The sequence below is a fragment of the Rhodocaloribacter sp. genome (genome assembly GCF_056451265.1).
In genome coordinates this window covers 1-41,668 of sequence record NZ_JBWOPL010000003.1, presented here as the reverse complement: position 1 = coordinate 41,668, position 41,668 = coordinate 1, and the positions used below count along the sequence as shown (strand labels likewise).

At 66.2% G+C, this 41,668-nt stretch carries 24 protein-coding genes; 11 read left to right on the top strand and 13 right to left on the bottom strand.

What is annotated here, in order from left to right; all coding sequences use genetic code 11:
- Position 1 precedes the first annotated feature (1 nt).
- The 8 genes from AC1HIY_RS00235 to AC1HIY_RS00200 form a co-directional block, all read right to left on the bottom strand.
- A complete protein-coding gene (locus tag AC1HIY_RS00235) occupies positions 2-1,270 on the bottom strand; it encodes a hemolysin family protein (protein ID WP_479574692.1) in 1,269 nt (422 codons plus the stop codon).
- 63 nt (positions 1,271-1,333) lie between these two features.
- Entirely contained in the window at positions 1,334-2,116 is a 783-nt protein-coding gene (locus AC1HIY_RS00230) for an enoyl-CoA hydratase-related protein (RefSeq protein ID WP_479574691.1), read from the bottom strand.
- Between the two features lie 88 nt (positions 2,117-2,204).
- Positions 2,205-3,077: a hypothetical protein gene (locus AC1HIY_RS00225; RefSeq protein WP_479574690.1), complete on the bottom strand. Its 873-nt coding sequence runs from the start codon at positions 3,075-3,077 to the stop codon at positions 2,205-2,207.
- 80 nt (positions 3,078-3,157) lie between these two features.
- Positions 3,158-3,631, bottom strand: a complete 474-nt coding sequence (locus AC1HIY_RS00220; protein ID WP_479574689.1) for a hypothetical protein — start codon at positions 3,629-3,631, stop codon at positions 3,158-3,160.
- 83 nt (positions 3,632-3,714) lie between these two features.
- Positions 3,715-4,482 (bottom strand): PspA/IM30 family protein, encoded by a 768-nt coding sequence (locus AC1HIY_RS00215; protein WP_479574688.1) that lies wholly within the window; start codon positions 4,480-4,482, stop codon positions 3,715-3,717.
- Positions 4,483-4,635: 153 nt separating this feature from the next.
- Entirely contained in the window at positions 4,636-5,976 is a 1,341-nt protein-coding gene (locus AC1HIY_RS00210) for a thymidine phosphorylase (protein ID WP_479574687.1), read from the bottom strand.
- 178 nt (positions 5,977-6,154) lie between these two features.
- Entirely contained in the window at positions 6,155-7,150 is a 996-nt protein-coding gene (locus AC1HIY_RS00205; protein ID WP_479574686.1) for a TorD/DmsD family molecular chaperone, read from the bottom strand.
- Between the two features lie 123 nt (positions 7,151-7,273).
- Positions 7,274-8,476, bottom strand: coding sequence for an NAD(P)/FAD-dependent oxidoreductase (locus AC1HIY_RS00200; RefSeq protein ID WP_479574685.1), 1,203 nt, complete (start codon positions 8,474-8,476; stop codon positions 7,274-7,276).
- 295 nt (positions 8,477-8,771) lie between these two features.
- Here AC1HIY_RS00200 and AC1HIY_RS00195 point away from each other — a divergent pair, with 295 nt between their 5' ends.
- From AC1HIY_RS00195 to AC1HIY_RS00165, 7 genes are all read left to right on the top strand, one after another.
- Positions 8,772-10,985 carry a molybdopterin-containing oxidoreductase family protein gene (locus AC1HIY_RS00195; protein WP_479574684.1) on the top strand — a complete coding sequence of 738 codons (2,214 nt, stop codon included), beginning with the start codon at positions 8,772-8,774 and terminating at the stop codon, positions 10,983-10,985.
- Positions 10,986-11,534 carry a 4Fe-4S dicluster domain-containing protein gene (locus tag AC1HIY_RS00190; protein ID WP_479574683.1) on the top strand — a complete coding sequence of 183 codons (549 nt, stop codon included), beginning with the start codon at positions 10,986-10,988 and terminating at the stop codon, positions 11,532-11,534. It begins immediately after the preceding gene.
- Positions 11,535-11,541: 7 nt separating this feature from the next.
- Positions 11,542-12,486 (top strand): NrfD/PsrC family molybdoenzyme membrane anchor subunit, encoded by a 945-nt coding sequence (gene nrfD / locus AC1HIY_RS00185; protein WP_479574682.1) that lies wholly within the window; start codon positions 11,542-11,544, stop codon positions 12,484-12,486.
- A gap of 3 nt (positions 12,487-12,489) precedes the next feature.
- On the top strand, positions 12,490-13,017 hold the full coding sequence (locus AC1HIY_RS00180; RefSeq protein WP_479574681.1) for a YeeE/YedE thiosulfate transporter family protein: 528 nt from the start codon (positions 12,490-12,492) through the stop codon (positions 13,015-13,017).
- 25 nt (positions 13,018-13,042) lie between these two features.
- Positions 13,043-13,654 carry a YeeE/YedE thiosulfate transporter family protein gene (locus AC1HIY_RS00175; RefSeq protein WP_479574680.1) on the top strand — a complete coding sequence of 204 codons (612 nt, stop codon included), beginning with the start codon at positions 13,043-13,045 and terminating at the stop codon, positions 13,652-13,654.
- Position 13,655: 1 nt separating this feature from the next.
- Positions 13,656-14,237, top strand: coding sequence for a rhodanese-like domain-containing protein (locus AC1HIY_RS00170; RefSeq protein WP_479574679.1), 582 nt, complete (start codon positions 13,656-13,658; stop codon positions 14,235-14,237).
- 90 nt (positions 14,238-14,327) lie between these two features.
- Complete coding sequence (locus AC1HIY_RS00165; RefSeq protein WP_479574678.1) at positions 14,328-16,166, top strand: hypothetical protein; 1,839 nt, start codon at positions 14,328-14,330, stop codon at positions 16,164-16,166.
- A 39-nt stretch (positions 16,167-16,205) separates the two neighbouring features.
- Here the strand turns inward: AC1HIY_RS00165 and AC1HIY_RS00160 are convergent, their stop codons facing one another.
- The 4 genes from AC1HIY_RS00160 to AC1HIY_RS00145 form a co-directional block, all read right to left on the bottom strand.
- Complete coding sequence (locus AC1HIY_RS00160) at positions 16,206-17,123, bottom strand: helical membrane plugin domain-containing protein (RefSeq protein ID WP_479574677.1); 918 nt, start codon at positions 17,121-17,123, stop codon at positions 16,206-16,208.
- 162 nt (positions 17,124-17,285) lie between these two features.
- A complete protein-coding gene (locus AC1HIY_RS00155) occupies positions 17,286-20,078 on the bottom strand; it encodes a molybdopterin-dependent oxidoreductase (RefSeq protein ID WP_479574693.1) in 2,793 nt (930 codons plus the stop codon).
- Positions 20,079-20,322: 244 nt separating this feature from the next.
- Positions 20,323-21,660, bottom strand: coding sequence for an OmpP1/FadL family transporter (locus AC1HIY_RS00150; protein WP_479574676.1), 1,338 nt, complete (start codon positions 21,658-21,660; stop codon positions 20,323-20,325).
- 36 nt (positions 21,661-21,696) lie between these two features.
- Positions 21,697-23,370: a 4Fe-4S dicluster domain-containing protein gene (locus AC1HIY_RS00145; protein ID WP_479574675.1), complete on the bottom strand. Its 1,674-nt coding sequence runs from the start codon at positions 23,368-23,370 to the stop codon at positions 21,697-21,699.
- A 354-nt stretch (positions 23,371-23,724) separates the two neighbouring features.
- On the opposite strand from AC1HIY_RS00145, the gene AC1HIY_RS00140 reads away from it, so the two are divergent.
- The gene (locus AC1HIY_RS00140) at positions 23,725-24,126 is read left to right on the top strand and encodes a hypothetical protein (protein WP_479574674.1); all 402 of its coding nucleotides are present in this window, start codon (positions 23,725-23,727) and stop codon (positions 24,124-24,126) included.
- Positions 24,127-24,132: 6 nt separating this feature from the next.
- On the opposite strand, the gene mobA is transcribed toward AC1HIY_RS00140, so the two are convergent.
- On the bottom strand, positions 24,133-24,702 hold the full coding sequence (gene mobA, locus AC1HIY_RS00135; RefSeq protein ID WP_479574673.1) for a molybdenum cofactor guanylyltransferase: 570 nt from the start codon (positions 24,700-24,702) through the stop codon (positions 24,133-24,135).
- Positions 24,703-24,829: 127 nt separating this feature from the next.
- Between mobA and AC1HIY_RS00130 the strand changes: the two genes are divergently transcribed.
- The 3 genes from AC1HIY_RS00130 to AC1HIY_RS00120 all read left to right on the top strand — a co-directional run.
- A complete protein-coding gene (locus tag AC1HIY_RS00130; RefSeq protein WP_479574672.1) occupies positions 24,830-28,918 on the top strand; it encodes an ATP-binding protein in 4,089 nt (1,362 codons plus the stop codon).
- Positions 28,919-29,102: 184 nt separating this feature from the next.
- Positions 29,103-29,525 carry a response regulator transcription factor gene (locus tag AC1HIY_RS00125; RefSeq protein ID WP_479574671.1) on the top strand — a complete coding sequence of 141 codons (423 nt, stop codon included), beginning with the start codon at positions 29,103-29,105 and terminating at the stop codon, positions 29,523-29,525.
- A 43-nt stretch (positions 29,526-29,568) separates the two neighbouring features.
- Positions 29,569-41,668, top strand: a 12,100-nt coding sequence (locus AC1HIY_RS00120) for a LamG-like jellyroll fold domain-containing protein (protein ID WP_479574670.1), incomplete at its 3' end; no start/stop codon positions are given.

Here is a 41,668-nt window from a genome sequence, read left to right as displayed (position 1 = left end):
CTCACGCCTTCGACGGCAGCCGGGTGATGCGCACGAGGTCGATGCGGTTGGCCGTCGCCTGCACGACGGTGAAGCGGTAGCCGTCGAACTCGAACTCGTCGTTCGGCTTGGGGATGGAGCCGGTGTGTTCGAGGAGGTAGCCCGCCACGGTCTCGTAGTCGCCGTCGGAGAGCCGGATGCCGAAGCGGTCCTCGAGTGCGTCGATCTCGACGCGGCCGCTGACGAGGTACGTGTCGTCGCTGACCTGCCGGAGGATCTCGTCCTCGGTGTCGAACTCGTCCTGGATGTCGCCGAAGAGCTCTTCGAGCAGGTCCTCGATGGTGACCAGCCCCGCCGTGCCGCCGTACTCGTCGATGACGATGGCGATAGAAGTGTTCGTGGCGAGGAACTCGCGGAGGAGGTCTTTCGAGAGCTTCGTCTCGGGGACGAAGTACGCCGGGCGCATCATCTCGGCGAGCGACTCCGGTTCGTCGAAGAGGTCATAGGCGAAGGCGATGCCGACGATGTTGTCGATGTTCTCGCGGTAGACGGGCAGTTTCGAGTGGCCGGATTCGATGAACCGCTGCCGGAGCGCTTCGAGCGACGTGTGCTCCTCCACGGCCACGATCTCCGTGCGCGGCACCATCGACTCCTTGACGCGGATGGTGCTCATGGCGAAGACGTTCGAGAGCAGTTCGCTTTCCTCCTCGTCGAGGTCGAGTTCGCCGCTCTGTTTGCTCTCCTCGATCATCAGCTCGAAGTCGCGGCGCATGAACTGAGTGAAGGTGTCGGCGTCGGCTCCGAAGAGGCGGATGAGCGCCGTGGCGGCCCACCCGGCGAGCTTGATGAGCGGGAGCAGCAGCGCGTACGTGATGCGGAGCGGCACGGCCATGAGGAAGACGGCGCGGTTGGCGAACTCGCGCATGATCGTCTTGGGCACGATCTCGCCGAAGAGGAGCACGATGGCCGACGCGACGATGGTCTGCGTGGCAAGGACGAGGACTTCGGCGGTGGCGGGGCTCAGGCTCTGTTCGAAGAAATGCCGGAGCGGCGGTTCGAGGTAGAACGCCATCAGCGTCGAGTAGACGACGAGCGCCAGGTTGTTGCCCACGAGTGTCGTCGTGAGGAGGTCGGAGGGGTTCTGGAGAAACCGCTGGACGATGGGGGCCGCGCGCCCGCCTCGCCGCGCAAAGACCTCCACGCGCAACCGGTTGGCGGTCACGAAGGCGATCTCCGAGCCGGAGAAGAACGCGCTCAGGCCGAGCATCAGAAGGATGAGAAAAAGCTCCATGTCAGAGGTTTCGAGGGTCGCTTCCGGAGGCACGCGATGCGGGGATGGTGGGGGAACCGTGCGTCAACGTCCCTTGAACACGGGTTTCCTTCGTTCGAGGAAGGCGGCCACGCCCTCTTTGAAGTCTTCCGTGGCGCAGGTTTGTCCGAAGAGCGCCGCCTCGTGGGCCAGCCCGTGCGGCAGGTCGCGCTCGCCGGTCCGGATGGCTTCGAGCGAGAGCGCCACGGCCACCGGAGCCTTCTTCGCGATGGTCGCGGCCAGGCTCCTGGCGGCGTCGAGGAGCTCTTCGGCGGGCACGACGCGGTTGACCAGTCCGATGGCGTGGGCGCGGTGCGCGTCGATGGGCGCGCCGGTGAGGATCATCTCCGTGGCGAGGCCGCGCCCGACGAGCCGGGGCAGGCGTTGCGTGCCGCCGTAGCCGGGGATGAGGCCGAGGTCGACCTCCGGCTGCCCGAAGCGGGCGTTCTCGGAAGCCACGCGCAGGTGGCACGCCATCGCCAGCTCGCACCCGCCGCCGAGCGCGTAGCCGTTGACGGCGGCCACCACGGGCCGGGGCATCGCCTCGATCCGGTTGAAGACGGCCTGCCCGCGCAGCGCCATCCGGCGACCCGAGACGGCGTCGAGGTCGGGGAAACGGGAGATGTCCGCGCCGGCGACGAAGCTCTTCGGCCCGGCCCCCGTCAGCACGACCCCGCGCACGGCCTCGTCCGTCTCCATCGCCGCAAAACACCGGTCGAGCTCGTCGATGACGGTCGCATTGAGCGCGTTGAGCTTGTCCGGACGGTTGATCGTGACGAGGGCGATGCCGTCGCCGTCGACTTCGTAAAGCAGGGTTTCAAACGTCATTTTCGGGAGGGGTGGGTGTGGGAGCATCGATCAAAAAGACGGGAGGGCGGACCGGCGCACGGCATCCGCCCGCTTCCGGCGTCGCGGGTCAGTTCTTCAGGCGCGACCGTTCCGCGTCCGAGGCGCGATCCCGGGTGGGATCCTCGAACGTGTCGAGGTCGCTGAGCAGGTCGGCGGGGCGGGCGAAGACTTGCTCGATCTCTTCGACGGAGGCTTCGGTCTCCTCGACCTCGGAGAGCAGCGTGTCGAGCTGGAAGGTGATCTCCTCAGGGTTGCGCAGCGTCAGCGACTGCTCGTGGATGTACTTGATCACGTCCTCGATGGTCTCCAGCTGCGCTTCGATGATCTCGAGGTTTTCCTGTCCTTTCTTGAAGCGTTCGAGCCGCTGTTCGAGGATGCGCATGCGGCGTTTTTTGATGGCCTTCACGCGCGGCGAATCGTCTTCCATGTCTTCGCGCAGATCCTCGATGGCGCGCACCACCTCGAGCTCGGTTTTGTTTCGGGAGGAATACTCGTACCGTTCCTTCTGATAGAGGAGGTTCAGGTACGAATCGAGCAGTCCGTTAATTTTTTTGAGGTGGCTGTCGAGCATGCCCTGCGAGGCATAACTGAGCTTGCGATAGTTGGCGGCGATGTCTTTCTGGAGCTTCCGGAGCCGGGCATACCGCCGCTGACTGATCTTGGTCAGATGCTGGAAGATCTCCTTTTGGGAGGGCGGCTTGGCGAACTCGGCGGCGCGTTGCGATTTGACGGCGCGTCGGAAACGCTCCTGGCGCGGCATGATGCCGAGGTAGAGCAGCTCGCCGGCGGCGGCGAAGAGCAGGAGGGTGTCGAAGAGCCAGTCGGGGCTTCCCGAAAAGAGGCTGATCGTGAAGGCGAGCAACATCGAGACGATGAGGAACGTCAGGTTCCACGGATGCAGAAAGGCTTCTTTGGTATAATTGATCTCGGCTTCGTTCATGCGCTCCTGAACAACGGCTGTGGGCGAAGCGGTCGCCGGACCGGGGGAGGCCGCCGCGTGCGATACGGCGGGCCGTGCCCCTAAGGTTTCATCCGCCCGATGGTTTTCTCCGGAAGTCCTTGCGGCGGCGCGGGGGCGTCGGACACCGGCTTTTCGGGCGCTTCCGCCGGAGACGGTGTCGGGCGCCGGGCGGGAGGGTCCGGCGCAGCCTCGGGCGATCCCACCTCTAGTTTTATCCGGCGGATGAGTTCCCGCGCCCGCGCCTTTTGAAGGTCTTCCTCCAGAGCGGCGCGGGCCTCGGCTTCGGTCACGGCCTGCTCCGCTTCGAGCGCCATCTCCAGGCGCGCCTCGCTCAGGGCCGTCTCCATCGCCAGCTGCTCCATCATCTCCTCGTGCGTGTCGAGCACCCGCTCGCGCCCGCCGGTGATGTTCTCCAGCGCCTGGTTGAGCTTCTTCTGTCGTTCGAGGCGGCGCACGGTCCGCTTGAGCGCCTTGAGTTTGCGCAGGTGCTCTTTCTCGGCCTCCTTGATCCGTTGATACGCTTCCGGCGTCATGGGCTTTCAGGCTGGGGGTCGCGGGTTTCGGGCGGCGGCGCGCCTCGGATCGCCGCCTCGCGCCGCGAAACCGGCGATCCGGTTCATTCGGTCTGTGAACGCTGTTTGCCGATGGTCTTCGCGCCGCGCTCGGCCTGCTCTTCCGGCACTTCGAGGCGGGGTTCGGCTTCGGCGCCCTCGTCGGTCACGCCCATCTCGAGCTTGAACTGCTTGACGAGCTCCTGGGCGCGGATCTGCTGGGCGTCTTCCTCGATCCGCATCGCGTCGGTGTCGATGGAGTCCAGGGCCATCTCCATGCGGGCTTCCTGACGGGCCGTCTCCTCGTTGAGGCGGTTGAGCATCTCGTCGTGCGTGGCATCGACGCCCGCGACTTCGAACTGTTCGAGCGTGTCGGCGATCTTGGACTGCCACCGGGCGCGTTCGTGGGCGCGCAGGGCGTCTTTCGCTTCCTGAATCTTGCGCTCTTTCTCGCGCATGAAGGCTTTCTTGACCTGGAGCGCCTTGTCGTACGCCGCCGAGGCATACTTGAGCTGCTCGCTCGTTCGGCTGAGCGCCTCGCGCACGCTCTCGAGCCGCACGGCATACTGCTCGGCGATGTCGTCGCGGCCCGCCTGGATGCCGGCTTTGACCTTCGCCGTCAGGTCCTTGATCTCACGCTCATACCGCCGCACCTCTTTCTGCAGCAGCATCACGTTGGCCTTCACCGTCGCGATGTTCTCGTTCATCTTTGGGACCTGATCGTTCAGCTCCCGAATGTTTTGTTCCAGAATCAGGCGCGGGTCTTCGAGGGCGGAAATGGCGCCGCCGAAGATGGATTTGATCCAGCGCGAAAAACGTGACCAGAGTGACATAGTCCGAAGGGGTTAGGGTTTGGGAGGCAGGGACGTAGGGGATGGCGCCCGGCTCAAATATAGCAAACCTTCGACGCTGTCGGGTCGGCATGGGCCGGGAAGTTTTGTTTTTTTCGAGAGATAGCGAATCATGCGTGTAACGATGCGCGGCGTTCAAGAGTTCGCCCATTGCCCGTCGGCATAGCGGTTGAGGAGGCGAGAGGCGGGCGCCGCCGGCGCTTCGCTGAAGGTGAAGGCCCGCGCGACGGCGTCCCGGAAGTCCGGGATCTGTCCGGTCTTTCGGGTGTGCAGGCGGGCCAGCACCTCGCCGGGCTTTACGGGGTCGCCGGGCTTTTTGTTGAGGGTGATGCCGGCGGTGGGGTCCACGGGGTCTTCTTTGCGGCGGCGTCCGGCGCCCATGGCCACGGCGGTCCAGCCGAGCGCGAGCGCGTCGAGGCCGGCCACGAAGCCCGTCGCGTCGTCGGGGGCGCGCACTTCGGCTACGGGTTCGGCGTCGGCCCGCCGCGCGGGGTCTCGCACGACGGAAGCGTCGCCGCCCTGGGCTTCGACGAGGGCGATGAAGCGGTCGAGGGCCCGGCCCGAGGCAAGGGTTTCCCTGGCGCGCGCGACGCCCTCTTCCGGCGAGGCCGCCGCGCCGCCGAGGCAGAGCATCTCGCCCGCCAGCGCGTAGGTCACCTCCATCACGTCCGGGACGTCTTCGCCGTGGAGGCAGCGGATGGCTTCCGCCGTCTCGGGCCAGTTGCCGATGCCGCGGCCGAGGGGGGTCTCCATGTCGGTCAGCAGGGCCACGGTGCGCTTGCCGAACTGCTCGCCGATGCCGACGAGCGTCTCGGCCAGCCGCCGGGCGTCGGCCTCCCGCTTCATGAACGCGCCCCGCCCACACTTGACGTCGAGCACGAGCGCGTCGATGCCCTCGGCCAGCTTCTTGCTCATGATCGAGGCGGCGATGAAGGGGATGAATTCGACGGCGCCCGTCACGTCGCGGAGGGCGTAGAGCTTGCGGTCGGCGGGGGCGATCTCGGCGGTCTGCCCGATCATCACCACGCCGAGGCGGGCGAGCAGCCGCCGGTAGTCGTCGATGGAGAGGTCGGTGCGGAAGCCGGGGATGGCTTCGAGCTTGTCGAGGGTGCCGCCGCTGTGACCGAGGCCGCGCCCGGAGATCATCGGCACGGGCACGCCGCAGGCCGCCACGAGCGGGGCAAGGATGAGCGAGACCTTGTCGCCGACGCCGCCCGTGGAGTGCTTGTCCACCTTCACACCGGGGATGTCCGAGAGATCGAGCACGACGCCCGAATGGAGCATCGCATCGGTCAGCGCAAAGGCTTCTTCCTCGTTCATGCCCCGGAGGAAAGCGGCCATGAGAAAGGCGCTCATCTGATAGTCGGGCACGTCGCCGCGCGTGTAGGCCGCCACGAGGGCGCGGATCTGTTCGGGCGTGAGCGCCCGCCCGTCCCGTTTGGCGATGATGAGATCGACGGGGTTGAAATCAAGCATAGGCGGTGGTAAAGAGGGCCGACGGTGTCGGGAGCGGATGGGCGCAATATGAAGCCTGCGCGCCTTAATGACAAGTGCTCCGGCGCATCGACGGAAACGCCGCCTCTACGGATGCGCCGCCGGGAGGATGCGGGGGCGGGCAACCCGTCGCGAAGGAACGGGCGTTCCGCGAAGCAACTCAGGAGCTTTCGCGGAGCCCGTTGGGCTGGCGGGCGGCTTCGCGGAGGCGGTCGAGGAGGCGGTCGGTCGTGGCGAGGCGTTCGGTCCACACGTCCACGATATCGGAGAGGCCGGGTGTGTTTCGCGCGCAGAGAGCGACGTAGTGCGCGCGCCATGTGGCGGTCAGGGCCGTCAGGTGTTCGAGCACGACGTCGAGGCGGTCGTATTCGGCGGCGGCGCGGAAGAGGTTGGCGAGCATCTGGGTGCGGTCGCCGAAGCCGCGGGGCACACCGGCGCGGCGTCCGAGGCGGGTGATGGCGTCGCGGCTGAGGAACAGGCCGGCCCACGGCGTCGTGGTGAGGTAGGCCGCGATGTCCTTCAGACCGGTGCGCGGGTCGTCGAGGAGCGGGGGCGGCTCGGGCAGGGTGAAACGTTTTGAGGTCATCCGCCCGCCGTAGCCCAGCGCGGAGCGGTGGTCGAGCACGAGATCCAGCGTCAATTCGGCCAGGACGGTGAAGAAGGGGAAGCCCTCGTCCCGGACGGCCCGGGTGAAAGCAACCAGCCAGCCGAGCAGGTGTTCGTCCATGAACCGGCGTTCGAGGCGGCGGATGCGCTCGGCCTCGGTGGGCAGCCCGTCGATCCACGCTCCGGCTTCCGCCCGCGCGAGGAAGGTCAGCAGGGTCAACTCTTGCCCGAGGTGGTCGGGGGCCTCTCCGGTGAGGGGCGTCGGACATCCGGCCCGTTGAAACTGTCGCCGGACGTAATCGGTCACGGGACCGTCGAGCATGCCCCGGGGATCGAGGAAGACGCTGGCAAAGGGGAAGACGTTAAACCCGAACAGGTGCTGGTAATCCGCCGCGGCCTCATCGGGGGAAAAGGACGTCGGCAGAGCTTCCGCCAGTTCGGGTGTGGCTTCCACGGCGGGCAAGAGCACCGGGCTCAATCCCTCGAAATAGAGGCGACTGAGCAGGTGATAGGCCCGGCTGCGCGCGAGCAAGGAGTGAGTTTCAGGCATAAGAGCAGACAAAGCGCAGGAGGTGAGCCTGCACCCGCTCATGTAGGTTGTGTTTCGACGCACGGGTGAGCGGCAGTGGGGAGCTGCGCGCTTCTTTTATATATACGAAAGAATAATCAGAATTTATACCCGCCCCCGAAGCATGCCGTGCCAGTACATCTGCGGCAGGCCGTAGACCTTGAGCGCATACATGCTGTATCGCTCCTGCGTCGTGTCGAACGGGAAGGAGGGCATGGGCTGGTTGTCGTAGTCGAATTCGGCCAGCACCAGCTTTCCGTATCCGGTCACGAGCGGACAGGAGGAGTAACCTTTGTAGACGACGGGGTCGTCGAGGTAGCCGGTGGCCATGTACTGCAACAGGTTCTGCACGACGGTGGGCGCCTGCTTGCGCACGGCGGCGCCGGTCTTGGCATTGGGCGTGCCGCCGGCGTCGCCCAGGCCGAAGACGTTCGGATACCGGTTGTGCTGAAGCGTGGAGGGGTCTACGTCCACCCAGCCCTCGGCGTTGGCGAGCGGACTCTGCTTGATGAAGTCCGGCGCGCTCTGCGGGGGCGTCACGTGGAGCATGTCGAACGAAAGCACCTTCTCCGAAACGCTTCCGTCTTCGGCCGTCACCTTGAAGACCGCTTCTCCCTTATCTCCGCGCACCTCGACGAGCTCATGCTGAATGTTGAAGGTGATGCCGTACCGGGCGATGACCTTCTTCAACGTGCGCTCGAACGCTTTCACCCCGAAAACCACCAGGCCCGGAGACATGAACTGAATGTCGGTGTCGTCGAGCGCGCCCTTCAGGCGAAGGTGATCCGCCGTCAGGTACATGATCTTCTGAGGGGCGCCGCCGCATTTGATGGGCGTCGCAGGCTGCGTGAAGATCGCGCGCCCGCCCTTGAGATGACGCAGCGTCTCCCAGGTGTACGGGACCGTCTCATACGAGTAATTGCTGCACACACCGTTCGAGCCGAGCGATTCCGCCAGTCCCGGGATCTTGTCCCAGTCGATCTGAATGCCGGGGCAGACGACGAGGTAGTCGTATCCGATGGTCTTCCCGTCGCGCGTGGCGACGGTGTTGGCGTCGGGGTCGAACGAGGCGACGGCATCCCGGATCCAGACCGCGCCGTCGGGGATGAAGTCGGCTTCGTCCCGTTCGGAGATTTCGCGAGGAAAGACGCCTCCCCCGACGAGGGTCCAGATCGGCTGGTAATAGTGCTTCTCGGAGGGCTCGATGATGGCCACCTCGGGCGGATCGGCCTGATTGCGCAACTGGGCGGCGACGGTGAGCCCGGCGGTTCCTCCGCCGACGACGAGGACCTGATAGTGATCTTTCATGCAGCAGTTCTCCTGGTTGGTGTGTGGCTGGAAGGCCCAAAGATACACGGATAGACTCCTGGGAGCAACATGTTATTACATGTCATACAGGATAAATATATTTTTTAAACCTATCGGCCGTTGTGGGGGAATTCCTGTCAGGGCCTGGGGGTCGAGGCCCTACAGAGCGGCTCGGGAAAAGCGTTCAAATGGGCCGGAAGGGACCTCATAATTTCCCGCCCGGACTGCGCCCCGGCGCCCGGTTGGTGCGGGGAGCCTTCCGGAATGCATCATCCAACCTTATCTCGAAACGGATATGTCCGTCAACCGCCGCGAGTTCATCAAAATCGGCGCGCTGGGGCTCGGGTCGATGTCGTTGGCCCCGAAGGTCTTCGAATGGGGGCCGAGCGCCGCGAAGACCTTCCCCGTTCAGCCCGGCGACGTCATCACGCGCGCGCCCACGTATTGTGAAATTTGCTTCTGGAAATGCGCAGGCTGGGCGTACACGAAAAACGGCCGCCCCTGGAAGATCATCGGCCACGACGAAGACTTGCATTCGCACGGGCGCCTGTGCACGCGCGGCTCGAGCGGGCTGGGCCTTTATAACGACCCGAATCGTTTGCAGCGCCCGCTGATTCGAGTGGAGAAGGACGGTCGACAGACGTTCAAGGAGGTGAGCTGGGACGAGGCGCTCGGGTTCATCGCTGAGCGGCTGCAGGCGCTCAAAGAGACGCACGGGCCGGAATCGCTGGCCATGTTCAGCCACGGCAACGGCGCCGCGCACTGGAAGACGCTCGTGAAGGCTTTCGGCGCGAATTGCATCGCCGCGCCATCGTTTGCACAGTGCCGAGGCCCTCGCGCGGCCGGGTTCTACCTGACCTACGGCGAGACGGTCGGCTCGCCCGAGCGCACGGACATCGAGAACAGCCGTTGTCTCGTGCTCATCGGCTCGCACATCGGCGAGAACCTGCACAACGGACAGGTGCAGGAGATGAGCAAGGCGCTTGCCCGGGGCACGGAGGTGATCGTGGTCGATCCGCGCTTCTCCGTGGCCGCGAGCAAGGCCCGCCACTGGTTGCCGATCAAACCCGCCACGGACGTTGCGTTGCTGCTGGCATGGATCAACGTCGTCCTCGAAGAAGGGTTGTATGACCAGGACTACGTCGCGCGCTATACCGTCGGGCTCGATAAGCTCAAGGAAGCCGTCCGGGAAAACACGCCGGAGTGGGCCTACCCGATCACCTCGATCAAACCCGAGGTGATTCGCGAGACGGCGCGCCTGATGGCCCTGCACGCGCCGGCGACGCTGGTGCATCCGGGGCGGCACGTCACGTGGTACGGCGACGACACGCAGCGCTCGCGCGCCATTGCCATCCTGAACGCGCTGCTCGGAAGCTGGGGACGCAAGGGCGGCTTCTACATCCCGCAGAGCGCCCACGTGCCCGCCTACCCGCACCCGCCGTTTCCCAAACCGGCCTGGTCGCCGTGCGACTTCACGCGCGCGCTGTACCCGTGGGCGCTCTCGCCCGTGGCCTCGCACGTCCGCGACATGACGCTCGAGCCGCCCGATCCCGAGAAGCAGATCAAGGCCTGGCTGGTCTACGGCAGCAACCTCATCTATTCGCTCCCCGAGCCGGAGAAGACCATCGCGGCCATTCAAAAGCTCGACCTGATGATCGCCGTAGACATCCTGCCCGCGGAGATTACCGGATGGGCCGACGTGGTGCTGCCCGAGTGCACGTACCTCGAACGCTACGACGACATCCGCACCTCGCCGGGGCGCGTCCCGCAGATCGCCGTCCGCACGCCCGCCTTCGAGCCGGCCTATGAGAGCAAGCCCTCCGCGTGGATGGTCAAAAAACTCGCCGGGATGATGGGCCTGGAGGACTATTTCCCGTGGGCGGACATGGAGGCCTATCTCGATTACCGGCTGAAGCAGGTCGGCTCGTCGCTCGAAGAGATGCGCAAACTCGGCGTGAAGACGCTCCCGTCGCAGGGACCCAATTATTATCAGCCCGACGAAGAGGTGAGCTTCAACACGCCGAGCGGCAAGATCGAACTGTACTCGCAACAGATGGCCGACGCGGGTTTCGACCCGATCCCGCGCTATACGCCGCATGCCCAGCCGCCCGACGGCTTCTACCGCCTGCTTCAGGGGCGCTCGCCGTTCCATACGTTCTCCCGCACCACGAACAGCCCCATCTTCACCGAACTCATGCCGGAGAATGAGTTGTGGATCAACCCGCAGGTGGCGGCGGACTGGGGCCTGAAGGCGGGGCAATACGTGAAAATGCAAAATCAGGACGGCAAGACGTCGCAGTTCCCCATCCGCACCCGCATCACCGAGCGGATCCGGCCGGACTGCGTGTACATGGTGCACGGCTTCGGCCATTCGGATCCCCGCCTGAAGCGCGGCTTCGGAAGAGGCGCCGACGACAATGAGATGTGCACCACGGTCAAGATCGATCCTCTGATGGGCGGCACGGGCCGGCGCTCGAACTTTGTCACGTTTATTACGGAGGGCGTATAGATGGCGGCGAAGAAACGGTACGCCATGGTCATCGACACCAAGCTGTGCATCGGCTGTGGGGATTGCGTGGTGGCCTGCAAGATGGAGAACGAGGTGCCGGAGGGCTTCTGCCGGGACTGGATCGTGGAGTCGGTTACGGGCGTCTTTCCGAACCTTCACATGGAATATCGCTCGGAGCGATGCAATCACTGCTCGAACCCGCCGTGCGTCCACGCCTGCCCCACGGGCGCGAGCTTCGTCGATGACGAGAGCAACATCACGCTGGTCGATCCCGACATGTGCACCGGGTGCAAGGCCTGCATCGCTGCGTGCCCGTACGATGCCCGGTACGTGCGCCCGGAAGGATACGTGAGCAAGTGCACGTTCTGTATCCATCGGGTGCGGGAGGGGCTCGACCCCGCCTGTGTGGCCTCGTGCCCCACGCATTGCATGCATTTCGGCGACCTGAACGATCCCGAAAGCAACGTCAGCAAGCTGCTCGAAAGCCGTCCCTTCAAGGTGTTGGCCCCCGAGGCGGGCACCGAGCCCAACGTGTATTATCTGATCTGAGTGCGTCATGGAAGAATTCATCACGACCCACAGAATGAATCCCGACATCGACCCGGTGCTGGACATCTGGCGGTGGCAGGTGTCGGTGTATCTTTTTCTCGGCGGGCTCACGGCGGGCCTGCTGATCCTCGGCGCGCTCAGCGTGCTTCAGCGCCGCAAGGCCGCGCCTACGGCGGCGCAGCGACTGCTCGTGTGGACGCCGGTCGTGCTTGGCGTGGGGCTCTTTTCGCTCTTCCTCGATCTCGAACACAAGATCCACGTTTATCGCTTCTACACCACGTTTCAGGTAACCTCGCCGATGTCGTGGGGGTCGTGGATCCTGCTTCTGGTCATGCCGGTGAGCGTGCTTCTGATCGCCGGGACGATGCGGGAGACCTGGCCGGGCCTGTACGCCTGGGCCGAGCGGAAGGGACTGCGCGGGCCGGCGGCCTTCTCCGAGAAACATCTCATGAAGCTCGCGGGCCTCGGCATCGGGCTGGGGGTGGCGCTGGGTATCTATACCGGCATCCTGCTGAGCGCGTACGGCGCGCGGCCCTTCTGGAACACCGCCATCCTCGGCCCGATCTTCCTCGTCTCCGGCCTCTCATCCGGCGCGGCGCTGGTGCAGTGGATGAGCCGGGACGAGCAGGAACACCGCCTCTATACGCGCATCGACGTCGGGCTGATCGCCCTCGAACTGTTCCTGATCGGGTTGATGCTCATCGGCATGGTGTCCGGGCCGGAACGGCAACAGGCGGCGGCGCATCTGGTCTTCGGCGGCGAACTGACGACCTACTTCTGGGTGGTCGTGGTGATGATCGGTCTGGCGTTGCCGTTGCTGCTCGAAGCTTTCCATCTCAAGGGACGCCCGCAGCCGCGCTTCATAGCCCCGGCCTTCGTGTTGCTGGGCGGGCTGATCTTCCGGTTCTTCATCGTGGAAGCCGGACAATTGACCACATGGATCGGGTACTGAGACATGAGAACTTTTCAGGCAAAGCCCACGACCTACATGAATCCCTACGTGGCGGGGATCGGGCTGGGACTGGTGCTGTTGATGGCCTATCTGATTTCCGGGCGCGGCCTCGGCGCTTCGGGCGCGCTCATGCGGACGGTGGTGCAGGCCGAGAAGGTGGTCTCGCAAGAGCATGTGGACAATAATTTTTATCTCTCGAAGTACGGCGGTGACGGGCAGAATCCGTGGCACAACTGGCTCGTCTGGGAAGCGCTGGGGGTGCTCGTGGGCGGGCTGATTTCGGGCGCGTCGGCGGGACGGCTGCATCTCGAACTGCATCGCGGGCCGCGCATCACGGCGCGGCAACGCCTGCTCTATGCGATGCTCGGCGGTACGCTCTTCGGCTTCGGCGCGCGCCTGGCGCGGGGGTGCACGAGCGGCGTCGCGCTCTCGGGCGGAGCCACCCTCGCCGCCGGAAGCTGGATCACGATGCTCTGTATCTTCGCCGGAGCGTACGGACTGGCGTGGTTCGTGCGCAAACTCTGGATCTGATATATCCTCCCAAATTCTACCGATCATGTTCCCTCTCGTTGACAGTCTCGGATTCGCCGAACTCACGGACTTCGTGATCGCCTTCGTCCTCGGCGTCGGCTTCGGCTTCTTCCTCGAACAGGCCGGCTTCGGCAATGCCGACAAGCTGGCCATGCAATTCTATTTTCGGGACATGGCGGTCTTCAAGGTCATGTTCGCCGCCATCGTCACCACGATGACGGGGCTGATCGTTTTTAGCTCGCTCGGCCTGCTCGACCTCGACCTGATCTACATCAATCCGACGTACCTCTGGTCCGGCGTCGTGGGCGGGCTGATCATGGGCTTCGGCTTCATCATTGGCGGGTACTGCCCCGGTACGGCGCTCGTCGGCGTGATGACGGCGCGCATCGACGCCATCTTCTCGGTGCTTGGCGGCATGCTCGGCATGTTTATTTTTGCCGAACTCGTCCCGCTCAAACCCATCATGACATTCTTCAATCTGGAAACCGAGGGCTTCAGCGGGCGGTTGACCCTGTGGGAGTGGCTGGGCGTCAAGCCGGGCGTGGTCGGCTTCTTCGTCATGGTCATTGCCCTCGTCGGCTTCGTGGCCGCGGAATGGGCCGAACGGAAATTCAACCCGAAGCTTCAGGAGGTGTGACGTGAGCAAAACCGGAATCATCGCGGGCCTGGTCGTGGCCGTAGTTCTCCTGCTCTTGCCGCCGCCGAAGGTGGAGCAGCCGGAAACGCCGCCGGAGGCAGAGGCAAATCTGATTCAGCCGGACGAACTGAGCCAGTGGATCGTCGAAGGGGATCACGACTATCTCCTCATCGACCTCCGCTCAAAGGATGCGTTCGACCAAAGCGCCATCAAAACGGCGATCTGTGTGCCCTCGAACAAGTTGGAAGACCCGGCGACGGTGCAGAGCCTGCCGCCGCATCGGACCATCATCGTATATGCCGACAACACGGCGGAGGCGCTCGCGGCGTGGCGGGCCATCAAGCCGTATCACCCCGACGTGTACGTGCTCGATGGCGGCGTGGCGGCGTGGAAAGCCCGCGTCCTCAACCCCGATGCGCCGCCCGCCGACGCGCCGGAGACGGCGTGGGAACAGTATCGGGAACGCCTCGCACTGGCGAACTATTTCTCCGGAAAGACCGTCGAGGCGCCCGTGGAACGCCCCCGTGCGGTGACGCCGGTGCTCCGGCCCCGGGCCGCAGGCGTCGTGGACGAAGGCTGCTGACCTCGCCCGCACTTTTTCCTTCCCGCACTTCGCGCCTGCGCGTATCTTCTCCGGCATCGCCGTTTCCCCGTCGTCTTCACGAGGCAGGCCATGCCGGCATCCGCCCCCGCTCCCTTTTTTCGCACTTTGGCGCTCGTCGCACTTCTGACGGCGGCGTTGGTGGCGCTCGTGTGGATCTATGGCGCGTCCGTGCGCCGGGAGGCTCCCGCGCCCATCGGTTCGCCCGTCGCCGCGAAAGCCGAAAGCTGTGTGACGTGTCACGGCGTGCCCGAGGGGCTCTCCGAGGCGCACGCGCCGCCGGTCGTCGGGTGCGCGGCGTGCCACGCCGGGCGACCGGAGGCCCTCGATGAGGCCGAAGCGCACGAGGGCCTGATCCGTGTGCCGGGCAACCTCGACCGGGCGGCGGAGACGTGCGGGCAGGCGGGCTGCCACCCCGGCGTGACGGCGCGCGTGGCGCAGTCGCTCATGGCCACCGCGCGCGGCATCGTGGCCGTGGATCGCTTCGTTTTCGGCGAGCAGCCCACCCCGGACGGCCTCGCTACGATGGCGGACCTCGGTGAGAGCCTCGCCGACACACACCTCCGGCAACTCTGCGCCTCGTGCCACCTCGCCCGCGAAAAGACCGAGCCGGGCCCCGTCACCGAGCTTTCCCGCGGAGGCGGCTGTGTGGCGTGTCACGTCCGGTACGACCGCCCCCGCACGCCGGACTTCCACCCCGCGCTCTCGATCGACGTCTCCGACGACCACTGCTTCGGCTGCCACAGCCGTTCGGGACGCATCAGCACGAACTATGAGGGGTGGCACGAGACGCTCCTGGCCCACGCCGACGTGTCCGCAGACGACCCGGAGCACCGCCGCCTCGCCGACGGACGGGTGTTCGAACGCCGGACGGAAGATGCGCACCACGCGCTCGGACTCGCGTGCATCGACTGCCACACCGCGCGCGAGACGATGGGCGACGGGCGTATCTATCGGCATGAGGGCGAACAGCTCGAGATCACGTGTGAAAGCTGCCACGCGGCGGAGACGCCCGAGACGCTCGGATGGGACGAACTCGACGAGGAATCCCGCACGATCCTTCGCCTCCGGTATGGACGCGATCTCCCCGGGCGTCGTTTTCTGAAGGCGGGAAAGACGGGTCGGGCGCTCGTCAATGTCTTTCTCGAAGAGGGGCGCCCGGTGCTCGAAACGAAGCTGGAGCGCCGCCGCTTCCGGCTCTCGCCGCCCGCCGAAGCGTGCGCGCGTCGGGGACATGAGCGGCTCGCGTGCCGGAGTTGTCACACCGCGTGGGCTCCACAGTGCGTGGGGTGCCATACCCAGCGCGACGAGGACGGGACGTGGCGCGAGTTCGCCTCCGACTTCTTCGCCGATGCGCCGACGCTCGGCGTCCGGGAGGACGCGGCGACCGGCGCTTCGCGCATTGAGCCGTTTGCGCCCGGCATGATCATGACGCTGAATACGCACCGGCGCCCGGTCGACGACGACGGGGGAAGCCTGCGTGAGGAAGGGACGTTCCACCGGCTCTTCGCGCCTGCCGCGCCGCACACCGTGGCCGCCGGGGGGCGGGCGTGCGATGCGTGCCACCGCGACCCGATCGCGCTCGGCTTCGGACGCGGCCGCCTGACGCTGGAGACGAACGGCGCGGCGGCTTCGTGGCACTTTGCTCCGGCCTTCGCGCCCCTTCGCGACGGCCTCCCCGCCGATGCCTGGACGCCCTTCCTTCAGACGCGAACCGGCGCTTCCGCCACGCGCCTCGACGCACGCCCCTTCTCCCGGCGCGAACAACAACGCATCCTCCGCGTCGGAGCCTGCCTGACGTGCCACGACCCCGAGAGCGAACGCGGACGCCGCATCTTCGACGACTTCCCCGAAGCGCTCCTTCGGATGCATACCGTCTGCCGCGCGACGCCGGTAGATGCCGTCCCGTGAGCCAGGTGCGGGAGCGAGGAGCGGAGCTCCGGAGGAATGCTAGGTGAGGTCCTCGCGACCGAAATATTTGGCAAACTTGATGAGGAAGCCGAGGGCCTTCTGGATGTCCGGGTCCCGGAGCGAGCGCAGCAGCCCGAGCGGGCCGATCGGTTCGGCAGGGGTCTCCTGACTCGCCGCAAGTGCGCGCCCGGCGCCGGCCACGGCGTTGACCGCCTTCGGTTCGAGCACGCCGGAGGTGACCAGCGCCTTGATCGATTCAAGCTCGTGCGGCCCGAGGATCTGCCCGAAAGCAATGGCGGCCTTCGCGCCCTGAATGATGCCTTTCTCCACGTCCACGCCGGCATCGATGGCCTCCTTGAACATCTCATCGGCGATGTCGACGAACATGGCGATCATGCCGGGGGCCTGGTCGGTCGTCGCCAGCGCTTCCTCCAACTGATCGAGCCGGTCCACGAGGCCCGAGAGGATCTGCATGTTCCGGGGCTCGGTCAGCTTCTCCGTGAGGGCGAGGGCGTCCTTCATGCGCGCGTCGAGGTCGATGCCGGCGTCCATCATGTGGGCGGCGGTGTCGTCGGCGATGTCGACGAACATGGAGGCCATGCCCGGGGCCTGCTCGGCGAACGCATTGAGTCGTTCGAGCCGGTCGATGCGGTCGATGAGACCGCCGAGCACCTCCACGGTCTTCGGAGCGGTGAGCTTTTCGGCGAGCGTGAGCGCGTTCTTCATGCGCGCGTCGAGGTCGATGCCGGCGTCCATCATGTGGGCGGCGGTGTCGTCGGCGATATCGACGAACATGGAGGCCATGCCCGGCCCCTGCGCCATCATCGTCGCCAGCTTGTCGACGGCGCTCTCGAGCGTGTCGATGCGGTCGATGAGACGGTTCAGGGCCGCCGCCGTGTCGGGCTCGTTCAGTCGCGCTTCGAGGGTTGCCATCCCGTTGCTCGGAGAGTCTGCCATGGCTGTTCAGGATCGATGGTGAGGAAGAAAGGGAGCCCGGCGACGGCCTGTCGCCCGCGCATGGTCATACGGCGCAAGATCGGCATTCGCCCGATGAGAAGAAACCCGTTCGTGCCCGCATCGGGCTGTGGGAGAAACTCCGTCAGTGTGCCGCGGCGGCGGTCATCTTCCGAAGGGGTGCGCGGGGAGCCGGTACGCCTCTTTCACCGGCTTGAGCGGGCGTTTGAGCCACCACGGACGCCGCAACCCGTCGGGGCTGTGATCGACGGCCGAGCGGGTCAGGGCCAGCCATTCCCGGTACGTTTGCATCGAGCGGTTGACGTCCACGTACACGTCGCCGTGGCGGTCGCCCGGCTCGGCCTTGCGGACGTTGTGGGCTTTCTGAAGCCAGCAATGCGCCCCGCTGATCGGATCGGGATGGACGCCGTGCGTGAGGTTCTGGTGCACGCCCACGTCCTCCCACCAGATGCGTTCGGTGTCGGGGTCCCACGACTTCCACGCCTTCGCGCCGTGGAGGACGTTGAGCTTGTGCCCGCCCTGCGCGTCTTCGTCGAGGCGGACGAGGTTCGAGGCGCCCTTGTTGACGCCCGCGTCCTCCTCCAGCCGCCAGCGACCGAGGTGGTGGCTCATGGCGATGATGCCGGGTTTGATGCCCTCGGTCACCCACACCTTGTCGACGAAATACCCGATCTCGGTCTCGACGCGCACGAGGTCGCCGCTCCGCACGCCGAGGCGCTCGGCGTCCGAGGGATGCATCCACACGGGGTTCTTGTGGCTGATCTCATAGAGCCACTTCGCGTTGGCGCTCCGCGTGTGGATGAGCGTCGGGAGCCGGAAATTCGGCAGGAGGAGCATCTCTCCCTTCGAGCGGTCGATGTGGTCGGGGTGGACGTGGCTCTTGAGGTCCCACGGGAGGGTGTATTCGATCTCGGGCCAGCCCCAGTCGCGGAGCGTGGGCGAGAAGAACTCGAGCTTGCGGCTCGGCGTGGTGAAGCCCACCTTCGCCTCGCCGTCGACCATCACGCCCGCGACGCCCTTCTCCGTGACGATCCGGCCCGCTTCGTCGACCTGCGCTCCCTCGGCCGAGACGGTCTTCTCGTACGGCGTATAGTGGTCCCGCGTAACCTCGAAGGCGGCGTATTTGCGCATGTATTCGAGCGGCGTCAGGCCCTCCCGGGCGGCGGCTTCGGGGAGGCCGGGCACGCTGTTTTCGAAGATCCACCGGTAATACTCTTCCACGGTGATGATCTCGCCGGGGCGATACGGGCTCTCGAAGTGTTGCCGGATGCCGAGACTGCCGTCGGGGTCCATGCGGACGGAGAGTTCGATCCAGAACTCGTTTTCCTCCCACACCTCGCCGGGGTTGGCCTCGTACGTATACCGCACCTTTTGACCGAGGCGTTCCATCGCCACGCGGCGCACGGGCTGCCGGAAGGCGATCCATTGCCCGGCGTGCGTCTCCTGGCTCATGAGGTCGTGCCGCTCGCCCGAGTGGCCCATCGGCAGCACGTAGTCGGCGAACCACGCGCTCTCGTTCCACGTCGGCGTCAGCGCCACGTGGCACTTGATCTTGTCCTCGTCGCGGAGGGCCTTCAGCCACATGAACCCGTCGGGGTTGATCCACATCGGGTTGTAGACGCGGGTGAAGTACACGTCCACTTCGCCGCGCCCCTCTTCGAGGAAATGGGGCAGGAGGAAGCTCATCTCGTAGTGGGCGAGCGGCCACTCGTGCGGCAGGTGAAGCTCGTTCCAGGCGTTGAAGGGCGGGGGCTGATCGAAGGGTTTCGGGACGAACTTGTTCCACGAGTTGCCCGACGTGCCGCCGCGCGTGCCGACCGAACCGGTGAGCACGTTGAGGAAGAACAGGCAGCGCGCCACCTGCCACCCGCCGAGGTTGCCGATGGAGGCGCTTCGCCAGGTGTGCGAGGCGAGGCGTCCCTGGCAGTCGGCCACGTACTCCGCCGCCTGCCGGATGCGCTCGACGGGCACCTGCGATTCCTCGGCGGCGCGCTCGAACGTGTAGCCCGCATACAACGTCTTGAGCAGCCGGTCGAAGTCCTCGAACGTGCCTTCGCCCTCGAGTTCGAAGGCAACCTCGGGATAGGGCTTCGTTTTGAAGAAGGCGAGCGTCTCCTCCCAGTTGACCCACCGGCGGACGAAATCCCGGTCATACCGGTCGTTCTGGATGAGGTAGTTTGCGATGGCGAGCAGCAGGGTCGATTCGCTGCCGGGCCAGGTGGGCAGCCACACGTCGCTTTTCGAGGCGGTATTGCTCAGGCGCGGGTCGAGTGTGATGAGCTTGGCGCCGTTCTGCATCGCCTCCATGATGCGCTGGGCGTGCGGGTTGAAGTAGTGGCCCGTCTCGAGGTGGCTGGAGATGAGGAGGATGGTTCGGGCATTGGCGTAGTCGGGGCTGGGGCGGTCGAAGCCGCTCCAGAAGTAGTATCCGGCCCGGGCGCCGGCCGAGCAGATGTTCGTGTGGCTGTTGTGCCCGTCCACGCCCCACGACTGGATGGCGCGGTTGGTATAGCCGTCCTCGCCGGGTCTTCCGACGTGGTACATGATGCCGTCGCGGCGTTTTTTGCGGCTCTCCCGCATCTTCTCGCCGATCTCGTTGAGGGCCTCCTCCCACGAGATGCGTTTCCACCGCCCCTCGCCGCGTTTGCCCACGCGCTTGAGCGGGTAGAGGATGCGCTCGGGGTCGTAGATCTGGTTGATGGTGGCCGGGCCTTTGGCGCAGTTGCGGCCCCGGCTGCCGGGATGCTTCGGGTTGCCCTCGAACTTGCGGATGGCCAGCGTCTCGCGGTCCACGTAGGCGAGCAGCCCGCAGGCGCTCTCACAATTGAAGCACACCGTCGGCACGAGCGTGTAGCGGCGGGCCACCCGGCGGGGCCATTCCTTGCCGTCCCACTCCACCCAGTCGTTCCACTTCTCGGGCGGCGGGTACTGGCTCATGCGCCCGTCGGGATGGATCACCGTCGTGAGGTCCACCGGCTCCGGCTTCCGGTCGGTGGGATGGAAGGCGGGCGGGCCGAAGGCCTGCGCCGCGCCGTCGCCGGCCGGCTCGGCTACCCCGACGCGCATGGGCGGGGCGCTCATCTTGAGCATGGCCGTGAGAAAGTTGGCGATGCGGTCCCTGGCGGTCGTTGCCATGTTCGTTCCCGGAAATATAGTGTCGTAAAGAATGAAAGAGGGCGGATTATAGGCGCACGTTCACCCCGAGCACGGCGATGAACGTGGCGAGTTCATGCGTGACCGAGGTGCCCGGGACCGGACCGAACCCCGGCATCTCCCACGGTCCTTCGATGGAATTGTTGAAGCCGTACTGCAGGGCGGCCTCGAGCGTCACGCGGTCGCCGGCCACATACGAAAAACCACCGCCGATCCGCTGCTGAATGATGGCCGGCGCGGCCGTGTTGAAGAAGGCCACCTCGTCTTTGACCGGGTTTTCGTTGTACGAGTATCCGATGCGAACGGGCAGGCGCTCGGTGAGTTTGTACTGCAGCCCGACGGCCACCACGACGATGCTCTTCCACCCGAAGCCCTTCACCGCGCCGGTCTGGTCGAAGCCCACCTCGTCGAAGCCCTTCGTGTTTGCGAAATCGATGTACCGGACGTCGAGGGCGGCGTCGAAGCCGGAGGGGCTGGTGTAGCCGAGACCTGCGGAGAGGATCATCGGGTAGTCGAGGCGGAAGGTGAGCGTGCGGGGGTTGCCCACCTCGTCGGCGGCGTCGAAGGAGAAGTCGTTGAACCACTGGGGCGTTTTGATGGAGGCGGCGAGGCGGAGGCCCGAGGGGGCGTCATACTGGATGCCCGCCTGAGCGCCGAAGCCCGTGGCCCCCGCTTTCGGCGCGCGGGGATAGGTGGGAAAGCCGTCGCCGTTGGCGTCGTCGGGGCCGGCGGCAGGGAAGGGGCCCACCTTGAGCGTGGCATAGTTGAACGTCGGGGCAAAGCCGATGGAGACGCGGTCGCTCAGGCGGTAGGCGGCCGTGGGGGCCACCTGCAGGAGCGCAAACTCCGAGACGAGCTGCCCGAAGCCGAAGCCGTTCGGAGGCTGGGGCGTGAGGATGGGGTTGTTCGGGTCGAGGTCGTAGTCCACCCCGAAGCCGCCGACGCCGAAAGCGCTGAAGCCGAAGGTCCACGGGGAGTCCTCGGAGGCGTGGATGTAGCCGAGGGCGGGAATCGGGAAGGGGCCGGCGTTGCTGTCGGTGCTGCCCGAGAGCGTCACCGGCGGGCCGAAGGGACCGAAGGCGCCCTGGTTCACGGTCGAAGCGACCGAGCCCGAGGGGTCGAGCACCTGCATGCTCAGGTAGAGCGTCGAGCCGGTCGTATGGGTCAATGCGCCGGGGTTCCAGTGGAGCGCCGTCAGGCCGTCCTGCGGGTTGGCCATGCCGGCTCCGGCCCAGCCCTGACCGGCGGCGCCGATGCCGTTGAGCACGTGCCCGGACTGCGCCCGTGCGCCGGGCGCGAGCAGCAGGAGGACAAACCCGAGGGCGGCCACAAAGCCTGGAGCGCGAGATTGCGAAAGCAGCGACATGAGTCTGGAGCGGTTGAGGATGAAAAGGGACGTCGATCAACTGTTCGGCACTTCCTGCGGGGCCATGACGAAGGCGTATTCGTAGTAGTACAGCCCGACGAGACTCAGCAGCCCGGCCAGCCCCGCCGTGACGGCGTCTCCGGCGAAGAGGAGCGCGAGCGGGATCAGATGCCCGGCCGTGATGCTCCAGAGCCAGAAGTGATGCTTATAGGGGCCATGGCTGATGGCGTGCGCGGCCTGGGCGGCGGCTTCCGAGGCGTGCGGCATCCCGAACTCGCCGAAGAGCGTCACGAGCAGGTCGAGCGCGACGGCGGCGGCAAACGTGACGCGCGCCGTGTGGGCGAGGGCCTCGGGAAGCGCCATGAAGACGTCCATGACCAGCACTGTCGCCGCGCCCGCCATGACGGCTTGCACGAGCAGATGGACCGGAAGGACGCTGCTTTGCCAGAGGTCGCGCCCCTCGGCCTGTCCGAAGAGGAACGCCGTATAGATCGCCGCGCCCACGGCCAGGGGAAGTCCGATCCACAGGAAATACGGGCGCACCGCCGCCGCCAGATCCGGGGCGAGGAAGCCGAAGTAGGCTCCGGCCTCGACGACCCACCACAGCCCGGCCAGGGTGCTGAAGCCGACGAGGAGGAACGCTCCGCGCACGAGCCAGCTCTTCCACTGCGGGCGCGTCAGGATGCGGAGGAAACGTTCGGGCCGTTCGAGGTCGTAGACGAGCAACCCCGTGGTGATGCCGAGGAAGAGGAGCATCACGAAGCCGCCCGTCACGAACGTCGCCGCGTCGAAGGCAAAGAAGCCGAGCCCGAGGCCGAGACTCAGCAGCAGGAACAGCCCCGTGGCGATGCCTTTCGTGACGAGGTACGCCGGCACGGGCCAGTGCCACGGGATTTTGTGCTGGGCATTGTAGGCCACCTGCACCATGTGGTCGGCCATGCGCCCGTTGCCGATCATGATCGGACCGGGACTCGGCACCCCCTGGGTCTGCGGCGTGCGGATCGGCGTGCCCGAAGCCGACTTTTTCTTCGGGACGTCCGGCAGCGAGCGCTTCGGCGGATGCGCTTCGCGGGCGTCGTCACCGTGGCCGTCGCCGTGGAGGGGGAGCACGTCGGCCCACAGAAACGTCTCGGGCGTGCGCGGAGTCGCCGTCGGGTGCATCGCCGCGTCGTTGCCGCCCATGTAAAAAAGCTTCGGCGCCGTGCCCTGCTCCGGCTTGCGCACCGTGACCTTGTTCTCGGCCAGCATCCGACTGATCTCCGTGTTCGGGTCGTCGAGGTCGCCCGCGATGATGGCGTGCTCGGGGCAGACCACCACGCACGCCGGTTCGATCCCCATGTCGACGCGGTGCGCGCAGTAATGGCACTTGGCCGCCGTGCCCGTCTCCGGGTCCACGTAAATGGCGTCGTACGGGCACGCCTGCATGCAGGCCTTGCACCCGATGCACACGTCCGGATCGAACTCGACGATCCCGTCCTCGCGCTGATACATCGCCGTCACCGGACAGATGCGCACGCACGGCGGATTCGAACAATGATTGCACCGCGTCACCTGAAAATGCCGCCGCACGTTCGGGTACAACCCCGTCTCGACGTATTTCACCCACGTCCGGTTGACGCTCAGCGGCACCTGGTTCTCGCTTTTGCAAGCCGTCGAACAGGCATGACAGCCGATGCACGCGTCGTTGTTGATGAGGAAGCCGTAGTTCATAAGCCGTTGTGAAAAGCCGGACTCGGGAGCGCTTCCGGCGGTGGAAATCAAACTTGTAATGTCAAGTTATGTCAATTGTGGGAGAAAGTAAACAATTCCTCAAAAAAGAAGAAGCTCCGGGCGAGATTCGGAGCGGAGAAGACGCGCGAAAAATCAGGCCCTCGCTCGTCCGTCCTTGCGCGTCGGACGGGCCTCGAGCGCCGGGTCTCCAGAGCGAGCCGGCGCATCCCGGCTTGAAATTAGCCCTTGAAATAGTCCCGACAAATCCTCTCTTTAAGCGCAGGGGAAGCCTCGCGCGTACGGCGTTCGATGCTGCCGGATAAATGTTTTTACAATCTATTGGTGGGGTATGTTATGCATCGTGGATGGCTCGTCATCTGGGGAATGATGTTGTTGGCCGGTTGCACGGCTGATTTTGTGGATCCGAACGCGCGCGGGGGCGACCTGGCCGCGCATGCGGTGTCGTATCGTGTGGAGGGGACGTACGCGGCGTGCACGATCCGCTACATCGGTGAGACGCGTGAGCTGGTCACCGTGGAGGATGCGACGCTGCCGTGGGAGACGAAGTTCAGCGTGACGGTCCGGGAGAAGGGCGCGCCTTTCGGGGCTTCGGTGCGCGCCACGTGCGCCGACCCGGACAGGCTCGGCAAATCCGTGGCGACGGTCTTCGTCGACGGCACGCTCAAGGACCGGGGCTCGGCGACGGGCTTCGGCGCGACGGTGCGGGCGGCCTCGGCCGTCACCGTGGGCGGATAGCGGCGCTCACGAGTCGTCTCCCGGGAGGTCGCCGGGCCGGTTGACGTTGCGGAGCGGGGCCCCGGGCAGCGGCACGACACGCGCGGCGTCGAGGCGCTCGAGCAGGCCGCGCATCGACCGCCGACCGCTCCGAAGCCGCGCCTCGACGAGGGGCAGGATCGAGGCGGCGTAGCAGGCGCACAGCGGCTGAAGCCGCCCGTCCGGCGTTTGCGCCACGACGGCGTCGAGGCCGGGTGCGCGGCGGCGTATGATCGCTTCGAGCATGTCCGGTGTGAGGAAGGGCATATCACACGCGACGACGAGGAGCCACGGGGTTCGGCAGACGCGGAGGCCCGCTTCGAGGCCCGCCATCGGTCCGGCGCCCGGCACGGCGTCTTCCACCACGCGCACCCCCGGCAGCCCGTAGGCGTCGCCGCCTGCGCGCACGCTCACGAGCACCTCCTCCGTCACCCCTTGCACCGCCTCGAAGACGCGCGCGATCATCGCCCGGCCCCCCACCACCGCGCGCGCCTTGTCCGCGCCGAAGCGCCGACTCGCGCCTCCGGCGAGGATCAGTCCGGTGATCGATGCGCGCATCATGTCCTCTAAAGGAGAAGGGGAACCCTACCGATTGTGAGAAGATAGACCTTCTTTACGCTCTGACCAACATGTGACTTTTTACGAAGAGCCAGGGAGTGCCCAGGTGAATCGCAGCATCAAAGCCATGGCAATCGGGTGGTGCGTGCTCGCGCTCTTCCCTGGAGCAGTCCCGGCGGTGTACGGACAGCCGGAACCGGCCGGACGCCTTTCGGCGCAGCCGGTGTTTGTCGCCGAGGCGGGACGGCCCTTTCGCGAGTATTTTGCTCCGGAGGATTACGGCGGGCACGCGCAGACGTGGTCGGTGGTGCAGGACGGACGCGGGATCATCTACGTGGGCAACAACCACCGCGTGCTCGAATACGACGGCGCCGAGTGGCGGTCCATCCCGATACCGAACGAGAGCATCGCGCGCGGGCTGGCCGTCGACGCCGACGGCACGGTGTACGTCGGCGCGCAGGGGGAGGTCGGCTACCTCGAGACCGCCTCCGCCGGCGGCGCGCGATACGTCTCGCTGATGGCGCATGTGCCCGAGGACGCCCGCGACTTCGCCGACGTGCGGCGTGTGCTCGCGCTTCCGGACGGCGTCTATTTCCAGAGCACCCGGCAACTCATGCGGTGGGACGGGCGCGGCCCGATGCGCGTATGGCGCGCCGGGACCCGTTTCCGGCCGGCCTCGGCCGTGCGCGACACGCTCTTCGTCTCGGAGGACGGGCGCGGCCTCCTGGCGCTCGACGGCGACAGCCTGAGGCTCGTGCCCGGCGGCGAGGTCTTCGCCGACAAGTCGGTTTACGTCGCCTTGCCGGAGCCGGACGGCGGGCTCCTCATCGGGACGAGCGACCACGGACTTTTTCGCCGGGCGGGCCGGACCTTCACGCCGGCGCCCACCGACGTCGACAGCCTTTTCGCGAAGGGCTTTCTCTATAACGGCGTGACACTCCCCGGCGGCATGCGTGCGTTCGGGACGATCCGCGAGGGCGGTGTGATCCTCACGCGAGAAGGACGACTCGTGCGAAGGCTCGTGCCCGAAATGGGCGTGCCGCCGGATCCCGTGTTGGGCCTTCTCGTGGATCGGGAAGGCGCGCTCTGGATGGCGCAGGACGGCGGCATCGTGCGCCTCGACCTCGCCGCTTCCATGACGCGCTTCGACGAGGCGCTCGGGATTGGAAGCACCGTGGAAAAGATGATCCGCCATCGGGGGCGGCTCTATGCGGCCACCCGTGAAGGACTGCGTCGGTTGGAGACGCCGGCGACCGGTGTGCCGCGCTTCCACCCCGCGGGAGGAATCGAGGGGCAGGTCTGGGACTTCGTCGATGTCGGAGATGCCCTGATCGTCGGGGCTTCCGGCGGCGTGTACGCGCTGCGGGGAGAACACGCCGTGCGCATCCGGGCAGCCGATCAGGTCTATAGCCTCTATCGCGACCCCGACGCGCCCGACCGCATCTTCGTCGGCCTCGACGACGGGCTGGCCGTCGTCGAACGGCGCGACGGCCGGTGGCGTGACGCCGGACGGGTCGAAGGCGTCACCGAAGATGTGCGCTCCATCGCCCGCACCGGTCCGCACACGCTGTGGCTCGGGTCGGCTTTCCAGGGCATGGTCGAACTCGATTTTCGGCACGGCGTGGACCGCCCGCCCGCCGTCTTCCGGTACGACGTGACCGACGGGCTGCCGGAAGGGCGCGTGTACCTGTTCCACCTCGCCGGGCGCTGGAAGGCGGGCACACTCAAGGGCCTCTTCGACTTCAGGAGCGTGCCCGACGGCGCCGGCCGGCGCCGGCTCCTCTTCACGCCCGACACCACCGTCTCCGCCGCCCTCGACGATCCCGTACGCGACTTCTTCCGCATGGCCGAAGACGCGCGGGGCAACGTGTGGGCGCGCGTCAGCGGCGAGACGGGCGTCTTCCTCAAAGAACCCGACGGGCGGTATCGGTGGGTGTGGGACCGGACGCCGCTGCGCCGCATTTCACAATCTACGTTCTCGCTCTTTCCGGAGGAGAGCGGCGTGGTCTGGATCGGGCGTTCGAAGGATCTGATCCGGTATGATGTGCAGCGGAGCTTCCCGCCGGCCTCCCCGGCTTCGGCGGTGGTCCGGCGGGTGGTCGTCATGGGAAAAGATACGCTTGCCGGCATCGGTCGTGCGCGCGCGGACGCTTCGCCCCCCGCTTTCGACTATGCCGACCGCAACCTGCGTTTTCACTACGCGCTGCCCGTCTTCGACGATCCCGCCGCCACGCGCTATCAGGTCCGTCTCGACGGCTTCGAGGACGCCTGGTCGGAGTGGACGGCGGAGACGTTCAAGGAATACACCAACCTTCCCGGGAGCGACTACCGCTTCCTCGTCCGCGGGCGCGACGTATACGGGCGGGTCAGCGAGGCGGGCACGTATGCGTTCGTCGTGCTGCCGCCGTGGTACCGGACGGTCTGGGCCTATATCGGCTATGTGCTCATGGGCCTCGGGTTGCTTTTCGCGGCCGTGCGATGGCAGGAGCGCAACCACCGGGCGCGGGAGCAGAAGCTCGAACGGCTGGTGCACGATCGCACCGCCGAGGTCGAACGCCAGCGGGATCAGCTCGAAAAGCAGGCCCTCCGTCTGGCCGAACTCGACCAGATCAAATCGCGCTTCTTCGCCAACATCACGCACGAGTTCCGCACGCCGTTGACGTTGATCATCGGTCCGCTCGAAGATCTGCTCGACGTTTCCGAACTCAACGTGGACGACACCGAACAGGTTGGCCTCAGTCTCCGGAACGCCCGCCGGCTGCTCCGGCTCATCAACCAGATTCTCGACGTCTCCCGGCTGGAGGCCGGACGGCTGTATCTCCACGCGCGTCCGTACGATCTCGTTGCCTTCCTCCGGGAACTCGCGCGTGCGTTTATCCCGCTGGCGGAGCGGAAACGCATCACGCTCACCTTCGAGGCCGACCCGGAGACGCTGACGCTCTTTTTTGACGCGGATCAGATGGAGAAGGTCTTCGGCAACCTGCTCTCGAACGCGCTCAAGTTCACGCCGGAGGGCGGAACGGTGTGCGTGACCGTGCGCGAAGATGCCGGGCACGCCGTCGTGCGTGTGGCCGACACCGGGTCGGGCATTGCGGTGGAGGACCGCGCGCACATCTTCGATCGCTTTTACCAGACCGGCGAGTCCGACGCCAGGCTTCAGCCGGGCACGGGCATCGGGCTGGCGCTGGTCAAGGAGCTGGTCGAGCTTCACGGCGGGACCATCGCGGTGGAGAGCACGCCCGGGCGCGGCGCCACGTTCGTCGTGCGCCTGCCGAAAGGGAAGGACCACCTCGCGCCGGATCAGGTGGCAGAGCCGGAGGCTTCCGAGGCGGCAGCGGAAGAGGTGGAGGACCGGCTCATGCGATACGCCGATCTGCCGGCGGCGGACGATACGGCGGCGGACGATACGGCGGACGATACGGCGGCGGACGATACGGAGGCGGGCGGCGCCGGTGAGGACGTGCCGCTCGTGCTCGTCGTCGACGACAACGCCGAGCTTCGCGCGTTCGTGCGGCGGCACCTGGAGCCCCGCTACCGCGTCGCCGAGGCGGAGGACGGCGCGGCGGCTCTGGCGCTGGCCCGGCAGTGCGTGCCCGACCTCATCGTCTCCGACGTGATGATGCCCGGTATGGACGGCGACGCCCTGTGCCGCGCCGTCAAGGCCGACCCCGAGATCGACTTCGTCCCGGTCATCCTGCTCACGGCCCGCGCCTCGATGGAAGGCAAACTGCAGGGGCTCGAAGAGGGCGCGGACGATTATCTGACCAAGCCCTTCGAGATGCGCGAGCTCCTCACGCGGGTGCGCAATCTGATCGAGCAGCGCCGCCGCCTCCGCGTGCGGTGGGCGGGCGACGGCGCGGCCCTCCGGCTGACCACGCCCGAGGTGACGCCGTCCGACGAGGCCTTCCTCCGCGCTGTGCTCGCAGCCATCGAAGCCGACATGGCCGACGAGACCTTCTCCGTGGCGCGCCTCGCCGAAGTCGTCGGGCAGAGCCGGGTGAACCTCCACCGAAAGCTCAAACGGCTCTCCGACAAGACCCCCTCGGAGTGGATCATGACGCTTCGCCTGGAACGGGCCGCCGCCTTGCTTTCCGGAGGGGCGGGTTCCGTCTCCGAAGTGGCGTACGGCGTGGGCTTCAAGAGCGTGTCGTACTTCTGCAAATGCTTCCGGGAGCGTTACGACGTCACCCCCGCGCAGTATCGCGCCAGGGGTTGAGGACACGTCTCCGGACGCCCTGCCCCGCGCTTCCGCATACGCCTCTCCGGCTTCTCAATTGCCTCTCAAAAGGCCGCTTTTTACCTCAGTGACATCCTTTGTTACCTGAGTGATACCCCTCCTGCGGCGGAAAGGCTCATCTTTTCCCATATGCTTTTTTCGATCACACCATACCCCCCTTCCTGTGTTATTTGCCGTCGTGTCTGAACCGGACGATCCGACGAGCGGACCGGATGGCCAGGTTTTTCTCATCGTCGACGACAATGCCGAGATGCGGGCCTATATCCGGCGCTGCCTGCGTGCTTATGGCAGCGGGAAGAACCGTTTCCACGAAGCCGCCGACGGGCTGGAGGCGCTGGCGCAACTGGCCCGGCATGCCGTCACGGCGGTGATCACGGACGTGGTGATGCCCCGTATGGACGGGCTCGCGCTCTGCCGGGAGATCCGGGCGAGCCATCCGGGCATGCCGGTGCTGCTGGTGACCGGCGAGGCTCCGGAGGACGCCCGCCGCCTGGCGCAAGGCATCGACGCCGGAGCCGCGCTCGCCAAACCCTTCAACGCGAGCCGACTTCGGGCCGCCCTCGACCGCATACTCAACGAGATTTGACCTGCCCGTGAATCGCTTTTCTAAACCCGATCGCGTGAACGTTATGAACGACCACCGCACGCTCTCGCTTCGTTTGTTCCTGGGTGCGTTCCTCTGTCTCTTCGTCGCGCGCGCGTACGCGCAGGATACGATTCCCGGCACGCTCCTCGACTTCGACGGCGTCGACGACTATGTAGATATACCCGGTGTTGCCTTCGGTACGACCTATACCGTCGAGGGCTGGTTTAAGACTGACGGAGGTGGCCTCACCGACGCACAAGATCTCGTGAGCGGTGGGCTTTCTCCCGGAGTCGATTACCTGCTCGTTGAGCTAAGAACGACGGGGGAGCTTCGCTTTCTGCATCGCGTGCCGGCCGGTTCCGGTGGCGGCACAGATATCTTCTCGACGACCAACGTCAATGACGGTGCATGGCATCACGTCGCAGCCGTCATGACGGGCGCTGAAATACAATTGTTTGTAGATGGTGCGCTCGAAGCCTCGGCGCCGGAAACCACGGCCATTAACGATTCCGTGAATCTGTATCTGGGTAGTCTTAGTCAGGGTGACAGCCGGTTTTTCGGCGGTGAACTCGAAGAGACACGCGTATGGAACACGGCGCGTACCGAGACCGAAGTGCGGGAGGGCATGCACCGCACGATGACGGGCGCCGAGCCGGGGCTCGTCGCCTACTGGCAGTTCAACGAGGGCAGCGGTGCCACGGCGGCAGACGTGGTTGGTGGGAACGACGGTGCTCTGGTGAACGGCACGGCCTGGGCCGCCTCCGACGTGCCCGTGGCCGGCGGCGTGAGCGTGACGCAGACCGAGGCCGACGGCATGGTCGACTTCTCGGCTGCCGGTGTGACGATGAACTACGCCACGCAGAGCGGCGCTTCGGTCACCGTCACCCGCCTCGATTCGGCTCCGTCGGTCGTTCCCGGCACGCTCATCACACCCTTCGACGGCCAGTACTGGACGGTCGAGCGCTTCGGCGCCGGCGCGTTCAGCACCGATGTCACCTTCACCGTCGCCGAGGATTTGACGGCCGCCGATGCAGCGGATCCGGGGCGGATCAAGCTCTTCACGCGGGCGAGCACGGCGGGTGACGGAACATGGGGCGTGGCGACCGCGGCCTCGAGCGTGGACGCGGCGGCAAATACGGCGACGTTCACGGGGCTGACCGGCTTCGGGCAGTTTCTCCTCGGCCGCAGCGGCACGCCCGACCCGGAAGCGGGCACGCTGCTGGATTTCGACGGCATCGACGACTACGCCCTCGTGCCCGACAACGACGGCCTGGACCTGACCACCTTCACCGTCGAGACGTGGGTCCGCATGGACGCCGTCATCCCCGACTGGCAGCCCATCATCATCAAAGAGAATCAAAATTTAACGGTAGACCAGCGCAATTACGGCCTGTGGATTATACCCAGCACGCAAAAGGTACACTATTCAATGGCCGAGAGCGATTGCGCTACAGGTCATTCGTTCGACTCCATGGGCGATCTCTCGCTGGGCGAATGGCATCATGTGGCCACGACGTATGACGGGGCGAATTTCAACCTGTACATCGACGGCGTGCTCGACAGCACGCAGCCGGTCTCGATCACGCCGTGTCAGGGCACCGGCCCGGTGATGATGGGGTGGGGCGGTGTCATTTATTCTCCACTGGATGGCGCGCTGGAAGAATCGCGCATCTGGAGCGCGGCCCGCACGGAGACGGAGATCCGTGAGGCGATGCATCAAACGCTGACCGGTGCGGAAACGGGGCTCGTCGCCTACTGGCAGTTCAACGAAGGCACGGGCGACGTGGCCAAAGATGTGGTGGGCGGACAGGATGCCGGCCTGATCAACGGCGCCGCGTGGGTCGAGTCCGACGTGCCCGTGGCCGGCGGCGTGAGCGTGACGCAGACCGAGGCCGACGGCATGGTCGACTTTTCGGCCGCAGGCGTGACGATGGACTACACGGCTCAGAGCGGCGCTTCGGTCACCGTCACCCGCCTCGATGCCGCTCCGTCGGCCCTGCCTGTAGGCGGTTCGGTCGAGACGGTCTTCGACAGCCAGTACTGGGTCTTCGAACGAGACGGGGCGGGGAGCTTCAATGCGGACGTGACCTTCACCGTGACGGAAGAGTTGACGAACGACGTGGCCGGGCGCTTGCTTCTCTTCCGACGCGACAGCCGGGCCGGAAGCAATGCGTCCTGGGAACAGGTCGGCGCGGCCGACAGCCTCGACGCGGCGGCTCAGTCCGTCACCTTCCGCGGCCTCGACGCGTTCAGCCAGTTTATCATCGTGCGCGCCCCGGCGGCGCAGCCCGTCCCCGGAACGGCCCTCGCCTTCGACGGCGTCGACGACTACGTCGAGATCCCGGACGATCCTGCTTTCGCCTTCGACGCCGACAGCTCCTTCACTGTCGAGACGTGGGTTCGCTATACCGGCGACGGCGGCACGGGAACCGGCAGCGGCGCTATCATCGAAAAGTGGGACATCAATGAACTGAAGTATCCTTTCGTCTTGCGCAATCGCGTCGACGGCTTGCCCGGCAAGATCAGATGCGCGCGGTACGACGGCGTGCTGAATCCCGGCGCGAGTTCGTCTCGCACGGATCTCAACGATGGGCAGTGGCACCACCTCTCGTGTGTGCACGACGGCGCGTCCCAAACGCTCACGTTGTACGTGGACGGCGAGCCTCAGGAGACGGTGTCCACGGCAGGGATGGGCACGACGGTCAATGCCGGCCCCCTCTTCCTCGGGCGGCGCGGAAATGCAGTTCAGGAGTGGTTCGGCGGCGACCTCGAAGAGGTCCGCATCTGGCGCGTGGCGCGCACGGAGACGGAGATCCGTGAGGCGATGCACCGAACGATGACGGGCGCCGAGACGGGGCTCGCCGCCTACTGGCAACTCAACGAAGGCAGCGGCGACACCGCCTTCGACATCGTGGGCGGGCATGACGGGACGCTCACGGACATGGACGACGCCGACTGGATCACATCCGATACGCCCGTCGGCGGCGGCGCGAGCGCCACGGCCATTGCCGCCGTCGGCCCGGTCGACTTCACCGACGTCGACGTGACGATGGACTTCGTGACGAACGAGACCAATGACCCCATCACCGTCACGCGCCTCGACCTTGATCCGTTCGACGCGCCCTCGGGGACAGAGCTGACATTTCTCGGCGGGCGGTACTGGGTCGTCGAGCGCTTCGGCGACGGCGCCTTCGAGGCTTCGCTCACGTTCACGCTCGACGACCTGACGGCCGACGACGCCGCCGACCCCGGACGTCTCAAACTGCTCCGCCGCGACAGTCGCGCCGAGGGAGGGACGTGGTCCGTCGTCGCGCACGGCGTCTCCGTCGACGACGGCGCGGGTACGGTCACCTTCGACGGCCTCACCGGCTTCAGCCAGTTCGCCGTGGCTCGTGGCGGCACGCCCGGCACGCTCGCGGGCAACGCCGCCGCCTTCGGCGGTTTCGACTACCTCGACCTGGGCGACCTCGGCGATTTCGGGCGGCGGCTCGGACATGCCACGACGTCGTTCTGGATGAAGAGCACGACCACCGCCCCGGGTGCGATCCTGAAGGTCGAGGTCGATCCGGACGTGCCCACCTCGCCGATCTTTGCCGTCGAGGCAAACCGGATCCTCTCGACGGGTTGCACGGTCGGAGACGAGGCCGGGGCGACCACGTTCTACCTCCGCGACAACGCCGGGAAGACACTTGCCCGGTACCTCACCGAAGATCTGTACGACGGCGCGTGGCACCACGTGGCCTGGGTGATCGAGGATGCCGTCGCCAATGCGATGACGGTCTACGTGGACGGCGTCCCGGCGACGCTCAACGGCACCTGCTCGCAGGCTCCAGGCGTGTTCGTGGACTGGGGCGCGCCGCTCTTCGCGGGCGCCGCGAGTGAGGGCGGAGCCGCCGCCGACGGCGTCGACGTCACGCTGGATGAACTGCGCCTCTTCGACGTGAGTCAGACGGAGGAGGAGGTGCGCGCCACGGTGCATCGTCCCCTCGCCGGCGACGAGGTCGGGCTCGTGGCCTACTGGCAGTTCGACGAAGCCGACGGCGACGCCGTCGACGTGGTGGGCGGGCACGACGGAACGTTCATGAACGGCGGCGGCACGCGCGAAGCTTCGACGCTTCCGCTCGGCAGCGGCGTCTTCGCCTTCGACGTCGAAAGCAACGGCGCGCTCGTCTTCGGCGAGACGGGCCTCACCGCCGACTACCTCTCGCACAGCGGCTCCGGCGTCGGCGTCACGCGCATCGACCGGACGCCGACCAACCCGCCGGTCGGGTCGAGCATCGCGCTCCTCGACAGCACGTACCGGGTCATGGAACGCTACGACGGCGGGCCGTTCACCGCCGATCTCACCTTCGAGGCCGGCGGCCTGACGACGGACGACGAGGCCGACCCGTCGCGCATCAAACTCTTCCGCCGCGACGCCAACGAGGACGGGGAATGGCTGGTGGCCGCCGCCGGGAGTGCGGTGGACGCCTCCGCCGGAACGGTCACGTTTGCAGGCGTCTCGAACAGCGGGCAGTTCGTCCTGGCGCGCGGGGCGAGCGCCCCCGCCGTCGCCGGAAGCGCACTCGACTTCGACGGCGCGGACGACTTCGTCAAGCTCACCGGTCTCGTGCTTCCGAACACGTTCACCATCGAACTGTGGATCGACCCGCAGAGCGGCACGGACGGACGCGCTTTCTTTTCCAAAGACGTGGCCGACGGGGACGGCTTTTCGAGTCAGGACGTGTTCAACGTCGGTTTCTATGACGGAAGCCTGCGCGTGTATTTGCGGGGCGAGACGGTCGATGCGGGCGAGCGGGTGACGGGGCAGCAGCACCTGGCCGTCGTCGTGAAAGAGAGCGGTGCGGCGTCCGTGGTGACGGTCTACCGCAACGGCGTCGTGATCGCCGAAAAGACGCTGGCGGCGCGCCTCGACGACGACGGCAGCGGGCCGGACTGGACGCTCGGGCAGAACTGGGTGGAGGTGGGGCTGGCCAAAGCGATGGCCGATCCGCCCGCCGGGGACTTCTTCGACGGCGCGATGGACGAGGTCCGCATCTGGAACGAGGCGCGCACCGAAGAGGAGATCCGCTCGACGATGCACCACGTCTTCGGCGGCACCGTGGACGGGTTGCTCGGCTACTGGCCGCTCAATGAGGGCGCGGGCCTCGTGACCGCCGACCTCGTGGCCGGGCACGACGGCGCGCTCGAGGGCGGCACGGCGTGGCTCGACTCCGGCGCTCCCATCGGCGACGCCGTCACCGCCGACCGCACCGAGGACGACGGCGTGATCGAGTTCTCCGGCACGGACCTTCAGGCCGACTATGCCGCGCAGGACGGGGCCGACGTGTTTGCGACCCGCATCGACGGCGCGCCGAACCAGACGCCCGACGGGGTCACGGACGTCTTCGACGGGCAGTACTGGGTGCTCGAACGCTTCGGCACGGGCGCGTTCACCGCCGATCTCGTTTTCACCCCCGGAGAAGCCGTCGACGGCTTCGACGAGCTGCTGGCCGGTCGGCTCAAGCTCTATCGTCGTGCCGCCGAGGCGGGGGGAGCCTGGGCGCCCGTCGCCGAAGCCGCCGAGGTCAACCCCTTCACCGGCACGGTCACCTTCCGCCGGCTGACGGAACCCGGGCAGTATCTCCTGGTCCGCTCCGACGCCGCCGCGCTCGTGCTCGACGGCGTGGACGACTACGCGAGCACGACGAACACCGAGCCGCTCGACTCGTGGACGCTCGAAGCGTGGGTCTATGCCGACGCCGCGCCGTCGGACACGCTCACCTCGGCCGTCGTCGCGCGCGGGACGAACTATGCCCTTTTCTGGGATCACTCCGACGCGGACGCGCGCGGCGCGGCGGCCCTCACCATCGGCGGCACACAGTATACCGCCTCCTTCGGCGCGCTCGAAGCCGGGCGGTGGTATCATCTGGCCGCCTCATATGACGGCGAGACGCTCCGCGCCTATCGCAACGGCAAGCTCGTCACCGAGAACGAGGACCCCTCCGGCACGCCCGACGACGACGGCGCCGCGCTCGAGATGGGCCGCGACGCCGCCACCGGCGGGCTTTTCTCCGGCAGGATCGACGAGGTGCGTTTGTGGAACCTCTTCCGCACCGGCGACAAGATCCTCGAGGACATGCAGCACACCCTTGCCGGCGACGAGACCGGCATGGCCGGATACTGGCGCTTCGACCTCGAAGTGGCCGGCGGCGTCGGCGATCTCTCCGACGGCGGCCATGATGCCGTGCTCGAAGGCGACGCCTCTCTCACCGCTTCCGACGTGCCGGCGGACCTCGTCTTCCCCGGTGAGGTGACGGCCTCCGACGCCATCTATGAGGATAAGACCGACATCACGTGGGACCCCGTCGACGTCGAGGAAGTCACCATCGCCATCCTCCGGGACGGCGTGCAGATCTCCGTAGCCGCCGGCGACGAGACCACCTTCACCGACACCGAAGGGCTGCGCGGCGTCACGTTCGAGTACTGCCTCGTGCTCTCGGCTCCGCTCCGCGGCGAATCCAACCCCGTCTGTGACGAGGGCAGCCGCATCCTCTTCGCCCCCGACGGCGTGGCCGCCACCGACAGCACGCTCGCCGACGAGGTGCAACTGACGTGGACCGACCGCTCGGCCTTCGAGACGGCGTATAACGTCTATCGCGACGATGCTTTTCTGGCCGCCGTCGACCCCGACGTGCAGTCGTACAGCGACACCACGGCCATGCCCGGCGTGGCCTACACGTACTGCGTCGAGGCCGAGGACGAGGCGGGCGTCTCGTCGGAGCAACGTTGCGACGTCGGCAGCCGGGGCTTCGTGCTGCCCCCGCTCGACGTGGCCGCCACCGACGGGCAGTACCCCGACCGCGTCGTGCTCACGTGGGCCGATCAGGCCGCCGATGAGACCGGCTACCGCATCCTTCGCGACGACGCCGAACTTGCCGCCGTGGCCGCCGACGTGGTCACGTACGAAGACCTCGCGCCCGTCTCCGGTGTGACGCACACGTACTGCGTGGTCACGCTTAACGGCGCGCTCGAATCGCTGCCCGTCTGCGACACCGGCGGCATCGACATCCTCCCCGTGCCGGGCGGCTTCACCGCCACGTTCGACACGTTCGACGACCGCGTGGAACTGGCGTGGTCCGATCCGGTCGACTTCGAGGACGGCTTCCTCGTCTATCGCCGCGACCTGGCCGAGGCGGACTCGACGCTGCTGACCACCACCGACGCCGGCGTCAAAAGCTATACCGACACCGCCGCCGAGCCGGGGGTGGACTACCGGTACTGCGTGGCCACGCTGAGCAGCGTGAGCGGCAGCGACGTGGCCTCCGAGGCCGTGTGCGCCGTGGGCCGCCGCTCCCTCGTGCTGGCCCCGACCGACGTGGCCGCCACCGACGACGAACACGAGGACCACGTCGTCATCACGTGGAACAACCCCGCCACGCGCGCGGTGCTGATGAACCTCTATCGCATCGAGGCCGACACCACGCTCATCAAGACGATCACCTCCTCGTTGACGACGTACTCCGACTTCGAGCAGGCCTCCGGCGTGACCTACTCCTATTGCGTGGCCGCCGTCAATGAGGAAGCGTACGAGTCCGCATGGGTCTGCGACGACGGCAGCCGCAGCCTGCTCGCGCCGACGAGCGTATCCGCCACGGACGCCGAGAGCGAAGATTTCGTCGAAGTAACGTGGGTGGACAACTCGGAGATCGAACAGGGCTACCGCGTCTACCGGCAGGCGGCTTCGGAGGCTTTCCCGGCGCTCGTTGGCGAGACCGGCGCGAGCCAGACGTCGTTCCAGGACTTCACCGGCGTCTCTGCGGTCCCGTACACGTACAGCGTCGTCGCCTTCGACGCCTACAGCGAGTCCGAGCCGGGCCTCGACGAGGGGTTCCGCATGCTGGCCGCGCCCACGAGCGTGGCCGCCACCGACGGCGACTTCGAGGATCGCATCACGGTTGCGTGGCTCGACAACTCCCGCGCCGAGGACGGCTATCGCGTCTATCGTCGGGTGCTCGCCGCCGAGGATTCGGTGCTCGTCGGGACTACGGAAAAGAACCTCGGCTCTTTCGAGGACTTCACCGTGGAACTGGGGGAAACCTATCTCTACAGCGTCATCGCCTTCGACGACTTCGGCGCCTCGGCCTCGGCCTCGGATGAGGGCGCGACGGTGATCTTCCCGCCCGAGACGTTCAACGCCTCCGACGCCTACCCCGACCGGGTGGTGATCTCATGGATCGACCGTTCGGAGGTGGAGGAGGGCTATCAGGTGCTCCGGGACGACGTGCTCATCGCCACGACGACGGCCGACGCCACGGCCTACATCGACTCGACCGTCGTGCCGGGCGTGACGCACACGTACTGCGCGCGCGCCTTCGGCGGCGTGGCTTTTTCCGAAGAAGCCTGCGACGCCGGCGCGGCCGTGAGCGGGGACGGCATCGTGATCACGGGCGCGAACGACGTGGCCGCCTCCGACGGCGCCTTCGACACGCGCGTGCAGATCACGTGGTCCACGGCGAGCGTCGACGGCAGCCAGGGCTTCAACGTCACCCGCGACGGCGTCTCGATCGACGTTACGGGTGCGAACGCGAGCACCTACAACGACTTCGACGCAGCCTCGGGCAGCCTGGCGCTCTACTGTGTCACATCCGTGGCCACGGGGCTGGAGGTCGGCTGCGACTACGGCTGGACGCCGCCCGACGGCTCCATCAGCGGGCGCGTGGCCTCGGAGCTCGGCGGCGGCATCGGCGACGTCGCGGTGTGTCTCGACCCGAACCCGAACAAGGCGCTCCTCTTCGACGGCGAGGGCGGGTACGCCTCGCTGCAGGAGGTGACCTTGCCCGACGCCTTCACCGTGGAACTGTGGGTGCGGCCCTCGGCCCTCGACGGCGAGCAGGACCTGATCGTGCTGCCCGTCGCCGGCGTGCGGCTCGGCCTCTCGGGCTCGAAGGTGCGCGCCACACTCGGCGCAGACGTCATCGTGAGCGCCGACGACATCGTCTCGGCCGGGTGGCAGCATCTGGCCCTCGTCATCGAACAGGACCGCTCCGCCGGCACGAGCGCCGTGCAGTTCTTCCGCGACGGCGTCGCCCTCGTGGCCTCGACGACGGTGAATGCCGTGTTGCCGGAAACGCCGCAAGCCTGGCTCTTCGGCGGCGACACGGTGAATGCCGCCTACTTCGGCGGGCGCATGGATGAGGCGCGGTTGTGGTCGCGCGCGCTGACGTCGGAGGAGATTGCCGCTTCCGCTGCGGAAGCTCTCCCGCTCGCGGGCAACGAAGACGACCTGCTCGCGTACTGGCCGATGGATCAGGGCGCGGGCGGCATCGCGGGCGACCGGAGCGGCGGCAACGCGCACGCGGCCTTCGTGGGAGGCGTCTACTGGACCGAAGAGAGCGCCCCGCTCGATGCCTGCGCCGAAACCGACACCGAGGGCAACTACACCATAGCCAACCTGCGCTACGGGAACGGAACGTCCTTCACCGTCACGCCGAGCCTCGGCGTGCGCACGTTCGACCCGGCCTTCAAGACCATCACCCTCAGCGCAAACAGCCCCGTACAGAACGAAGTCGACTTCATCGACGTCTCGGCCTTCACCATCTCCGGCGTCGTGCAGTTCGAAGACACCACCTGCCCGGTGGCCGGCGCCAATATCTTCGTCGACGGCGACTTCAGAGGACAAACGGAATCCGACGGCACCTATAGCATTTCCGCCGACATCGGAGAACGCACCGTTGAGATCCGGAAGGGCGATGCCGGAGACGAGCACGCCTTCACGCCCGCTTCGACGACGGTGACCGTGGAAGATGACGTCTTCGGCGTCGACTTCACCGACGGCAAGACGCGCACGCTCTCCGGCTTCTTCGGCGGGAGTTGCAACACGGCCATCGGCACGGCCACCATCAAGATCTTCACCGCCGACGGGTGCTTCCTCAAGGAGATCGAGACCGACGCCAACTATGAAGTCGAGCTGCCGCCGCAGAAGTACCTCGTGCAGGTGACCGACGTGGAAACGTCCAACGCCGGACTCAAAGCCGACATCATCGAGTTCTTCGACAACCTCGGCGCGCAGGAAGTGGACCTGACCGAAGAGGCGGACACGCTCGATCTGATCTACCACGCGCCCCTGTCGGTGGCCATCACCGGCTTCCTCGACGCGCCGGCAACGCTCGTCAAAGACGGGGAGGCGCTCTGTCCGGCCGGCATCACCAAGCCCGAAGGCGGCGTCGTCGATCCCGTGCCGGTGCTGATCCAGCCCAGCGGCGAGCCCGGGTACATCCCGCTCACCATCAGCGTGTTCGAAGATTTCGGCGACGACGGGCTGTGCCCGGCCGACAGCGGGACGGTAACCGTCTTCGACGAGATCATCAACATGGGGGACACGCCCATCGAAATGACCATCAACGAAGACGGAATCGCCGTCTATGCCGAGGATCAGATCGACCCGATTACCGGCGACACCCTCTTCGTCAAAGGGGACCTCTACCGCACCCGCGCCAACTCTCCGAACATTGCCTCCGGGCAGACCGTCGATGGCGTGGACCGGTCGTTCCAGAAATCGCTCACGGCCATTGCGGAAGTGCCGGGGCGCGCGGCCGTCACCGAGACGGCCTGGGTGCTCGTCGACGGGGCGCTGGCCCGCACGTCCACCTTTGCCACGGAACCCGTTGACATGCCCTTCTACGTGCTTCGAGATCCGCCCGGAGACGGCTCCTATAGTTTCCTGGAAAAGGGCAGTGAGTTTTGCACGACCACCAAGGCATTCGCTTTCTTTGACAACGAAAACATGTTCGAAAAAAGGATTGCTACCGGGGTCCGGTTCTCCAAGGGTTTGGGCGTTTCGTTTCTTACCCAGACCCAGGTGGTCGGGGAATCCTCGGTGACCTTGAAAATAACAACCGGGGTCGAAGGCGCCGTCTCGTTCTGCACCAGCACCACTGAACGATACGAGACCTCCGGCGCAAGCACGTTCATCGGCGCTCCTGCGGACGTCTTCATCGGAGCCGGTGTAAACTTCGACTTCTCGCCGACGGACGTCATCGCCTTCGACGACGCGGCCTGCCGGATCACGAAGGACGAGGATATTTCCGTCGATCTCAATGAAAGTAACACGTGGGAGACCACCTACATCTTCACCCAGAACCATATTGAAAACACGCTTATTCCCCAACTCGAGGCCGCTGTCGAAGACCTGGAAGATGCCGATGAGATCGACCGGCTGACAACGGCGAAGGATAACTGGAGCGGCTATCTCGAGAAGAACGATGAGGACAAGGAGGAGGCGGAGCCCATCGATCAGGAATTGGCGGAAGGCACACTGGAGAATGTATCCTTCAGTTCCGGTGCGGATTTCAGCTTCTCGTACAGCGACCGCTTGAGTGGAGAAGGATCGATCGAGTTTAAGCTCTCCACCAAAACGGAGACGGGAATTTCGGCCGTCGTCAAGGAGTTCGGGTTTGAGGGTTCGCCTGTGGTGAAGGTCACAACGGAGTTTGGAGGCGGTTTCAGTCAGACGCTCGGTGGAGGCGAGAGCACCACGCGCGGCTTCGTCCTGGCCGATGATGACCTCGGCGATGTCTTCAGCGTGGACGTCAAGCAGGGGCAAACGTGGGATACGCCGATCTTCGAACTCAAGAGCGGCACCAGTTCCGGTCCCTGGGAGGAGGGCACGCAGAAACGCGACAACCCCACCTTGTCGCTCAATCCGCCCGAGTTGCTCGATGTGCCGGCGGATCAACCGGCCGTCTTCACGCTGTCGCTGACCAACCTGAGCGAGAGCAAGGAAGCGCGCGAGTACGTCCTGCGCACCGTCAGCACCTCGAACCCCGGCGGAGCCACGCTCAAGGCGCAAGGCAGCTCTATACAAAGCGGATTGTCTTTCTTCGTCGATCCGGATCAGACGCAGGAGATCACGCTGGAAGTTTCTCGCGGACCGACGAAGTACAATTATGACGACCTCGCCGTGATGGTGTATCCGCCGGGAGACTATGCCGTGTGGGGGGACGGCGGTTCGTTGCTGGTGGCGGATACGGTCTCTTTCAGCGTGCACTTCACCGCCCCGTGCAGCGACATTGCCATCCTCCGGCCGAAGGAGAACTGGATCTACAACGCCGACATGGCCGAGGCCGGCGACTCGCTGGAGATCATCCTGAACGACTTTGTGC

Coding starts and splice junctions, on each gene's coding strand:
- AC1HIY_RS00235 (WP_479574692.1), bottom strand. CDS start 1,270: ATGGAGCTTTTTCTCATCCTTCTGATGCTCGGCCTGAGCGCGTTCTTC.
- AC1HIY_RS00230 (WP_479574691.1), bottom strand. CDS start 2,116: ATGACGTTTGAAACCCTGCTTTACGAAGTCGACGGCGACGGCATCGCC.
- AC1HIY_RS00225 (WP_479574690.1), bottom strand. CDS start 3,077: ATGAACGAAGCCGAGATCAATTATACCAAAGAAGCCTTTCTGCATCCG.
- AC1HIY_RS00220 (WP_479574689.1), bottom strand. CDS start 3,631: ATGACGCCGGAAGCGTATCAACGGATCAAGGAGGCCGAGAAAGAGCAC.
- AC1HIY_RS00215 (WP_479574688.1), bottom strand. CDS start 4,482: ATGTCACTCTGGTCACGTTTTTCGCGCTGGATCAAATCCATCTTCGGC.
- AC1HIY_RS00210 (WP_479574687.1), bottom strand. CDS start 5,976: ATGCTTGATTTCAACCCCGTCGATCTCATCATCGCCAAACGGGACGGG.
- AC1HIY_RS00205 (WP_479574686.1), bottom strand. CDS start 7,150: ATGCCTGAAACTCACTCCTTGCTCGCGCGCAGCCGGGCCTATCACCTG.
- AC1HIY_RS00200 (WP_479574685.1), bottom strand. CDS start 8,476: ATGAAAGATCACTATCAGGTCCTCGTCGTCGGCGGAGGAACCGCCGGG.
- AC1HIY_RS00195 (WP_479574684.1), top strand. CDS start 8,772: ATGTCCGTCAACCGCCGCGAGTTCATCAAAATCGGCGCGCTGGGGCTC.
- AC1HIY_RS00190 (WP_479574683.1), top strand. CDS start 10,986: ATGGCGGCGAAGAAACGGTACGCCATGGTCATCGACACCAAGCTGTGC.
- nrfD (WP_479574682.1), top strand. CDS start 11,542: ATGGAAGAATTCATCACGACCCACAGAATGAATCCCGACATCGACCCG.
- AC1HIY_RS00180 (WP_479574681.1), top strand. CDS start 12,490: ATGAGAACTTTTCAGGCAAAGCCCACGACCTACATGAATCCCTACGTG.
- AC1HIY_RS00175 (WP_479574680.1), top strand. CDS start 13,043: ATGTTCCCTCTCGTTGACAGTCTCGGATTCGCCGAACTCACGGACTTC.
- AC1HIY_RS00165 (WP_479574678.1), top strand. CDS start 14,328: ATGCCGGCATCCGCCCCCGCTCCCTTTTTTCGCACTTTGGCGCTCGTC.
- AC1HIY_RS00160 (WP_479574677.1), bottom strand. CDS start 17,123: ATGGCAGACTCTCCGAGCAACGGGATGGCAACCCTCGAAGCGCGACTG.
- AC1HIY_RS00155 (WP_479574693.1), bottom strand. CDS start 20,078: ATGAGCCAGTACCCGCCGCCCGAGAAGTGGAACGACTGGGTGGAGTGG.
- AC1HIY_RS00150 (WP_479574676.1), bottom strand. CDS start 21,660: ATGTCGCTGCTTTCGCAATCTCGCGCTCCAGGCTTTGTGGCCGCCCTC.
- AC1HIY_RS00145 (WP_479574675.1), bottom strand. CDS start 23,370: ATGAACTACGGCTTCCTCATCAACAACGACGCGTGCATCGGCTGTCAT.
- AC1HIY_RS00140 (WP_479574674.1), top strand. CDS start 23,725: ATGCATCGTGGATGGCTCGTCATCTGGGGAATGATGTTGTTGGCCGGT.
- mobA (WP_479574673.1), bottom strand. CDS start 24,702: ATGCGCGCATCGATCACCGGACTGATCCTCGCCGGAGGCGCGAGTCGG.
- AC1HIY_RS00130 (WP_479574672.1), top strand. CDS start 24,830: ATGGCAATCGGGTGGTGCGTGCTCGCGCTCTTCCCTGGAGCAGTCCCG.